At 58.3% G+C, this 55474-nt stretch carries 57 protein-coding genes and 1 riboswitch; of the genes, 37 read left to right on the top strand and 20 right to left on the bottom strand.

From position 1 onward, the window contains the following. Positions 1-116 precede the first annotated feature (116 nt). The 3 genes from tldD to RBB47_RS28190 all read left to right on the top strand — a co-directional run bounded on the left by tldD (position 117) and on the right by RBB47_RS28190 (position 4312). A complete protein-coding gene (gene tldD, locus RBB47_RS28200) occupies positions 117-1541 on the top strand; it encodes a metalloprotease TldD (RefSeq protein ID WP_305989258.1) in 1425 nt (474 codons plus the stop codon). 24 nt (positions 1542-1565) lie between these two features. After that, positions 1566-2180, top strand: coding sequence for an HAD family phosphatase (locus tag RBB47_RS28195; RefSeq protein WP_305989257.1), 615 nt, complete (start codon positions 1566-1568; stop codon positions 2178-2180). A 341-nt stretch (positions 2181-2521) separates the two neighbouring features. Further along, a complete protein-coding gene (locus tag RBB47_RS28190; RefSeq protein WP_305989256.1) occupies positions 2522-4312 on the top strand; it encodes a monovalent cation:proton antiporter-2 (CPA2) family protein in 1791 nt (596 codons plus the stop codon). 36 nt (positions 4313-4348) lie between these two features. On the opposite strand, the gene RBB47_RS28185 is transcribed toward RBB47_RS28190, so the two are convergent. Next, a complete protein-coding gene (locus tag RBB47_RS28185; RefSeq protein WP_305989266.1) occupies positions 4349-4882 on the bottom strand; it encodes an invasion associated locus B family protein in 534 nt (177 codons plus the stop codon). Positions 4883-5446: 564 nt separating this feature from the next. On the opposite strand from RBB47_RS28185, the gene coxB reads away from it, so the two are divergent. The 8 genes from coxB to RBB47_RS28145 all read left to right on the top strand — a co-directional run bounded on the left by coxB (position 5447) and on the right by RBB47_RS28145 (position 12090). Continuing rightward, positions 5447-6370 carry a cytochrome c oxidase subunit II gene (gene coxB, locus RBB47_RS28180; RefSeq protein WP_305989265.1) on the top strand — a complete coding sequence of 308 codons (924 nt, stop codon included), beginning with the start codon at positions 5447-5449 and terminating at the stop codon, positions 6368-6370. A gap of 76 nt (positions 6371-6446) precedes the next feature. Continuing rightward, a complete protein-coding gene (gene ctaD / locus RBB47_RS28175) occupies positions 6447-8042 on the top strand; it encodes a cytochrome c oxidase subunit I (RefSeq protein WP_305989255.1) in 1596 nt (531 codons plus the stop codon). Between the two features lie 147 nt (positions 8043-8189). Continuing rightward, positions 8190-9131, top strand: coding sequence for a heme o synthase (locus RBB47_RS28170; protein WP_305989254.1), 942 nt, complete (start codon positions 8190-8192; stop codon positions 9129-9131). Further along, positions 9128-9292 carry a hypothetical protein gene (locus RBB47_RS28165; RefSeq protein ID WP_305989267.1) on the top strand — a complete coding sequence of 55 codons (165 nt, stop codon included), beginning with the start codon at positions 9128-9130 and terminating at the stop codon, positions 9290-9292. Before RBB47_RS28170 ends, RBB47_RS28165 begins: the two co-directional genes overlap by 4 nt. Positions 9293-9302: 10 nt before the next feature. Further along, entirely contained in the window at positions 9303-9908 is a 606-nt protein-coding gene (locus RBB47_RS28160) for a cytochrome c oxidase assembly protein (protein WP_305989253.1), read from the top strand. A gap of 49 nt (positions 9909-9957) precedes the next feature. Further along, positions 9958-10836, top strand: coding sequence for a cytochrome c oxidase subunit 3 (locus RBB47_RS28155; protein ID WP_305989252.1), 879 nt, complete (start codon positions 9958-9960; stop codon positions 10834-10836). Between the two features lie 84 nt (positions 10837-10920). After that, positions 10921-11307: a DUF983 domain-containing protein gene (locus RBB47_RS28150; RefSeq protein WP_305989251.1), complete on the top strand. Its 387-nt coding sequence runs from the start codon at positions 10921-10923 to the stop codon at positions 11305-11307. A 24-nt stretch (positions 11308-11331) separates the two neighbouring features. Then, positions 11332-12090, top strand: a complete 759-nt coding sequence (locus RBB47_RS28145; RefSeq protein ID WP_305989250.1) for an SURF1 family protein — start codon at positions 11332-11334, stop codon at positions 12088-12090. Position 12091: 1 nt separating this feature from the next. Here the strand turns inward: RBB47_RS28145 and RBB47_RS28140 are convergent, their stop codons facing one another. Both RBB47_RS28140 and RBB47_RS28135 read right to left on the bottom strand, forming a co-directional pair. After that, the gene (locus RBB47_RS28140) at positions 12092-12580 is read right to left on the bottom strand and encodes a peroxiredoxin (RefSeq protein ID WP_305989249.1); all 489 of its coding nucleotides are present in this window, start codon (positions 12578-12580) and stop codon (positions 12092-12094) included. 136 nt (positions 12581-12716) lie between these two features. Next, positions 12717-13544, bottom strand: a complete 828-nt coding sequence (locus tag RBB47_RS28135) for a protein-disulfide reductase DsbD domain-containing protein (RefSeq protein WP_305989248.1) — start codon at positions 13542-13544, stop codon at positions 12717-12719. Between the two features lie 194 nt (positions 13545-13738). Here RBB47_RS28135 and RBB47_RS28130 point away from each other — a divergent pair, with 194 nt between their 5' ends. From RBB47_RS28130 to RBB47_RS28110, 5 genes are all read left to right on the top strand, one after another. Continuing rightward, complete coding sequence (locus RBB47_RS28130; protein WP_305989247.1) at positions 13739-14335, top strand: YqgE/AlgH family protein; 597 nt, start codon at positions 13739-13741, stop codon at positions 14333-14335. A 209-nt stretch (positions 14336-14544) separates the two neighbouring features. After that, positions 14545-15951 (top strand): threonine synthase, encoded by a 1407-nt coding sequence (gene thrC / locus RBB47_RS28125; RefSeq protein ID WP_305989264.1) that lies wholly within the window; start codon positions 14545-14547, stop codon positions 15949-15951. A gap of 8 nt (positions 15952-15959) precedes the next feature. Next, positions 15960-17249, top strand: a complete 1290-nt coding sequence (locus tag RBB47_RS28120) for a pitrilysin family protein (protein WP_305989246.1) — start codon at positions 15960-15962, stop codon at positions 17247-17249. Between the two features lie 17 nt (positions 17250-17266). Further along, positions 17267-17905 (top strand): GNAT family N-acetyltransferase, encoded by a 639-nt coding sequence (locus tag RBB47_RS28115; protein ID WP_305989245.1) that lies wholly within the window; start codon positions 17267-17269, stop codon positions 17903-17905. 31 nt (positions 17906-17936) lie between these two features. Further along, positions 17937-20846 carry an EAL domain-containing protein gene (locus RBB47_RS28110; RefSeq protein WP_305989244.1) on the top strand — a complete coding sequence of 970 codons (2910 nt, stop codon included), beginning with the start codon at positions 17937-17939 and terminating at the stop codon, positions 20844-20846. 49 nt (positions 20847-20895) lie between these two features. Here RBB47_RS28110 and RBB47_RS28105 read toward each other — a convergent pair whose 3' ends face one another. The 4 genes from RBB47_RS28105 to ispH form a co-directional block, all read right to left on the bottom strand. Beyond that, on the bottom strand, positions 20896-21819 hold the full coding sequence (locus RBB47_RS28105; protein ID WP_305989243.1) for a diacylglycerol kinase family protein: 924 nt from the start codon (positions 21817-21819) through the stop codon (positions 20896-20898). A gap of 87 nt (positions 21820-21906) precedes the next feature. Then, the gene (gene rnhA / locus RBB47_RS28100) at positions 21907-22359 is read right to left on the bottom strand and encodes a ribonuclease HI (protein ID WP_305989242.1); all 453 of its coding nucleotides are present in this window, start codon (positions 22357-22359) and stop codon (positions 21907-21909) included. Next, positions 22356-23321 carry a homoserine kinase gene (thrB, locus tag RBB47_RS28095; RefSeq protein ID WP_305989241.1) on the bottom strand — a complete coding sequence of 322 codons (966 nt, stop codon included), beginning with the start codon at positions 23319-23321 and terminating at the stop codon, positions 22356-22358. The genes rnhA and thrB overlap by 4 nt, the downstream gene beginning before the upstream one ends. Before the next feature lie 4 nt (positions 23322-23325). Next, complete coding sequence (gene ispH, locus RBB47_RS28090) at positions 23326-24324, bottom strand: 4-hydroxy-3-methylbut-2-enyl diphosphate reductase (RefSeq protein WP_305989240.1); 999 nt, start codon at positions 24322-24324, stop codon at positions 23326-23328. A gap of 180 nt (positions 24325-24504) precedes the next feature. Between ispH and RBB47_RS28085 the strand changes: the two genes are divergently transcribed. The 9 genes from RBB47_RS28085 to tyrS all read left to right on the top strand — a co-directional run bounded on the left by RBB47_RS28085 (position 24505) and on the right by tyrS (position 32988). Beyond that, positions 24505-25089, top strand: a complete 585-nt coding sequence (locus tag RBB47_RS28085) for a hypothetical protein (protein ID WP_305989239.1) — start codon at positions 24505-24507, stop codon at positions 25087-25089. Between the two features lie 200 nt (positions 25090-25289). Continuing rightward, positions 25290-25383, top strand: a riboswitch (glycine riboswitch). Positions 25384-25564: 181 nt separating this feature from the next. Continuing rightward, on the top strand, positions 25565-26155 hold the full coding sequence (locus tag RBB47_RS28080; protein WP_305989238.1) for a hypothetical protein: 591 nt from the start codon (positions 25565-25567) through the stop codon (positions 26153-26155). A gap of 24 nt (positions 26156-26179) precedes the next feature. Beyond that, entirely contained in the window at positions 26180-26551 is a 372-nt protein-coding gene (gcvH, locus tag RBB47_RS28075; protein WP_305989237.1) for a glycine cleavage system protein GcvH, read from the top strand. Positions 26552-26554: 3 nt separating this feature from the next. Then, positions 26555-27040, top strand: coding sequence for an OsmC family protein (locus RBB47_RS28070; RefSeq protein WP_305989236.1), 486 nt, complete (start codon positions 26555-26557; stop codon positions 27038-27040). 439 nt (positions 27041-27479) lie between these two features. Further along, positions 27480-27947, top strand: a complete 468-nt coding sequence (locus RBB47_RS28065; protein ID WP_305989235.1) for a MarR family winged helix-turn-helix transcriptional regulator — start codon at positions 27480-27482, stop codon at positions 27945-27947. A 20-nt stretch (positions 27948-27967) separates the two neighbouring features. After that, positions 27968-28621 (top strand): cysteine hydrolase family protein, encoded by a 654-nt coding sequence (locus RBB47_RS28060; protein WP_305989234.1) that lies wholly within the window; start codon positions 27968-27970, stop codon positions 28619-28621. Between the two features lie 101 nt (positions 28622-28722). Further along, complete coding sequence (locus RBB47_RS28055) at positions 28723-30774, top strand: VWA domain-containing protein (RefSeq protein WP_305989233.1); 2052 nt, start codon at positions 28723-28725, stop codon at positions 30772-30774. A gap of 104 nt (positions 30775-30878) precedes the next feature. Beyond that, positions 30879-31463: a hemerythrin domain-containing protein gene (locus tag RBB47_RS28050; RefSeq protein WP_305989232.1), complete on the top strand. Its 585-nt coding sequence runs from the start codon at positions 30879-30881 to the stop codon at positions 31461-31463. A gap of 247 nt (positions 31464-31710) precedes the next feature. Beyond that, a complete protein-coding gene (gene tyrS, locus RBB47_RS28045) occupies positions 31711-32988 on the top strand; it encodes a tyrosine--tRNA ligase (protein ID WP_305989231.1) in 1278 nt (425 codons plus the stop codon). Between the two features lie 298 nt (positions 32989-33286). Here the strand turns inward: tyrS and RBB47_RS28040 are convergent, their stop codons facing one another. The 4 genes from RBB47_RS28040 to RBB47_RS28025 all read right to left on the bottom strand — a co-directional run bounded on the left by RBB47_RS28040 (position 33287) and on the right by RBB47_RS28025 (position 35259). Continuing rightward, positions 33287-33889 carry a DUF4166 domain-containing protein gene (locus tag RBB47_RS28040; protein WP_305989230.1) on the bottom strand — a complete coding sequence of 201 codons (603 nt, stop codon included), beginning with the start codon at positions 33887-33889 and terminating at the stop codon, positions 33287-33289. 154 nt (positions 33890-34043) lie between these two features. Further along, positions 34044-34259, bottom strand: a complete 216-nt coding sequence (locus RBB47_RS28035; RefSeq protein ID WP_305989229.1) for a 4-oxalocrotonate tautomerase family protein — start codon at positions 34257-34259, stop codon at positions 34044-34046. A 2-nt stretch (positions 34260-34261) separates the two neighbouring features. Next, the gene (locus tag RBB47_RS28030; RefSeq protein WP_305989228.1) at positions 34262-34648 is read right to left on the bottom strand and encodes a nuclear transport factor 2 family protein; all 387 of its coding nucleotides are present in this window, start codon (positions 34646-34648) and stop codon (positions 34262-34264) included. After that, positions 34645-35259 carry a glutathione binding-like protein gene (locus tag RBB47_RS28025; protein WP_305989227.1) on the bottom strand — a complete coding sequence of 205 codons (615 nt, stop codon included), beginning with the start codon at positions 35257-35259 and terminating at the stop codon, positions 34645-34647. Before RBB47_RS28025 ends, RBB47_RS28030 begins: the two co-directional genes overlap by 4 nt. 134 nt (positions 35260-35393) lie before the next feature. Between RBB47_RS28025 and RBB47_RS28020 the strand changes: the two genes are divergently transcribed. Both RBB47_RS28020 and RBB47_RS28015 read left to right on the top strand, forming a co-directional pair. Further along, positions 35394-35768 carry a helix-turn-helix domain-containing protein gene (locus tag RBB47_RS28020; RefSeq protein ID WP_305989226.1) on the top strand — a complete coding sequence of 125 codons (375 nt, stop codon included), beginning with the start codon at positions 35394-35396 and terminating at the stop codon, positions 35766-35768. 26 nt (positions 35769-35794) lie between these two features. After that, positions 35795-36508, top strand: coding sequence for an alpha/beta fold hydrolase (locus RBB47_RS28015; protein ID WP_305989225.1), 714 nt, complete (start codon positions 35795-35797; stop codon positions 36506-36508). A gap of 95 nt (positions 36509-36603) precedes the next feature. On the opposite strand, the gene RBB47_RS28010 is transcribed toward RBB47_RS28015, so the two are convergent. The 4 genes from RBB47_RS28010 to RBB47_RS27995 all read right to left on the bottom strand — a co-directional run bounded on the left by RBB47_RS28010 (position 36604) and on the right by RBB47_RS27995 (position 40575). Continuing rightward, complete coding sequence (locus RBB47_RS28010) at positions 36604-37743, bottom strand: site-specific DNA-methyltransferase (protein ID WP_305989224.1); 1140 nt, start codon at positions 37741-37743, stop codon at positions 36604-36606. A gap of 131 nt (positions 37744-37874) precedes the next feature. Then, positions 37875-38561, bottom strand: a complete 687-nt coding sequence (locus RBB47_RS28005; protein WP_305989223.1) for a DNA-3-methyladenine glycosylase I — start codon at positions 38559-38561, stop codon at positions 37875-37877. 258 nt (positions 38562-38819) lie between these two features. Continuing rightward, positions 38820-39629: an amino acid ABC transporter permease gene (locus RBB47_RS28000; RefSeq protein ID WP_305989222.1), complete on the bottom strand. Its 810-nt coding sequence runs from the start codon at positions 39627-39629 to the stop codon at positions 38820-38822. A 145-nt stretch (positions 39630-39774) separates the two neighbouring features. Continuing rightward, complete coding sequence (locus tag RBB47_RS27995) at positions 39775-40575, bottom strand: transporter substrate-binding domain-containing protein (protein WP_305989221.1); 801 nt, start codon at positions 40573-40575, stop codon at positions 39775-39777. A 311-nt stretch (positions 40576-40886) separates the two neighbouring features. Between RBB47_RS27995 and RBB47_RS27990 the strand changes: the two genes are divergently transcribed. After that, entirely contained in the window at positions 40887-42368 is a 1482-nt protein-coding gene (locus tag RBB47_RS27990; RefSeq protein WP_305989263.1) for an AMP nucleosidase, read from the top strand. Positions 42369-42374: 6 nt separating this feature from the next. Here RBB47_RS27990 and RBB47_RS27985 read toward each other — a convergent pair whose 3' ends face one another. The 5 genes from RBB47_RS27985 to mutY form a co-directional block, all read right to left on the bottom strand. Beyond that, positions 42375-42515: a hypothetical protein gene (locus tag RBB47_RS27985; RefSeq protein ID WP_305989220.1), complete on the bottom strand. Its 141-nt coding sequence runs from the start codon at positions 42513-42515 to the stop codon at positions 42375-42377. Between the two features lie 111 nt (positions 42516-42626). Beyond that, positions 42627-43112, bottom strand: a complete 486-nt coding sequence (gene bfr / locus RBB47_RS27980; protein ID WP_305989219.1) for a bacterioferritin — start codon at positions 43110-43112, stop codon at positions 42627-42629. A 246-nt stretch (positions 43113-43358) separates the two neighbouring features. After that, positions 43359-43841, bottom strand: coding sequence for a fasciclin domain-containing protein (locus tag RBB47_RS27975; RefSeq protein ID WP_305989218.1), 483 nt, complete (start codon positions 43839-43841; stop codon positions 43359-43361). A gap of 309 nt (positions 43842-44150) precedes the next feature. Continuing rightward, the gene (locus tag RBB47_RS27970) at positions 44151-44699 is read right to left on the bottom strand and encodes a 2OG-Fe(II) oxygenase (RefSeq protein WP_305989217.1); all 549 of its coding nucleotides are present in this window, start codon (positions 44697-44699) and stop codon (positions 44151-44153) included. An 89-nt stretch (positions 44700-44788) separates the two neighbouring features. After that, a complete protein-coding gene (gene mutY / locus RBB47_RS27965; protein ID WP_305989216.1) occupies positions 44789-45856 on the bottom strand; it encodes an A/G-specific adenine glycosylase in 1068 nt (355 codons plus the stop codon). 248 nt (positions 45857-46104) lie between these two features. Between mutY and RBB47_RS27960 the strand changes: the two genes are divergently transcribed. The 9 genes from RBB47_RS27960 to RBB47_RS27920 all read left to right on the top strand — a co-directional run bounded on the left by RBB47_RS27960 (position 46105) and on the right by RBB47_RS27920 (position 55123). After that, entirely contained in the window at positions 46105-46590 is a 486-nt protein-coding gene (locus RBB47_RS27960; RefSeq protein WP_305989215.1) for a DUF721 domain-containing protein, read from the top strand. Positions 46591-46781: 191 nt separating this feature from the next. Beyond that, complete coding sequence (locus RBB47_RS27955) at positions 46782-47417, top strand: DsbA family protein (protein WP_305989262.1); 636 nt, start codon at positions 46782-46784, stop codon at positions 47415-47417. A gap of 87 nt (positions 47418-47504) precedes the next feature. Next, positions 47505-50963, top strand: coding sequence for a chromosome segregation protein SMC (gene smc, locus RBB47_RS27950; protein WP_305989214.1), 3459 nt, complete (start codon positions 47505-47507; stop codon positions 50961-50963). Positions 50964-51173: 210 nt separating this feature from the next. Beyond that, on the top strand, positions 51174-51560 hold the full coding sequence (locus RBB47_RS27945) for an AtpZ/AtpI family protein (protein ID WP_305989213.1): 387 nt from the start codon (positions 51174-51176) through the stop codon (positions 51558-51560). Between the two features lie 54 nt (positions 51561-51614). Beyond that, positions 51615-52364, top strand: coding sequence for a F0F1 ATP synthase subunit A (locus tag RBB47_RS27940; RefSeq protein WP_305989212.1), 750 nt, complete (start codon positions 51615-51617; stop codon positions 52362-52364). A 70-nt stretch (positions 52365-52434) separates the two neighbouring features. Then, positions 52435-52659 (top strand): F0F1 ATP synthase subunit C, encoded by a 225-nt coding sequence (locus RBB47_RS27935; protein WP_055111220.1) that lies wholly within the window; start codon positions 52435-52437, stop codon positions 52657-52659. An 80-nt stretch (positions 52660-52739) separates the two neighbouring features. After that, entirely contained in the window at positions 52740-53291 is a 552-nt protein-coding gene (locus RBB47_RS27930) for a F0F1 ATP synthase subunit B (RefSeq protein ID WP_305989211.1), read from the top strand. Between the two features lie 10 nt (positions 53292-53301). After that, positions 53302-53781: an ATP F0F1 synthase subunit B gene (locus RBB47_RS27925; RefSeq protein ID WP_305989210.1), complete on the top strand. Its 480-nt coding sequence runs from the start codon at positions 53302-53304 to the stop codon at positions 53779-53781. A gap of 154 nt (positions 53782-53935) precedes the next feature. After that, the gene (locus RBB47_RS27920) at positions 53936-55123 is read left to right on the top strand and encodes a phytanoyl-CoA dioxygenase family protein (RefSeq protein ID WP_305989209.1); all 1188 of its coding nucleotides are present in this window, start codon (positions 53936-53938) and stop codon (positions 55121-55123) included. Positions 55124-55474: the final 351 nt, after the last annotated feature.

Here is a 55474-nt window from a genome sequence, read left to right as displayed (position 1 = left end):
GGCTTTTCGTGTGAAAAAATGGCGCGATGCACCTATGTTGAGAGGAACAGCTTTAGCAACGCTGCGCCACGACAGGCGGACGCGCGCTCCGAGCGGGGCGAAAACAGGACAGGCACATGACACTTTCAACAACCGACCTCATTGAAACCTCGGGCCTTGGGCTGGACGCAGCCAAGCGGATTACGCAAGAGGCCCTTTCGGGTGCCGATGACGGGGAGCTGTTTGTCGAATACCGGCAGACAGAGGGACTGGTCTTCGACAATGGACGCCTTAAGGGCGCCAACTACGACACCGCTCAGGGGTTTGGTCTAAGGGCTGTGGCCGGTGAGGCGGCGGGCTACGCGCATGCGGGCGACATTTCTGAAGCCGCGCTGAAACGTGCTGCCGATGCGGTCAGTGCGGTCAGAAAGGGCTATTCCGGAAGCTATGCCGCGGCGCCATCACGCACCAATCAGTCGCTCTATACTGACGCCAATCCACTCGGTGGTCCGAGTTTTGAAGACAAGGTCAAGCTGCTTCAGGAAATTGACGCCTATGCCAGGGCAAAGGATCCGCGTGTGCGACAGGTCACCGCGTCGATCGCCGGCTCCTGGCAAGTCGTGGAGATCCTGCGCGCCGACGGCCATCTTGTACGCGATGTCCGACCGATGGTGCGCCTGTCGATCTCCGTTGTCGCGGGCAATGACGAGCGCCAGGAAAGCGGTTCTTTCGGCTGTGGCGGCCGCGAAGGTTTCGAACGCTTTATCACCATGGAAAACTGGCAGGGCGGGGTGGACGAGGCTCTGCGTCAGGCGCTCGTCAATCTGGAAGCGGTTCCGGCCCCTGCCGGATCCTTCGACGTGGTGCTTGGCCCGGGTTGGCCCGGAATTCTCTTGCACGAGGCGGTCGGTCACGGTCTTGAAGGCGACTTCAATCGCAAGAAGACGTCGGCCTTTGCCGGGCTGATGGGCGAGCGCGTGGCGTCGCCGGGTGTCACGATTGTCGATGACGGTACCATTCCGGACAGGCGCGGCTCGCTTACGGTCGACGATGAGGGAACACCTTCAGGACGCACGGTTCTGATCGAAGACGGCATCCTTACGGGCTACATGCAAGACCGTCAGAATGCGCGGTTGATGGGCATGGAACCGACCGGCAACGGCCGTCGGCAGTCTTTCGCCCATATTCCCATGCCGCGCATGACCAACACTGTTATGATGTCCGGTGACAAGGAACCGGAGGAAATCCTGGCTTCGGTGAAGGACGGGATCTATGCCGTTTCGTTCGGCGGCGGCCAGGTCGACATTACGTCCGGCAAGTTCGTGTTCTCCTGCACCGAGGCCTACAGGGTCGAAAACGGCAAGGTTGGCGCTCCGGTGAAAGGCGCAATGCTGATCGGCAATGGCCCCGACGCGCTGACGCGCGTGACGATGATCGGCAACGATATGAAGCTTGACCCGGGCATGGGTACCTGCGGCAAGCAGGGGCAGGGCGTTCCGGTCGGTGTCGGCCAGCCTTCGATGCGCATCAACGAAATGACGGTCGGCGGTACCGCCGTTTGATTTGAAGCCGGACAGGAACGCCAGATGCCGGATATCAGCTTCGTCGTCTTCGACATGGACCAGGTGCTCTACGACTACGATCACCAGATCCGCCTTGAATTGCTGGAGAAGCTGACCGGTCGGCCCGCGGCTGAGATCGATGCCGCCGTCTGGGGCGGTCCTCACGAGACGAAAGCAGAAGCCGGTTCACCTGACACGGCGGAGGGCTATCTGGCGCAATACGCCGAGTTGCTCGGCTACCCGATCGACTTCGATACCTGGGTGGACATCAGGCGGAAAATGATGCGGGCAAGGCCTGAGGTTCTGGACCTTGCCCGCCGGATCCGTGTGCGGGCGGACATGGCACTTCTGACCAACAACGGCATGATGCTTAAGGCGGCTCTTCCCTTTTGCGCACCCGACATGATCGAGATTTTCGGCGACAAGGCGCATGTGTCTGCAGAGTTCAAGGCCAGAAAGCCGGATCCGGAAATCTACGAGCGTGTCTGTGCCAGATACGGGCACGCTCCTCAGGCCAGCGCGTTCATTGACGACAACCCGGCGAATGTCGCAGGCGCGGTGGAGGCCGGGCTCGTTGGACATGTGTACACGTCAGCCAGTGAGCTCCGCGATTTCCTGAACGAGAATCAGCTGATTTGATTATTGTTGTTTTTGACAAGGTAATTTGCGCTGTTAAGCGACCAGGCTAACTGCTTCACAAGGCTCAAGATATTGTCTTCTTGAAGCAAGGGCAGTTTCCAAGCTCAAGATGTCTCTTGAACCTGTTTCTCAACGCCTTGATCTGCTTTCAATCGGATTGACGGAACGATCTAAAGAATTGGGCTATGTTGCCTGTTACAATCGCTTTTCGACCATCAAAGTTATGCATTTTTAGATTTGTCAAAGTTAACCCGGCCGGATTTTGCTAACATCGAATCATATTCCGGGTTTTGGACGCACCGGAACATATGGACGTTCCTCCGGATGGCAGAGGAGAAGGGATGGCCGCAGAGGGCGCACCTCCGTTTTTTGCTGAATCGATTGTGTTTCTGGCCGCAACCTGCGTTGCCGTGCCCATCGCCAAGCGCCTGGGGCTTGGATCTGTGGTTGGCTATCTTGCAGCGGGCGCGGCAATAGGTCCGCATGGGCTGCAGCTGCTTGGCTCCGGCGAAGATGTTCTTCATGTCGCAGAGCTTGGGGTTGTCCTGTTGCTGTTCGTCATCGGGCTTGAGCTCGACCCCAGCAAACTCTGGCGCATGAAGCGCGACATTTTCGGCCTTGGCACTGCCCAGGTGGTCCTGACCGGGATATGCCTGTTTGCAATTGGGCGTCTGGTTGGCTTGCCGTATCCCACGGCGTTTGTTGCCGGTTTTGGCCTGGCGCTCTCTTCGACTGCGTTTGCCCTTCAGATCCTGCAGGAGCGCGGCCAGTTATCGTCGCCCTACGGGCAACGGGCCTTTGGGATCTTGCTGCTGCAGGACATCGCCATTGTCCCCCTTTTGGCCATGGTGGCCATTCTGGCGCCCGGAGAAGGGCCGTCTACGGCAACGGAAATTGCAAGCGAAGTTCTGATCGTTCTGGGTGCTGTCGCCGCGGTTGTCCTGACGGGCCGCTATCTGATCTCGCCGATCTTTCTGTTTCTTGCAGCGAGCCGCGCACGGGAGGTGATGCTAACGGCGGCGCTTCTGGTGGCGCTTGGCAGCGCGGGGATCATGCATTCTGTCGGTCTCTCCATGGCTCTGGGCGCGTTCCTGGCCGGCGTTCTTCTGGCCGAATCGAGTTTCCGGCATACGCTCGAGGCTGATATCGAGCCTTTCCGGTCGTTGCTGATGGGGCTTTTCTTCGTTGCTGTCGGCATGTCGCTCGATGTGTCCCTGGTGATTGAAAACTGGATGGTTGTGGCCGCCGGCGTAGCGGTGGTCATGGGACTAAAGGGAGTTTTCCTTTGGGGCCTGTCGCGCGGGACAGGCTCGCCAAATTCAGATGCACTGCGTATTGCGGTGACCCTGCCGCAGGGCGGCGAGTTTGCGTTTGTGCTCTTTACGGCTGCCGTCAGCAACAGCCTGCTGACCTATCAAACCGCCAATCTGCTCAACGCGATTGTTATCCTGACGATGCTGCTCACCCCGCTCGCCTGTCTCGGACTGGACAAGCTCGCAACAAGGGTCAAGGCGCGTGGCGTTGAAAATCCTTCGATCGAGACATTCGAGGAGGCAGCGCCGACCGTTCTCGTCATTGGCTTTGGACGCTTCGGCATGGTCGTTGCCCAGATCCTCACCTCCGAGGGCCTGGAAATCACCGCGATCGACAACCGGCCCGACCGCATCGACTACGCCCGCAAGCAGGGCTACAAGGTCTATTACGGCGATGCGACCCGCGCGGACGTCTTGGCCGCGGCAGGGGCCGGAAAGGCTGCGCTTGTCGCCATGTGTGTTGAGAACGACAAGGTGATGGGCAAGGCCATCGACCTGATCCGGGAAGGGTTTCCCGACGCGCAGATTTTCTGCCGGGCGACCGATCGCGCGCACTATCTCGACCTCAGGAGACGCGGCGTGGACTTCCAGATCCGCGAAACCTTTGAGTCGAGCGTGGTCTTCGGCCGCGCCGCGCTGGAAGCGCTCGGAACACCGCTTGACCGGATCGACCAGATTGAAGAGGACGTGCGCGGACGCGACCAGGAACGCATCAACGTGCAGCTTGAGCAAGGACTGTTCGCCGGGTCTGACCGCCTGCACAAGGTAACGCCGCGCAAGAGGGCACCCAAGGATCAACAGGACGCACCCGCAGAGTAACGGGGCGCCTTCGTTAGTGCGGTAGTTTGGGGTGGCTTACGGGAGGGTGTCGAACCCGTCGGAAAAACCGTTCAGCGAAATCGGAATGCCGATGCCTTCTTCCGGCGTCTGGAAAATAATGAAGGTTGCTTGTCCGCCTGCTTTCAGTTTCGTCAGCAGCTCGTCTTCCAAGATGACTTCGGCAATGCAGCCATTCGGCAGGCAGCGGACGAAACCCGCACGGCCGATATCCGCGTTGTCGACGCGCAGGCCGAGACCGGACGGCAACAGCACACCAAGCGGCGCAAGAACCCTCAGGATGCGGGCCTGCTTGTCCGCCGTTTTCAAAATGATCACAGATAGACCGACGTTTTCGCGATCGGACGCCGTCACATTCTGAATGAGAGCGCATTGCTCGCTCGAAGCACCAGGAGGCGTATCGCAGCGCATTTGCCAATCACCATGCGAGGAACGAACTTCCCCCTGCGCTTGTGCCGGCAGATTTGCTTGTGAGAGAGACGCGATCAGGAGCGCTGCGACGGCTCCAAGCCGTGTCGCAGACCGCCGGGACCATCCGGCGCAGCGGGTCATGAAGGACTGCTGTGTGTGATTTGACAAGAAATCCTCCGGTCAATCGTTGTCCGATCCTGCGGGTGCATGGCTGAAGTGGGACAGCCGCCCTGCGAATCATTGTTTAATCCCGGCCAGACATTGCCGCATGACGGCGCGCGTTTCCAGCCTGACCAGGGTTCGGCCCGACGATTAGCCTCAATTTTTGTCGAAAATCAGCGTGTCGTTGACTTGCGTCAATCGGACAACCGCTTCCACTGGCTGTGAAAAGTTGGAAATTCCGTTGCAGCATGGCGTTTCTTGTGGTTTTTGTGCGGCATGAAGGTGTCGTTGGGATGATGCGGCAGATCGCCGCTCTGCCCGATTGTAACCATCGCCCTTAAAAGGGATTTATGGTTATAGTCCGGTCATCCAATTGTCTGACCCGATACGCGGTGCCGGCAGATAAAGGCTTGCGAAGTGGCGACAAGCCCGTTACTGCCCGACCCGATTGGGCCGGATGTTAGGGCCGGAATGTATGCATGTGCCGTTATGTAACGGCTGAGGGAAGGGAGCGCGGACGTGAAGGCAATCTTCAAGCGTCTCATGACAATGGCCGGTATGGCGGCCGCTTTTGCCGGAGTGTCCACTGCGGCCCTGGCAGCGGAATCGGGGATGTCGAACTGGCAGCTTGGCTTTCAGGCCTCGGTTTCCGAGGTGATGGACTACATCAGTTGGTTCAACAACTTCACTTTGATTATCATTACGGTGATCACACTGTTCGTTCTGGCTCTGCTGGTCATCTGCATGGTGAAATTCAGCGCCAAGGCGAACCCGGTGCCCTCGCGCACCTCGCACAACACGATGATCGAGGTCGTCTGGACCGTTGTTCCCATCCTGATCCTGGTGGTGATCGCGATCCCGTCCTTCCGGTTGCTCTACAAGCAGCTGGACATTCCCGAATACGAAATGACGATCAAGGCCATCGGATATCAGTGGTACTGGGGCTACGAGTACACTGACGAGAACATGGGCGAGCTTTATTTCGACTCCTACATGGTCGGAGATGCGCTCGATCCGGAAGCCGACCTCCAGGCCAGGCAGGAAGTTGCCGCTGAGCGGGGCGTTACGGTCAATGAAGTTCCGCGCCTTTTGGCCGTCGACTATGACCTCGTTGTCCCGGTCGACACGACGGTTCGTCTCCAGGTGACCGCCGAAGACGTGATCCATGCCTTCGCGATGCCGTCCATGGGGCTCAAGATCGACGCTATCCCGGGACGCTTGAACGAAACGTGGTTCAATGCACGCGAGGAAGGCGTCTACTACGGCCAGTGTTCTGAGCTTTGCGGCATCAACCATGCCTTTATGCCGATTGCCATTCGGGTCGTTTCCAAGGATCAGTTCCAGACTTGGGCGAGTGCTGCCCAGGAAGATCTGGATACGGCGAACCAGCAGCTGATGGCCTCCATCAATGCGGAAAAGAAGCTTGCTGAAGGCAGCAACGAAGACATTTCTGTCGCCGCGAAATAACGCGGCGACTTTCATTTGTCCGGCAACGCGCGATTGGACGCGGCGCTGCTGAAGGTAGGTAAAGAGGGAGCCTCAAATGGCTGCGAGCGAAGCACATGCGGCACATGACCATCCTTACGGATGGCGGCGGTGGGTCTATTCGACCAACCACAAGGATATCGGCTTGTTGTATCTCGGGTTCGCGATCTTTGCAGGGATCGTGGGCGGTGCACTCAGTGTCGGTATGCGGATGGAGCTGCAGGAACCCGGGATGCAGATCTTCAGCAACCCGCACATGTTCAACGTCTTCACCACCGCACACGGCCTGATCATGATCTTCTTCATGGTCATGCCGGCCATGATCGGCGGCTATGCGAACTATTTCGTTCCAATCCAGATCGGTGCGCCTGACATGGCGTTTCCGCGGATGAACAACATTTCGTTCTGGCTGCTTCCTCCGGCGTTTCTGCTTCTGATTTTGTCGCTGTTTGTTGAAGGACCTCCGGGAGGCAACGGCGTCGGTGGCGGCTGGACGATCTACCCGCCGCTGTCCACAACGGCGCAGCCGGGTCCTGCCATGGATCTTGCGATCCTGTCGCTTCACATCGCAGGTGCTTCGTCCATTCTTGGTGCGATCAACTTCATCACGACGATCTTCAACATGCGTGCGCCGGGCATGACCTTGCACAAGATGCCTTTGTTCGCATGGTCGGTTCTGATCACCGCATTCCTGCTCCTGCTGTCTCTGCCGGTTCTCGCAGGCGCTATCACCATGCTCCTGACGGACCGCAACTTCGGCACCACTTTCTTCACGCCTTCCGGCGGCGGTGACCCGATCCTGTTCCAGCACCTGTTCTGGTTCTTCGGTCACCCGGAAGTGTACATTCTGATTCTTCCGGGCTTCGGCATCGTCAGCCACATCATCTCGACCTTCGCCCGCAAGCCGATTTTCGGATACCTCGGCATGGCCTATGCCATGGTCGCCATCGGCGTGGTCGGTTTCATCGTGTGGGCGCACCACATGTACACCGTCGGCATGTCCACCGAGACCCAGGCTTACTTCGTCGCGGCAACGATGGTGATCGCGGTTCCAACCGGCGTTAAGATCTTCTCCTGGATCGCCACAATGTGGGGCGGCTCCATCGAGTTCAAGACACCGATGGTCTGGGCAATCGGCTTCATTTTCCTGTTCACCGTGGGTGGTGTGACAGGGGTGCAGCTGGCGAACGCCGGTCTCGACCGCGCCTTCCATGACACCTACTATGTTGTGGCCCACTTCCACTACGTTCTGTCTCTGGGTGCCGTGTTCGCGATTTTTGCGGGCTGGTACTACTGGTTCCCGAAGATGTTCGGGTACATGTACAACGAGACGATTGGTAAGGCCCATTTCTGGATTACCTTCATCGGTGTGAACCTGGTGTTCTTCCCGCAGCACTTCCTCGGACTGAACGGCATGCCACGTCGCTATGCCGACTATCCGGATGCGCTGGCAGGCTGGAACTTTGTGTCCTCTATCGGATCCTACATCTCCGCCTTCGCGGTTCTGGTGTTCCTCTACGGTATCTATGAGGCCTACGCCAAGAAGCGCGTTGCCGGAAACAATCCGTGGGGCGAAGGTGCAACGACTCTGGAGTGGACACTGTCTTCTCCGCCGCCGTTCCACCAGTTCGAAACCCTGCCGCGGATCAAGTAATCCGCGGACGGAGGCCGCGCCTCCGCTCGAGATCAGCACCGCGCCGGCGCCCGGCGCGGTGCTCCTTTAACGAGAAATGCCGGGCCCGGAACTGGGTCAGCCGCCAGTGGGTGGCACATCGGCAAACGGAATATGAAGGACGCGCCCATGTCGCTCGTCGAGCGCCAGGATACGATCAGTCAGGACAGCGCCGTCTGGGACGGCGGAATGGGGTCAGTGGGCGACTACGTCTCGCTTCTGAAGCCGCGCGTGATGTCCCTCGTCATCTTCACCGCATTTGTCGGAATGATGCTGGCCCCCGGGGCCCTTCATCCGGTTATTGGTGCGGTCGCGATCCTGTGTATCGCCATCGGTGCCGGCGCCTCCGGGGCGCTGAACATGTGGTACGACGCCGATATCGACGAAGTCATGTCGCGCACGCGAAAGCGTGCGATCCCTGCTGGCAAGATCACCCGTGAGGAAGCCTTTGCATTCGGTATGACGCTGTCGATTGGTTCCGTCGTCACGCTCGGACTGCTGGTGAACTGGTTTGCGGGCGCCTTTCTGGCCTTCACGATCTTCTTCTATGTCGTCGTCTACACAATGTGGCTGAAGCGGGCGACACCGCAGAATATCGTGATTGGTGGCGCCGCCGGCGCTTTTCCACCCATGATCGGATGGGCCTCCGTGACCGGCTCGGTCAGCCTTGAGAGCTTCGTGCTCTTTCTGATCATCTTCATGTGGACGCCACCCCATTTCTGGGCGCTGTCCCTCTTCAAGAGCGGGGACTATCGTGACGCGGGCGTTCCGATGCTGCCTGTTGTCGCCGGGGAAACAAACACCCGCCACCAAATTCTGGCCTATTCGCTTCTGCTGGCGCCGATCGGTGTAGCACCCTACCTGCTTGGCTATGCGAGCCCGGTCTACGGTGTCGCCGCCGCGTTGCTGGGAGCGGCTTTCGTGGCGCTTGCTGCCGATGTCTGGCGCAAGCGTGAAGGCGATGTCGCCCGCAAGGCCTGCGTCAATCTGTTCAAATTCTCGATCTTCTATCTGTTCATGCTCTTTGCCATTCTGCTTGCCGAAAGCCTGATTGCAGGAGTGCTTGCATGATGGCGGAAGATCAACAGGGCGTCAGGTTGACGCCTGAGCAACAGAAGAAGCGGCGTTCGCGCTCGATTGCAATTGCGGTCGTGTTGCTGGCACTGGTGGTGCTGTTTTACGTGGTCACAATCGTCAAATTGGGACCGGGTATCATGGACAGGGCTTTATAGGGAAACGCGCGTGAGCAACGAGCAGGACAGACCGGACATTTCGAAGAGCAACCGCAAGGTCGCGGTCGTTTGCGTGAGCGTCTTTGGCCTGATGATCGGAGCAGCCTACGCGGCTGTGCCGCTCTACGACCTGTTTTGCCGCGTAACGGGTTTCGGCGGCACCACGCAGGTTGCCGACAGTGAAAGTGATTATGTCATCGACCGGGTGGTGACCATCCGATTTGACGGCAACGTCAATCGCAGCTTGCCCTGGGATTTCAAGCCGGAGCAACGGTCGGTCACCTTGAAAATGGGCGAAAGCGGACAGCTTGCCTATGTCGCGACAAATATCGGGTCCGAAGCGAATGTCGGAACCTCGACCTACAACGTCTGGCCGCCGAGCGCCGGCGCCTACTTCAACAAGCTGGATTGTTTCTGCTTTACCGAGCAACCGCTTGAGGCTGGACAATCCGTCGAAATGCCGGTCGTCTTCTTTGTCGATCCGGAAATGGACAAGGATCCTGAGCTGAAACACGTGAAGGAAATCACTTTGTCGTATACGTTCTTCCCGGTGGAAGAACCGGAAAAACCTGTTGCAGCACGGGCCGAGGCGCCTGCTGCTGAAACGAATTTGTGAGCGATTGCGCTGAACGCGCATGAAATGACTGTGTTTGGGGAGCTTGCCGATGGCTGAGGCACATACCAAAAACCACGATTACCACCTTGTGGAGCCAAGTCCCTGGCCCTTCATCGGGTCGATCGGCGCGTTTATTCTGGCGATTGGTGCAATCGCGTGGATGAAGTACGCATCGGGCAACTCCTTCGATCTGTTCGGCATCAATTTTGCCAACGCAGGCTGGGGCCTGTTCGCCGTCGGTCTGCTGGTGGTTCTTTACGTGATGTACGGGTGGTGGAGCGACACCATCAAGGAGTCGCAGGAAGGCTACCATACACCGGTTGTTTCGCTTCATCTGCGCTACGGCATGCTGCTGTTCATCGCCTCTGAGGTGATGTTCTTCGTGGCCTGGTTCTGGGCTTACTTTGACGCAGCGCTGTTTGCCGGCGAAGCCATCCAGTTCAGCCGTGTGGAAGCAACCGGCGGACACTGGCCGCCGGATGGCATTCTGACCTTTGATCCCTGGCATCTGCCGCTTCTCAACACGCTGATCCTGCTTTGCTCGGGCACCACCGTGACCTGGGCGCACCACGCGTTGCTGCACAATGACAGGGAAGGCCTGAAATGGGGCCTCACCCTCACCGTGCTGCTCGGCCTCTTGTTCTCGATCATTCAGGGCTATGAATACGGTGTCGCTGCCTTCTCGTTCTCCGGCAACATTTACGGCGCAACGTTCTTCATGGCGACCGGTTTCCACGGCTTCCATGTGATCATCGGAACAATATTCCTGCTGGTCTGCCTGCTCAGAGCAATGGCTGGACAGTTCACACAGGAAAAGCATTTCGGTTTCGAAGCCGCCGCCTGGTACTGGCACTTCGTTGACGTCGTTTGGCTGTTCCTGTTTGTCGCCATTTATATCTGGGGCGCAGGCACACCCGCGGCGCACTAGGTCGATCGGATACTCCAAAGTCTCAAGCGCCCGGTCTGCCAGACGGACCGGGCGCTTTGGTTTTCAGGCCCGGAAGTAGGAAACATGGAAGACAAGGCGCACTTTCCTCCCGTCAATCCGGTTTCTGCGGGCTTGGCAGGCAAATGTCCCCGGTGCGGGCAGGGCAGGCTTTTCGACGGGTTCTTGAGCGTCAGGTCTTCCTGTTCGGCCTGTGGGCTGGACTATTCCTTTGCAGACAGCGGGGACGGACCTGCCGTCTTTGTCATCATGATCGTGGGGTTCATCGTTGTCGGACTGGTCCTGTTTGTCGAACTGTCCTTCCAACCGCCGATTTGGCTGCATCTCTTGCTGTGGCTGCCCCTGACCGTCGTTCTTGCCGCCTCGGTTCTGCGCCCGCTAAAGGGCCTTATGATTGCACTGCAGTTCAGGCATCAGGCCGAAGAGGGCCGCCTGGACGATTCGGACGGCTAGCAAGCAAAAGAGAATGACCAGCACATGGGCGGACTGAAGAAGCTTCTTATTCCTGCGATCGCAGCCGCTGTCGGTCTCATCATCCTGTTGAATCTCGGGTTCTGGCAACTCAACCGGCTCGAATGGAAAACGAACCTCATCGCGCAGGTTGAAGCCGGTGTTCTAAAGCCGCCGGTCGAAGCGCCCGGTCCCGACACGTGGCAGGAAATTGGCGAAACCGATGATTACCGGCACGTGAAAGTGACGGGCGAATTCCTGGATGGCAATACGTTCTACTATACCGCGCTGTCCGACCCTCAAGGGCGGGCCAGTGGTCCGGGCCTTATGGTCTACGCGCCGGTTCGAACAACGGACGGATGGATCCTGCTCGTCAACCGGGGGTTCTTGCCGCAAGGTCTGGCCGATCCCGCCCGCGACGCAGCGCTCGAGACGCCGGAGGGGACGATCGAATTGACCGGTTTGCTGAGGTTGAGCGAAAAGCCGAACTGGACGACACCATCTCCTGACGCGTCTGACAAAATATGGTTTGCGCGCGATACCGGTGCGATGGGGAACATGTTGGGATTGGATGCCGGAACGCTGGCGCCTTACAGCATCGATCTTGATGCAGATTTCACACCCACGTCAGGATTGCCACAGGCCGGGGAGACCATCGTGCGTTTCAAGAACGATCATCTCGGCTATGCACTGACCTGGTTCGGGCTTGCTGCCACGCTCGTTGGCGTGTTCCTGACCTACGCGGCCAGTATGCTCTGGCCGCGTAATCGCAAAGAGGCTGACTAAATCAGCCGAGCGCTTCCAGAACCGCTGCAGCACCGGTCTTGGTTGCGTCGCTGGGGGCATCTTCAACGGCCAGGAATGTTACTTCGCCATCCTTGGCGATCAGTGCAAACCGCTGGGACCGCAAGTGGCCGAAGATCGGTGCCGGACCAAGTCCAAGTCCGAGCGCGTCGACAAAGTCGGCGCCGGTATCGGCAAGAAACGTGATCTTGCCGCCCGTGTTGGATGCCTTTTCCCATGCATCCATGACGAACACGTCGTTGACCGAAACTACCGCAATGTCATCGACGCCTTTGCCCTTCAGCGTCTCGCTGTGCTCGACAAACCCCGGAAGATGGTTCATGTGGCAGGTCGGCGTGAACGCGCCGGGAACGCCAAACAGCACCAGTGTCTTGCCGCCGGTCAGGTCGCTCAACGACATCTCTCCGGGCCCGTCGCTGGTCATGGTCTTGAAAGTTGCGTCCGGAAGACGGTCCCCAACCTTGATTGTCATATCGAATGTCCTTTTGCTGGATGGCAGAATGAAGAACTCGCCGGAAGCAAAAATAGGGCAGAGCTGGTCCGCCGTCGAGTGGTCCGGACGCGAATACCTACGTTTTGGATGGCAGTGAATTGAACCGGATCGACCTTCAGGGCTTCTTGCTGATCCAGTCGGCCGGAATGGCTTCCAGATGTTCGATAGCCTCGCCACCCGATGTCAGGACCAGTCTCAACTGATCATCGTCATCCGTGCGTGCAAGCCCCTTTTTCGACAGGTGCCACACGGCCTTGTCGCCCGATTTATCTTTGAGCTGCGGCAGTCCGATAAAGGAGCCTTCCGGTGCGGCCGCAAAGAGATCGGCGTCGGAGCCGCCCGCAACAGAGGTTTCAATGACAATGTTGCCGGACCCGTCAGAGGAAACGGAACTGACCTTGAGCGTATCGTGCGCCCCGGAGTGAGGCACCGCATCAAGGTCGCGCCGGATCAATCTGGCAGACAGCGTGTCCTCACTGGCCCGGGGATCAAAGTCGAGCGCCAAAATGGCTTCACCCGGCACGCAGATATCCTTGCAGATACCGAAGAACACCTCGATTTCGAGCCTGGCTTCCTGATCCGGCGACTGCGGTTCGACCCGGAAGGGCAGAACGATGCCATCATGATAAACGATCGATTGCGAAAACCCGTCGTCGTAGCGCTCAGGTGCCGGATAAAGGATTTCAAGCGCCTTCAGGTTTTCAGATCCGGTGACGGAAATCTGCGGCGGTATGCCAGCTTCGCCAGGATAGCGCCAATAGGTGTGCCATCCGCGCTCCATGAGGAATTCGAGTCCTGCAAGGTAGTGACCGTCCTGCAGAACGTCCGACGATATCAGGCGTACCGCGCCTCCCTGGACCTCCACCCAGTCGGTCATTTCCGCACGGCCAGGGGAAAGGGCGCTCAAAAGCAAAACGAGTGAGATGACAAGGGTTCTGATCATGGGCCCAGTGCTACACGAGTTTGTTGCAGCCGTCATGAGGCTGTCTGCTCTGAGAGGGTCATTTCCTCGTGACGGACGCGTTACGGTAATGTGAGATGAGAGCCGGCTTTGAACGGAAACAGACATTAACAAAGCTTCTTAAAGGCGGTATGCTTTCCTTTGATCGAGCGCGTCAATCACCTATTGAGGTACGCATGGCAGGAGTCGAAGAAACAGACTCTCTTGAAGGACAGTTTCTGATTGCGATGCCGAGCATGGCAGACAGCCGGTTCGAACACTCCGTGATTTATTTGTGCTCACATTCCGACCAGGGGGCCATGGGTCTGGTGGTCAATCAGGTCGCAAGGCATCTTTCCCTAGAAGAACTGCTCATCCAGCTCGATATCGTGAACGACGAAGGCTCGATCCGTTTGCCGGAAAGCGTCCGCGACATGAATGTTCACAAGGGCGGGCCGGTCGAGGTCGAACGCGGTTTCGTGCTTCATAGCGACGATTTCATGCTGAACCAGTCTACATTGACGATCGACAACGGTATCTGCCTGACCGCGACGCTGGAAATTTTGCGCGCGCTCGCACAAGGTGATGGTCCGGCACAGGCGATCCTTGCTCTCGGGTATGCCGGATGGGCTCCCGGACAATTGGAAAACGAAATCCAGTCAAACGGCTGGCTGACGGCGCCCGCAGATCCGGAAATCCTGTTCGATCCCGACTTCGACGCCAAGTGGCATCGCGCGCTCGGATCCTTGGGCATAGATCCGGCCATGCTCTATTCCGATGCGGGTCACGCCTGATTTTTGCGAGCGCCGTTGTCCTGGCGCTGCTCCTGTTCACGCACGGTCATGATTTAACCCAAAAGCGACTTGCGCTTGAATGTTATGGCGCGTAAGTCGGCTGAATGGCATGGTTTGTTTCAAAGCCGGTGAGTTTCAAGTAGGCTGGGGGTCTGGACGGTGGGCATTGGCAGGTAATGTCCAGCGATCAAAAAGAGGAACGTGACAGGGTGAAATACAGCAGTACGCGTGGTGAAGCACCGGTTCTGGAGTTTTCCGATGTCCTTCTTCAGGGCCTGGCCCGCGACGGCGGTCTTTATCTTCCGGAAACCTGGCCGCAATTCAGCCCGGATCAGATTGCCTCTTTTGCCGGAAAACCATATGGCGATGTTGCGCTCGAAGTCATCCGCCCCTTTGTTGGAGATGCAATCCCCGAGACCGATCTGAAGAAAATGATCGGCGAGGCGTACGGAAGCTTCCGGCACCCGGCGGTGACCCCTCTGGTTCAGACCGGAGCTAACACCTTCATTCTTGAACTGTTTCACGGGCCGACGCTCGCTTTCAAGGACGTAGCCATGCAGCTGCTCGGCCGCATGATGGACTACGTGCTCACCAAAAGAGGCTTGCGCGCGACGATTGTCGGGGCAACGTCCGGCGATACCGGTGGCGCCGCCATCGATGCCTTCAAGGGACGTGAGCGCACGGATATTTTCATTCTGTTTCCTGACGGCCGTGTGTCCAACGTTCAGCGCAGGCAGATGACCACGCCTGCGGAACACAACGTCCATGCCCTTGCGCTGACTGGCAATTTTGACGACTGCCAGGCGATCGTCAAAGGCATGTTCAACCATTTCGCCTTCCGCGACCGGGTTGCATTATCGGGTGTCAACTCGATCAACTGGGCGCGTATTCTGGCGCAGATCGTCTACTACTTTGTTGCCGGAGCCGCGCTTGGCGCACCGCACCGCAAAATCTCCTTCACGGTTCCGACCGGAAATTTCGGCGACATTTTCGCCGGTTATGCGGCCATGAAAATGGGGCTTCCAGTCGAAAAACTGATCGTCGCGACCAACGTGAATGACATTCTGGCGCGGACGCTCGAAACCGGGCGCTACGAGAAAAAGGGCGTCACGCCGACAATATCACCGTCCATGGATATCCAGGTTTCGTCGAATTTCGAACGGCTTTTGGCCGAGGTCTGCGGACGCGACGGTGCTGCGGTCCAGCAGATGATGAACCAGTTGACCCAGTCGGGCAGCTTCACGATAGAAAACGGGCCTCTGGCGGCGATGCGCGCTCATTTTGGGGCGGGCCGTTGCAACGAGGAAGAGACCGCAGCGACAATCTCGGAAGTCTGGGATGCTGCCGGTTATCTTCTGGACCCGCATACGGCAATCGGCGTTCACGTGGCGAAAGACCATGACGACGGTTCGGTGCCAATGGTGGTCCTGGGAACAGCTCATCCGGCAAAATTCCCGGATGCGGTTGAAAAAGCGTCGGGAGTTCGGCCAGAATTGCCGGACAACTTGAAAGACATGATGACTGCGGAGGAGCGCCAGCAGGTTTTGGCGGCAGAGCAGGGCGTGGTGGAACGATTTATCGAAAGTCACGCCAGGGCCGTCACCGACAGGGTGTAGCTGACTATATGAAAGTACAAACAACGGTCCTGGAAAACGGGATGACGGTCGTAACTGACCAGATGCCGTATCTGAAAACGGCGGCCCTTGGGGTGTGGGTCCGCACTGGCTCGCGCGCGGAAACGCTGCAGCAAAACGGCATCACGCATCTCCTGGAGCACATGGCCTTCAAAGGCACCAGATCCCGGACCGCGCGTGGCATAGCGGAGGAAATTGAGGCGGTCGGCGGTGAACTGAATGCTTCCACCAGCATCGAGCACACCAACTATTATGCGCGCATCCTGGCCGAAGACATGCCACTTGCTGTCGATATTCTGTCGGACATTCTGCAGAATTCGACCTTCGATGCGCAAGAACTGGCTCGAGAACAGCATGTGATCCTTCAGGAGATCGGAGCTGCCAACGATTCACCGGAAGACCAGGCCTTCGATCTTTTCCAGGGAACCGCCTGGCCCGATCAGGCGATCGGAAGACCCATTCTCGGAACTCCCGAAACGGTTCAGGGGTTCAACAGGGACGCACTCAACGCCTATCTTGCCGATCGCTACCGCGGCCCAGACATGGTTCTGGCAGCTGCTGGTGCGGTTGATCACGATGAGTTTGTTGCCCTGGCGCGCGAGAAATTCGGCGGGTTCAGCAGCGAGGCCGCCTCGCAAGACACCAAGGCGACATATGGTGGCGGTGAAACGCTGCGACCCAAGGACCTGATGGAAGCTCAGGTGCTGATGGGTTTCGAAGGACTGGCTTACAAGTCCAAGGACTATTACGCCATCCAGATACTGGCCTCCGTTCTGGGCGGCGGAATGTCGTCACGCCTGTTTCAGGAAATTCGTGAAAAGCATGGGCTTTGTTATGCCATCTACAGTTTCCACTGGGCTTTTTCCGATACCGGCCTGTTCGGATTGCATGCGGCGACCAGCCATGAAGACCTGGCCGCGCTGATGCCGATGATTGCCAACGAACTCGTTTCTGCCTCGCAGACCATCACCGACGACGAAGTTGCCAGATCGCGGGCGCAAATCCGGGCTGGTCTGATGATGGCTCTTGAAAGCCCCGCTGCACGTGCGGGCCAGATTGCAAGGCAGATCCTGGTGCACGGGCGCGTTCTTGGCCCGGATGAGATCTCCAGCAAGATCGAGGCCGTGACGGCTGAAGATATCCGCAGGGTTGCCTATGAAACCTTCGTCGGCACCACACCGACCTTGACCGCCATTGGGCCCGTCGATGGTATCATGACGGCGGCAGAACTGGCCGGACGGCTGGAGCAAGGGCCGGTGCTGCGGGCGGCGTCGTTGTAACTTGCGGAGGTCTGGGCATGGCGTTGCTACGGCCGGGATCATCACATGACGCCGAGCTGCTGATCGAGGCGGGCGGGTATTACCTGCGCCCGCCACTCATGTCCGACTTCAAGGAATGGGCAGAACTTCGGGGTGAGAGCCGGGCGTTTTTGAAGCCTTGGGAACCGCTTTGGCCGTCTGACGACCTGACCAAGTCCGGCTTCCGCCGGCGGCTGCGCCGCTACGCCAGAGACCGCAAGGATGGCCGTAGCCTGACCTTCTTCCTATTCCGGTCAAGGCCAAACCAGATTCTCGGCGGTTTGACGCTGAGCAACATCCGCCGGGGTGTCAGCCAGACTGCGACACTGGGCTATTGGATGGGGGAGCGCCACGCCGGAAAAGGGCACATGTCCGCTGCCGTTGCCATGATCCTGCCTTTTTGTTTCGACGTCTTGAATCTCCATCGTATCGAAGCGGCCTGTATTCCGGTGAACGCGCCCTCCATAAGACTGCTTGAAAACGCGGGCTTCCACCGAGAAGGTTATGCGCGCAACTATCTGTTAATCAACGGATCTTGGCAGGACCATCTCCTTTTTGCCTGTCTGGCGGAAGATCATGCGGCGCTTTCGGGAAAAATTAAGCCCAGCGTTGAGGGTATCTTGAAAGAATTCTTGTGACATGAGCCACAACCCGGTAGTTCTTCGCTTCATGTCGATTTTGTTACCGGAGCCCGTCAGCAGAGTGATCGGGGCTTTCGTATTTATTTTTTGCCTGATTATCTCGGCAGTTGCGACTTTGCCGGCGCACGCCCTTGAGCCGATTCCGGTGCCGATCGATATCGAAGCGCTCGATGTCACGAATTCGATCGACATGCACCGGAACGCCGGAACGCGCCTGCAGGTCTCGACTGCGCCTGGCGCCGACGGCATCGTGCGCCGCATCGAGGTTCCCTCGCTTGATGGCAACAACACCAACTGGGCCGTCTTTGCACTCGCCAACACCAGCGACGAGCAGATTGACCGGCTGATTGTCGCGCCGAACTACAAGCTGGTCGGCTCGGACCTGTTTTGGCCGGACCTTGGTTCGTCACGCATCGCCGCGATCACACCCAGCCAGGGCATTGCACCTGAACGCCTGAAGAGCCTTGAAGCCGACGTCTTTCTGGTGACCCTCGACCCCGGCTCCATTGTCACGTTCGTTGCAGAACTGACGACGCCGAACCTTCCTGAAGTCAGGATCTGGGAGCCGGACGTCTACAAGGAAACGATCAACGCCTATACGCTATACCGCGGCATCATTCTCGGCATCTCCGGTCTGCTGGCGCTGTTCCTGACGATCCTTTTCGTGGTCAAGGGAACTGTCATGTTCCCGGCGACGGCGGCACTCGCCTGGTCGGTTCTTGCCTACCTTTGCATCGACTTCGGTTTCTGGGGCCTCGTCTTCAATCTCGACGGCGGCGGAAGTCAGCTCGCGCGGTCCTGCGCGGAAGTGATGCTCGCGGCCAGTTTGCTGATCTTTCTGTACGCCTATCTCAATCTCAATCGCTGGAACATTCACTATTCGCACCTGGCGCTGACAACACTGATCCTGATCCTCGGTCTGCTGGGCGTCGCAGTCTGGGATCCGTCGATCGCAGCCGGTATCGCGCGTCTGTCGCTCGCCGTAATCGGTGCTCTCGGCTTCATCACCATCGCAGTCCTTGCCTTCCAGCAGTACGATCGCGCGATCCTGCTGATCCCGACCTGGTGCCTTCTGATCGCCTGGCTGATCGGTTCGGCCATGACCGTGACCGGCTACCTTTCCAACGACATTGTACAGCCGGCTCTTGGCGGCGGTCTTGTGCTGATCGTTCTTCTCATCGGTTTCACCGTGATGCAGCACGCCTTTGCAGGCGGTGCGATCGCCCAGGGCCTTATTTCAGATGTCGAACGCAAAGCGCTTGCGCTTACCGGTGCCGGCGACATCATCTGGGACTGGGACATCGACCGCGACCGCATCTATACCGGGAACGAAGTCGAGGAACTGCTCAATCTCAAACGCGGCGCGCTCGAAGGCCCGGCACGTGACTGGCTGGAGGTGTTGCATCCCCAGGACCGGGATCGCTTCCGGGCAACCCTGGATGCGGTCATCGATCAACGGCGCGGCAAAGTCATGCAGACCTTCCGTTTAAGATCGGAAGACGGTCATTTCCGTTGGTTCAGGCTACGGGCCCGGCCGATCATCGGGTCGGACGGCGAAGTGATCCGTTGCGTCGGAACGCTGCTGGACGTGACCGAGGAGCGCACGGCGGAGGAACGGCTGCTCCACGACGCGGTCCACGACAACCTGACGGGTCTGCCGAACCGGGAACTTTTCGTCGACCGGCTGCGCACCAGTGTTGTGCGTGCAAAAGCCGAAGAAACCTCCAAACCGACCCTGCTCGTGCTCAATCTGGACCGCTTCAAGCAGGTCAACGACAGCATCGGCCTGTCTGCAGGTGACAGCATCCTCTTGACCGTTGCGCGCCGCCTTGGCCGGCTGATCGGCCAGCAGGACACACTTGGAAGGCTGTCAGGCGACCAGTACGGCCTGGTGCTTCTGTCGGAACAGGAACCGGACAGGATCGTCGCCCTGGCAGATTCCCTGCGCAAGGCGGTCCGGGCCCCGATCACTTTCGGAGATCGGGAGATCTTCCTGACCTGCTCGGTCGGGATCGCGTTTTTTGAGGGCGGCAAAGAGGCTGTTGAGGACATGCTCACCAACGCCGAAATTGCTCTCAACCACGCCAAGCGGCTTGGCGGTGACCGGCAGGAAGTGTTCCGGCCGATCTTGCGTCCGCTCGACAAGAACATCGTCGATCTGGAAGCGGACCTTCGGGAAGCCATCAAGAAGGAGACGCTCGGTGTTTTCTTCCAGCCGATCATCCGGCTCGAGGATCAGTCGATTGCAGGTTACGAGGTCCTGGCGCGCTGGAGCCATCCCAAGAAGGGAAAGATTGCACCGTCCGAGTTCATTCCGATCGCCGAGCAGTCCGGCCTGATCAACGAACTGGGCATGTATGTCCTGGACAAGGGCGCGCAGCAGCTTGCGTTCTGGCAGCGCGAATACCCGATGCAGCGGCCGCTCTTTGCATCAGTCAACCTGTCGTCGCGGCAGCTCCTCAAACAGGATCTCATCAACGACGTGAAGGCAGTGCTTTCCAGGACCTCTCTGGAGCCGGGAACGCTGAAGCTCGAGTTGACCGAGTCCCTCGTCATGTCCAATCCGGAATATTCGGCAAAGGTCATGGAACGGCTACGCAGCCTCGGTGCAGGTCTGTCGCTGGATGACTTCGGCACGGGTCATTCGTCCTTGTCCTATCTGCAGCGTTTCCCGTTCGACACGATCAAGATCGACCAGTCATTCGTGAAGCCGAACGGCTCGTCAGCGCGGCCGGTTCTGCTCAGGACGATCGTTGCGATGGGGCATGATCTCGGCATGTCGGTGGTTGCCGAAGGGGCAGAGAACGAAGCAGATGCGCTGGAGCTCTATCAGCTCGGCTGCGAATACGCTCAGGGCTTTTTCTTCGGTGAAGCCATGTCGGCCGCCGAAGCCACCAAGATCCTTCGCAAGATGCCTGCAGAAGCCGAATCTGCCTGATCCGCGAGACCTGCTGCAGCTTACACGGGTTGGGTCGAGTGTGTCCGGATCACGGCACCAGGACAGGCACGGTCTTGTGGGTTTGCCTGATATCCAGCGGTGTTGCGCCGAACGGGTCTCCGTCGACCTGAGCTGCAACATGTGTGGGTGAGGTGATCGTTGCCGTTGAGAACGGTTTTATGTGCGCACCCCGTGCCTTGTGAATTCGTCCGCGAAGAAGCGCAATTCCATAGCACAAGGACGACCAGGGATCGTCTTTTTCAAGCACCAGCATGTGCAGCCCGGGATCGGTCGCACCGTTCGGGCAGATGACAAACGGGCCGCCGTAGTGGCGTGCGTTGCTGGCGACGGCGAACTTGCCTTGAAATGTCTTGCCGTCCAGCGATATTTCCAGCGGTGTCGCCTCACGCTTGAATCCAAGGCGTAGTGCGGTGATGACATAAGCCAGCTTGCCCAGTTTGCGCTTGAGCGCGAGCGGCACCGCATGCACGACTTCCGCGTCGAATCCTGCTGATGCCATGAGCACGAAGGGATGACCATTTGCCATGCCGTAGTGAAGCGGTTTTGTCTTCTGACGCGCGATCATGTCGGCAATCGAACGCGGGGTCCTGGGCAAGCCGAGTTCAAGGGCAAGTACGTTTGCCGTTCCAAAGGGAACGACCGCCAGCTGGGGCGGGTCCGGGTGGTTCTGGAATCCGGTCAGTGCTTCGTTTATCGAACCGTCCCCTCCTGCCACTACGAGCGTTTTCACCCTGAGGGACGGGTTTGAGCAAACGTCACCGATCTCGCCGGCATGGCGTGTAAGCCGGATCATGGTTCTGTAGCCGTGATCCTCCAGCCGCGTTCTGACACTGTCCAGGAATTCGGCTTTGTATCCGCCGGATGTCGGATTGGCCATGATCAACACGGCGTCGGGGATATCCGGTACGACGTGGCGCGTCGAAGCTGGGGCGGACCACCAGAATACTCTCACGTGACATCCCTTGCGTTGCAGGCGGGGCCGGTGATTGGAAGACGTCTGCTGTATCTAATCTATCAGCCTATTTTATCACGGTCTGACCTATTCGCCGTTCTTATAAGGTGCCATGCCGGTTCGCGCCAGTTCGTCAGCACGTTCATTGTCCGGATGACCGGCATGTCCCTTGACCCAATGCCAGGTCACCTCATGCCGCTCCCGGGCCGCATCAAGGGCTTGCCAGAGATCGGCGTTCTTCACCGGCTTATTCGCAGATGTCCGCCAGTTCTTTCGTTTCCAGCCGTCCAGCCATTCGCGGATGCCGCTGCGGACATAAGTGCTGTCGGTGTAAAGGTCGACGGCACAAGGGCGCTTGAGTGCGTTCAGTGCCTCGATCGCCGCCGTCAACTCCATGCGGTTGTTGGTGGTCTCGGGTTCGCCGCCGTGCAACTCCTTCTCGTGCTCGCCGAATCGCAGCAGCACACCCCAGCCACCGGGCCCGGGGTTTCCCGAACAGGCCCCGTCGGTAAAGATCGTCACACGGTTCGCGGTACTCATCGTTCCAGCCCGTAAGCCTCCGTGCCACTGATCGTCTGGTGAAACTTGAGTTTCTTGACGTACTCCATCGGATCTTTGGGTGTGACGAGGGCGCCTTCCGGAACACTGAGCCAGTCATAAAGGCGGGTGAGAAGAAACCTTAAAGCGGCACCGCGGCTGAGTGTCGGCAGGGCGTCATATTCATCTGAATTGAGCGGCCGGACGGAGGTGTATCCTTTCAACAGCGCGCGCGCCTTTGTCACGTTGAAAGACAGGTCTGTCTCGAAGCACCAGGCATTGAGGCAGATCGCGATATCGTAGGCAAAGGCATCGTTGCAGGCGAAATAGAAATCGATCAGCCCGGAGAGCTCGTTGCCGAGGAAAAATACGTTGTCCGGAAAAAGATCGGCATGGATGACGCCGCTCGGCAGGTTCGACGGCCAATTGGCCTCCAAGTGATCGAGCTCGCGCGCGATTTCGGTTCCCAGTCCCGGGTGGACACTGTCACTTCGCGCACTGCATTGATCGTAGAGTGGCCGCCAACCACCGACATTCAATGCGTTTTCCCGGAAGCCGTCATAGTCCTGACCGTCCAGATGCAACTCCGCCATTGCCTTGCCGAGTTCGGCACAATGTTCCGCGCGCGGACGCTTGACCCACATGCCTTCCAGAAAGGTGACGAGCGCTGCAGGACGCCCTGCAAGCTTGCCCAACAGTCTGCCGTCCCTGGAGGGCACGGGTGTGGGGCAGGAAAGACCCTTCACAGCGAGATGTTGCATGAGGTTGAGAAAGTAGGGCAGGTCGTTTGGGTTCACCCGTTTTTCATAGAGCGTCAGGATGAAGGAGGCCTTGTCGGTATGAACCAGGAAGTTGCTGTTCTCGACGCCTTCTGCAATGCCTTTGAACGACAACAGACGCCCGACGTCATATGAACCGATGAAGTCGTTCAATTCCTCATCGGTCACTTCGGTGTAAACGGCCATGATCTTATCCGCTAGCCGCCTGGGCTGAGGAGACAAAGTCCCTGAGTTGCCGCGGCAGATTGAAGGAAATCGTTTCTTCAGCGGTTCGCACGGTTTCTACGGTGACCTCAAACCGTTCGGCGAAAGCGCTGATGATTTCCTCTACCAGAGTTTCCGGTGCGGATGCACCTGCTGTCAAACCGAGAGACCGGACTCCTTCGAATTCCTGCCAATTAATGTCGCTTGCGCGCTGAATCAGGACAGCCACCCTGCACCCTGCGCGTTCGGCAACTTCCCTCAAGCGCTGCGAGTTGGAGGAGTTGGGCGCACCGACGACAACCATGGCCTCGACGTCGGGGGCGACGTGCTTCACCGCTTCCTGCCGGTTTGTGGTGGCGTAGCAGATGTCTTCCTTGTGCGGCGCGACGATGTCCGGAAACCGTTCCTTCAGAACAGCGACGATCCCCGCCGTGTCGTCCACGGACAAGGTGGTCTGGGTGATATAGGCAAGCGCCTTGTCGGATTTCGGCTCATAGGCACGCGCATCGGCCTCGGTTTCAATCAGGGTTGCGCTGCCCGGTTCGAGCTGACCCATTGTACCGATGACTTCCGGATGTCCCTCATGTCCGATCAGGAGCACTTCGCGCTCACGGCGGAAGTGGATTTCCGCTTCCTTGTGCACCTTGGACACCAGCGGGCAGGTCGCGTCGAGATAGAACATGTTGCGCGCCTGCGCATCTTCCGGGACGGATTTGGGAACGCCGTGAGCCGAAAAGATCACCGGACGGTCCGTGTCTCCGGCCGGAATCTCGTCGAGCTCTTCAACAAAGACGGCTCCCTTGGCCTTCAGACCGTCGACCACGAATTTGTTATGGACAATTTCGTGGCGCACATAGACGGGGCGTCCGTACTTTTCCAGCGCGAGTTCAACGATTTGAATCGCCCTGTCGACGCCGGCGCAAAAGCCGCGCGGCGCGCAAAGCTTGATGGAAAGGGGCGACTTGTCTTCAGTTGGCTTTGTCATGATGCACTTTTAGCAATCCTGTCTGGCCGCAATAAGGGGTTCAAGGTCATTTCTGTCAAGTCGATGCACACTATTTCGGCCACATTGAGCTGGTTCAAGCATTCTCAAGATCAAGCCTCGCCAAGCAAATGTTCACCTGCTATGACACTCCGCCAAGTTGCTATTCGATCAGATGGGTAGATGATGATCAGTGCGTTTCAGGCCGTAACCTGTGAGAAGTTGAAGACATTCCTGGCCGCTGGCGTGTGCGCGGCGACTTTGGCTGGCTGCGGTGCGGGCAGCGATGTCGCCAGCACGATCATCAGCGGTGGTCAGGAGCCGATCGAAGTCTCGCCTGAAACCTTTGCGCCGCCAGTGCCGTGCCCGCCCATGCAGCTGAATTCCGGGACTTTCCTGATCAGAAACTATGTGCGCGGTAAGCAGGACCAGCAGGAAGGTCTGCTCTATCAGGCGACCATCGAAGATTGGGCAAACACCTGCACGAGTCAGGCGGATGGCCAGAGATTGATGAAAATCGGTTTTTCCGGTGATGCGACACCGGGTCCCGCCTGGAAGGGGGGAGAAATCAAGTTGCCGATTCGCGTTGCCATCGTTCCGGGCGGCGCCGACGCGAAGCCGCTCAGTTCCGAAATTCTGACGGTTCCGGTCACGCTTGCTGAAGCTGCACCCGCGGAAAAGTGGACGATCGTCGAGGAAAGTTTCACCATTCCTCAGGGGGCGAGCGTCAAGGTCGTTTTTGGTTTCGACGAAGGCCGTCGCCGTTAAGCAAGGTTGCCGCTACGTTCGGCTGACAACGCATTTGCTGGAGCGGTCGCGCACGCGTGTTTAAACTGTCCCGCATGCCTGCTTGCGAAGGAGCACGATAAAGTGTGCCCGCATTCTTGCCTATATTGACTTGGTTGTGCGCCGCTCGCACAATCCGCACCTTGGCCGGGGTCGTGACCTGGCCGGCACGGCAACGTGCGCACACTTATGCGGGAGAGGCCGGGTGCGACTAAGCCCGGCGCCGAAGGAGCAACCGCCCCGGAAACTCTCAGGCAAAAGGACCGCATGAGTGAAAACGCTCTGGAAAGCAGTGGCCTGCCGACGATGTCGGTGGACAGCTCACCGAAGGAGTAACCGCCGGGCATTTCTTGGTGCTCGTCGGGAAATCTCTCAGGTTCTCGGACAGAGGGGGTGCTGATCAACCGGTCTGACAGGACCGCGTCGGGCAGCGATACCCTGAACAAGAGGACCGGTGATGGCACAAGCCATTGAAGAGACCGAGCTGCGACAAACGCCTCTTTACGATCTCCATCTGGAGCTCGGTGCCAGCATGGTGTCGCTTGCGGGCTATGCGGTGCCATTGCACTACCGTGCGGGCCTTGCCGCGGAGCATGATCATGCGCGCAGCAAGGCTGGTTTGTTCGACCTCTCCCATATGGCGCAGGCCCACCAGGCTGGAGACAGCCGCGAGAATTTTGCGCGGGCGGTAATTGCTGTTCATGGCCCCGAAGCCTTGAGCGTCATTTCAGCGCACGCGCCTGAAGCTGCCGGTCTCGGGCTCAAGTCATCGGCCAGGATGGAATTTGACGGCATTGATTGCCATGTCGCCTGCGTCGGCGAGACGGATACGGACGAGTACGAGCTGACTGTTCCTGCCGGAGCTGCCGAGGCGATCGCGCGAGCGCTTCTTGCCGACGACCGGGTTGAGCCCATCGGTCTCGGTGCGCGCGACCGTCTTCGCCGTCTTATCGAGCAACAGTCGTGCGCTGAAGAACAACGGATGGCAATCACGGATAGCAGTCTGTCCATTGTTCCAAACCCTACTCACCACAAATCGAAACCCTGACCCTTCCAGAAAACGGATAGTGAAATGACGACCTATTACTCCAAGGACCACGAGTGGATTTCAGTCGAAGGAGGTGTCGCGACCATCGGCATCACATCCTACGCACAGGAACAACTCGGCGACGTTGTCTATGTCGAATTGCCGGAGGCCGGAACGGAGCTTTCCCAAGGCGATGAAGCCGGCGTTGTTGAATCGGTCAAGGCGGCAAGCGAGGTCTACGCGCCCATTGATGGAGAAGTCGTTGAAGCAAACGAGGCACTCGCCGAAGAACCGGCAAAGGTGAATGAAGATCCGGAGGGTGCTGCCTGGTTTTTGAAGATGAAGATCAGCAACGAAAGCCAGTTGTCCGAGTTGCTTGACGAAGCCGGGTACAAGGCCCTCGTGGAGTCTCTCTGATCCATGGCCGGGCACTACTATACGGCTGAAGTTGAATGGGCCTGTGATGGCGACTACGCGTCGAACGCCTATTCAAGAGGGCATATCTGGCGATTTGACGGTGGCCTTGAGATACCGGCCAGTCCGTCACCCACCGTGGTGCCATTGCCCCATTCCATAGAGGCAGCCGTCGATCCGGAGGAAGCCTTCGTTGCGGCAATTTCCTCCTGCCACATGCTGTGGTTCCTCGACCTTGCACGACGGGCGGATTTCAACGTCGCAAGTTACAGTGACCACGCCTATGGCGAAATGAGCCGCATCGCGCGGGGCAAGATGGCAATCACGAAAGTCGTCTTGAGACCGGAGGTCACGCTGGTTGCGAATGAGCTTCCAGATCCCACCTGGCTTACGGACATTCACGAAAAAGCACATGACGTCTGTTTCATTGCCAACTCCGTGAAGTGCGAGATCCTGGTGGAGCCGAAAGACGTGAAACTGGTCGCTCCCTGAAGCAACCGAGAGGCATTCGGTCGGTCTTCTCCCGTTTTGCCAGCACTTGCCACCCCGGCCTTGAGCCGGGGCCTTCGTGCCAAGACGCGAACAGTTCCCGGATCGGGTTCGGAACGTCGCAGATACCACCCCCTCATTCTAAGGAGCCGCAGCAGCGGCGTTTCGGCGGATAGGCGGCATGCTCCGGAGCGCGAGGCCCATTTTTCGAGACGGACTTGACGGTCCTCCTCAGAAGGAGGAGGGCGCTTGCAACAATCCTCTCGATCCCCACACAAGAGTCCACGCGGATAGTATTGGGCGATCCCAAACGTGATCCCGGATCTCTGCTGTATAGGGTCCGGGATGACAACCGCATCGGTTTCACCATCACATTCAGAGATCAAGCTTGATTGACAATTGAATTGTCAATATGACAATCTTATTGTCAATTGAGGTTGCGATGAAGAAATCCGTTGAACTTTACGAAGTCATCCAATTGATCCGCCCGTTGCACCGGCGCCTGGCGCGCGCCGTGGAAGCGAAGTTGAGCGGGAGCGGAATCACGGTTGGCATGCGCGCTGTCATGGAAGTGCTGGAAACGGCTGGGCCGCTTTCCGTTCCCGATATTGGCCGCGCGCTGTTTCTGGCGCGCCAGCAGATCCAGTTGATGGTGAACACCCTCGAAGCTGAGAAACTTGTCGAGCGGCAGCCAAATCCGGCGCACAGGCGCTCACCGCTGTTTTCCCTGACCGAGCTTGGCAGGACCCGGTTCGGCGGCATCCGGGCCAGCGAAAATGAAGAGATTGATGCGGTGTGTGAGCTGTTTTCCGAATATGATCTTCGCTCAACCCAGCGCGTGCTTTGCGCCATGCTCGATCATTTTGCCGAGTTCGAGGACGACCCGGACCGCCCCAAGGGCCTGGAATAGTCAAAGGTCAGGAGACAGACATGTCAGTTGTACTAAGCTTTGCCGGTATTTTGGTTTTTGCGCTGGTCGCTGTCGGGCTCTATTTCGGGTTTTACCTCCGTAAGCTCGGAACGCCGACAAAGGGTGCGTTGATCGATCTTTCAGAACGGCCGAACAAGGCTCTGATTGTGATCGATGTCCAGGAGGACTTCACCCGCAACGAAGGCAAGCACGGGTTTGATCCGACGGTCCGGGATGACGCGCTTTCTGTCATCAACCGGGAAATCGAAGCGGCAAGGTCCAGTGGTGTCGATGTCGCCTTTGTCAAAAACATCTTCCGCGACTGGCCGGTGATCAAGGTGATGAACCTTCTGGCGGGCGGCATCGGGACACCGGGCCGGGAGGGACTAAAGCTCGACCGCGCGCTTGAGACAGAGGATGCACCGGTCTTTGAAAAGGCAATCGGCGACACGTTCTCCAATCCTGGTTTTGAAACCTGGCTGGCGGATAGGAATATTGGCTCGCTGACACTGGTCGGCCTGGATGCCTGCCATTGCGTCCAACTAACGGCAAAGGGGGCGCTGTCGCGGGGGTTTCATGTGGAAATTCGCGAACCGGCAACATTGACGGCAACACCCCGGAAATGGTCCTCGATCAAGCATGACCTTGCGGATGCCGGGGCAGTCATCGCCTGAATCCGATCGTTGAACGTACAAACTGTGACCTTTGCGACGGAACCATCATGTGGCACGCTTACTCTTGGTAACGTGAAGTCGACAATTTCGTCGGAGGAAGCATGTTTCGGTCGTACATTTTTGCGTTTGCAGCACTATCCGTTTTTTCATCCCATTCCCTCGCGGCAGACAAAGCTGCCATCGTCTTTGACGGGTCCGGCTCCATGTGGGGGCAGATCGAAGGGCGGACCAAAATCGAAATTGCCCGCGAGGCGATGAGCAATGTTCTGGGAACGCTTCCAGAAGACATTGAACTCGGCCTCTTTGCCTACGGGCATAGGCAGAAAGGCAATTGCGCCGATATCGAGCTGGTTGTTCCGCCGGCTGCCGGAACCGGCGCAGCCATCAAGGCTGCAACGGACAAGATCACGCCAAAGGGCAAGACGCCCCTGTCGGCAGCCGTGCGCCAGGCCGCTGAAACCTTGCGCTTCACCGAGGACAAGGCCACCGTTGTCCTCGTCACCGATGGGATTGAAACCTGCAATGCCGACCCTTGCGCACTCGGGAGTGAACTTGCCCGGCTCGGGGTGAATTTCACCGCTCATGTCATCGGTTTCGGCCTGAGTGAGGAAGAGGGACGCCAGGTCGCGTGCCTGGCGGAAAACACCGGTGGCCTCTACATCCAGGCCGGCAGCACGGAGGAACTCACCGAAGCTCTGACAGCAACGGTTGAAGTGCCAGTCGTGCAGGAAGCTGCGGCACAGCCCGCGCAATTGCCGGAGGCCTCGCTTGATGCTCCGGATACGGCGGCAATCGGCGCGCGCATTGACGTTGCCTGGCAGGGACCGGCCGGGCGTTACGACCAGATCCAGTTCTTCGATCCGGCGGCGCGCAACGGTGAAGGCAAAGCCCTTCGCTCCAAGGCCATCCGGAACGGGGATTTCGACAACAACAAGGTCAACATGACGGTTGTGACCGAGCCGGGAACCTACGAGTTGCGTTACTGGGACGGTACGGGACGGCAGATCCTGGCAACACGTCAGATCGAAGTCACTCCGGCCGATGTTGCGTTGTTCGCGCCGGACCAGATCGCCATGGCAAGGCCCGTGACGGTTGAATGGGTCGGTCCTGGCGGGCGCTATGACGCTGTCGAACTCTTCGATGCCTCGGCCCGAAACGGCGAAGGCAAGGTTCTGCATTCAAAGCGCCTGCGCAATGACGACTTCGACAACAACAAGGCCACCATGCCGACGCCGGCAAAGCCCGGCACCTACCAGCTTCGCTACTATGCCGGCGAGGACAAGATGGTGCTTGCAACGCGTGCACTGGAAGTGATCGAGGCACCGGTGACCCTCGAAACGGAAGAAGCTGCTGAAGCCGGCAAACCGATCGTTGTCGATTGGGTGGGCCCGGGCGCCCGTTATGACAGCGTCCTGCTTGTCGATCCGGCCAGCGGCAAGAAGATCCACGACAAGCGTCTTCGCAACGATGATTTCGAAAATCAGCGGGTCACCTTGCCTGGACCTGTCAAGGCGGGCCCCTATGAGCTTCAGTATTACAACGGCGACAACAAGACCGTTCTGGCGTCCGTGCCGCTTGAAGTCACCGAAACGGTGGTTGCGCTCGAAGCTCCGGACCAGATCGGTCAGGGGCGCCATATCACCGTAACCTGGACCGGCCCCGGCGCCCGCTACGACAGCGTGCAGTTCTTTGATCCGCGTGCACGTGCCGGCGATGGCCGGGTTGTTCATCAAAAGCGCCTGCGCAATGACGATTTCGACAACAACAGGGCGACACTGCCGAGCGCGGCAAAGCCGGGCGAGTACCAGCTCCGCTACTATAACGGTGACAACAAGACGGTTCTCTTGACCCGACCGATCACCGTCGTACCGCTTGAAATCGGCCTTGAAGGGCCGGATGCTGTTGAAACGGAAACGAAATTCTCCGTCGACTGGAAAGGTCCAGGTGCCCGCTATGACAGTGTTCAGATCTGGGATCCGAATGCACGTGGTGGCAATGGCAGGTCTGTTCATGAGCGGCGCGTTTGGGCGGGAGATATTGATGCTCAAAACGTCAAGCTGACCGCGCCAAAAGAGCCGGGTGAGTATGAATTGCGTTACTTTAACGGTGACAACAAGGCGGTGCTCTTTACCCGTCCCCTGTCGGTTCAATAGCGCCGGGGGATGAGTAATTCGCCATGATCGCGCTTCGTGTAAGTCGGCGCAAACCGACTGAATTGACGCATCTGCTGAGGCAGCAAAGAAGGCCGAACGCATACATGACCAACCCGCTTGACCTGGACCACCGCCAGGATCTGCCATCGGAATGGCTGTTCCTTCTTGAGGCGTTCCCGAGGGATCAATGGTTGGCACATGGCAACCTTGGCCCGCTGACCGAATTCTGGCTGAACCGTCATGACGGCTTTCGCAATCACGGCAACACCCTGATCGCGATGCTGCGACAGTTCCGCGAGGGACAGATACCGCCGCAAAGGTTCGCCGGGATGTTCGGACCACAGCTCCAGCACTTCCTGTCCGAATTGCACAACCATCATATGATCGAGGATCATCACTATTTCCCCGTATTCATGGAGGCGGAAAAGCGCCTGCTACCAGGCTTCGAACTTCTGGAATCCGATCATGAACAGATCCATCAGCGGATTGAGGCTGTGGTTGAAAGCGCCAACACCCTGCTGACCCGGCTGCAGTCGGAAGACAAGGATGCGATCCTGAGAGCAACCGACGAATACGCCGCCGTCAGCAACGCGCTTCTCATGGGGCTGAAGCAGCACTTGTCGGACGAAGAGGACTTGATCGTTCCGATCATTCTGTCCCGAGGGGAAAGTGAACTGGGTCTGTCTTGAAAATTTGCAACACCTGAAGCGCTCAAATGTTCGGTTGAAATTCCCTGCTTGACTCTGATCACGCCTTCGCGCATTTAAAATGCCATGACCAAGATGACCGCATCCTTCGTGTATTTTTATTACGTCACCGACATACCGGCGGCTGCGTAGGATCTTGCTCTTTTTATAGAAACCTCAAAAAAGCCGCCGCGTCAGGCGGCTTTTTGGTTTCAAAGAGGCTCCTGGCGGGGAAACCAGGAAGCCGAACATGATCAAGCATATGATTGAAGCCGGGAAACCGGCGACCAAGCTCAAATCGGAAGCGCTCGCCGTGCTTCTGGAACGCGGCCTCGTGCACCAGTGCACCGATGTCGAGGCGCTCGACAAGACCCTTTCAGAGGGCCCGCTCACCGCCTATGCCGGGTTCGATGCCACGGCCGCGAGCCTCCACATAGGCCACCTTATGCCGCTGATGACCATGCGCTGGCTGCAGAAACTCGGTCACCGTCCGATCATCGTCCTTGGCGGCGGCACCAGCCAGATCGGTGATCCGAGTTTCCGCAATGACGCGCGTCCGTTGCTGGAGCAGCGCCAGATATCGGCAAACATCGCGACCATCCGCCGATCGGTCGAACGTCTCGTCGACATGGACGGTCCGGACGGTGCCCTGCTGGTCGACAACGCGGAGTGGCTCAACGAGTTTCGCTTCCTGGAATTTCTCCGCGATTATGGCTCCCAGTTCACCGTCAACCGCATGATGACGTTCGACAGCGTCAAATCCCGCCTTGACGCCCAAATGCCGCTGACCGTGCTGGAGTTCTGCTACATGATGCTGCAGGCCGTCGATTTTCTCGAACTTGCCAAGCGTCACGACTGCCGGCTGCAGGTCGGTGGCTCCGACCAGTGGGGCAACATCGTCAACGGAGTGGAACTTGGCCGGCGTGACGGCCGCAAGCTGCACGGCCTCACGGTGCCGCTCTTGACGACTGCAAGCGGTTCCAAGATGGGCAAGACGGCTGCGGGCGCTGTGTGGCTGCATCCGGAACACCTTTCGCCCTTCGGTTTCTGGCAGTTCTGGCGCAACACGGCTGATGCCGATGTGGGCAAGTTCCTGCGTCTCTTCACCGAACTTCCGATCAGCGAAGTCGAACGCCTGTCCGCGCTGCAGGGTGCGGAGCTGAACGAGGCCAAGAAGATCCTGGCAACCCAGGTCACGACAATCGTCCACGGGCCTGAGGAAGCCCGGTCCGCGCTGCAGCAGGGAGACGCCCTGTTTGCCGGGGAAGGCGAGATTCTGGAACCGACGCACAGGTTGCCGCTTAAAAAACTGGCCGACGGACTCGGCCTGCTCGAACTCGTCGTTGCCATCGGCTTTGCAGAGTCCAACGGCGAAGCCCGGCGCCTGGTGGAGGGTGGCGGTGTCCGGCTCAACAGCCGGATCATCGACGACCCCCGCCGCCGGATCGGTACCGGAGATCTGAAGGCCAATGACCGGCTGGCGGTTTCGGTCGGCAAAAGGCGGAAAGCTTTGGTTGGATTTGAGTGAGTGCAAACAGAGAGATCGGCGGGTCAGGAGCTGACGGCGTGACTTCTTGCCGACCGTCCAATTTCGAGGTCATGCCATGGCTTGACCGACTGTTGTCCGGTCTCGTGGACGTTGGGTCCCGTGGGGCAATCTGCGAACCTTGAAGTTGTCATCTCAGCTGGAGCGAAGCGCAAGGCCGGGATCCAGTAAACTCTTGTCAAACAGACTTTTTCAGTCGCCAGCCATACGGAGTACTGGGTCCCGGTCTTGCCGCTTGCGCGGCTAACCGGGATGACCGGCGCCGCGTTCAGTCGTTGTATTAAATGCCCGGCGTTGACCGGCTTTGGGTGGAGGAAGGCGACCCCTCGGTTTCGTGATCAGATACCAGTTCGCAAGGCTCGATCGTTCCCTCATAGCCGAATACCTTGCCGACAAGCGGAAAGCAGACTTCGACGGACAAGCGGTAGCGGTCGTCTTCAACACGCTCACGGCCGGTTGCCCTCGGCGCGAGTGTTTTCGGAATCTTCAGCGGCCCGAGGAATACGTGTTCCGGTGTAAGGTCGATACCGGCGGAACTCGGCGTAACACGCATCTTGAAAAGGAAAGGTCCAAGCCGTTCCAGCATGCAGGGAAACGGTTCGTCTTTGCCTGCGATCATGTCGGTCATGAACGGCTGACCGTCGAACTTGCGCACCCAGCGTTCTCCGCCGTCGATTTCTGTAAACGACGTTTCAATCCGCGCATTGGTTTGCGCTTGCGGAAGGGATGCCAGACGACAAATCAAGCGGGCTGCAGGCGATGCACCCCACCAGACAGTCGCCGTCCCGGTGGCGCGCCGGGCAAAGGTGTGCATTTCCTGGATTGGGGCTGGGACCTGCTTGAAGCTATTGCCCAGAATTGTCTGATAAAGGATGCGCGGCATTGGAAGGCAGACGACGGTTTGAGGCCTCTTTTGAAAGCGTACACTGAGCATCCACGAAAAGGCTTTGCAACCTTTGATTGGGTCGATGGTTCACAAATCCCTGCCGAGCGGGCCGGGAAAGCCGGGTAGGGACCCGGCTTTCGACGATCTGTAGCTAGCGGTTCTTCAGGGAAGCTTTGGCCCGAAACGCTTCCACCGGCACACCGCCGATCCCCCAGTTTTCCATCTCGACCTCATCGATCACCACAAAGGTGGTCGCAGGGGTTTTGCCCAACACGTTGACCAGGAGATCGGTCGCTCCTTTGATAAGCTGCGCTTTCTGGTCGGGACTGATGCCTTCACGGGTCACCTGTATGTTCACATAAGGCATGTTCAGACGCCTTTCTCTAGTGCAGGGGTCATTTGGAAAATCTTGGCCATGATCCGCCAGCTTCCTTCCTCGCGGACGAAAGTCAGGAAGTCGACATAGTCATTCCCTGCCATTGTGCAGCGGACGCGGGCGAAAGCGGTGTTGTCCCCTGCAAGCTGGATTTCATCGACGACGTCCTTGCGGGCTTCGCCGCGGGAGGCTGGCGAAACGCGGGCAGCAACCACGGGAACGTAGTCTTCCATCGTCCGGTGGAGGAGGGGTGTTTCATCCGCTGTCGCATAGACCGCTTTTGGATGAAACACCTTTTGCAGCAGGGCGGCGTCGCAGTGATAAAGCGCGTCGAAATAGTCCTTGATGACGGCGTTGACGTCTGCAATCGCGGTGCTCATGCGGCCAGTCCTTCTTCTGCCAGGGTCTTGCGGGTGGACGGACGCGCACCGATCCGTGCGACATAGGCCTTGGTCTGCGGCCAGCCGTCCAGAGACACGCCAATGAAGTTCGTCCAGTTCAGGATCACGAACGCATAGGCGTCAACGACGGAAAACGTGGTGCCGAGCAGAAAGGGGGAGGTGCTTTCCAACAGGTTTTCGAACTGACCGAGTTTCGTATCGAGCTTCTTCCGGTTGGCCGCCTGCTCGCTTTCAGAGAACGTCTTGCCGGAAAAATAGGGGCTGAAAGCCTTGTGTAGTTCGGAAGACAGGAAGCTCAGGAGTTCCAGCTGGCGATAGCGTTGCAGAGGCTGGTTGTCATTGCCCGGTGCCACGTCCGGGAACTGTTCCCCGATCCAGTGCAGGATCGCGACATTTTCGGTCAGAACCGCGCCGTCATCCAGTTTCAGCGCTGGCACATAGCCGCGCGGGTTTGTTTCCAGGTAGGACGCGCCGGTTTCGGTGGTTCCCGCGTCAGTGTCGACCTTTTCCAATTGATAGTCTGCACCGGTTTCGTTCAGCAGAATGTGCGCTGCCATGGAACAGGCGCCGGGTTTGTAGAACAGTTTCATCGTTTCGCTCCATCGGGTGTTTCGATGACAGGAAGGTGTTTGTTTCGGTCACTGTTGACAAGTAGGTAACCAACGGTAACTATGTTTTTCGAGTTACCTTGAAGAAACCTGATTTCGGCGGAGTTACAGGCAAAATGGCCCTGAAAATGCGCAAGAACCGCAGCCCGAAGCCACCGGAGCCGTGCCTTCTGACGGAGTGCATGCAAGTGATCGCAGGCGCTTGGGCGCCCAATGTCATCTGGAGTTTGAGAGCCGGTCCACGCCGTTTCAACGAGCTCAAGGCAGACATCCCGCCGGTGTCGTCAAAAGTGCTTTCCGCGCGCCTGTCAGAGCTTGAGGAACGCGGCGTCCTTTTGCGCCACGTGCGCCCGACGTCCCCGCCATCGGTCGAATATGAGCTGACCGGACTGGGAGAAGAGTTGATCCCGGCCCTCGAAGCGATTGTCGAGGTCGGGCACAAGTTGAAACAGTTGCGGGGCTATGAACCGGCGTCGGAAGCTGCTGAATAGTTATTGTAAGTACTGAAAGAATTTTGATGGATCCCAGGACTTTCGTTTTCGTTCACGGCGTCTGGCATGGCGGCTGGTGCTGGGAGCGTGTTGCCGCCATATTGCGCGCGCGCGGGCATCGCGTCACGGCGCCGACCCAAACGGGCCTTGGCGAGCGCTCGCACCTAATGTCACCGGACATCACGATCCAGACCTTTGTCGAGGACATCGTTGAGCATCTTCGGTTCGAGGATTTTCGCGACGTTGTGCTTGTCGGGCACAGTTTTGGCGGAATACCGATCACGGGCGCTGCCGATATCGTTCCGGAGCGGATCGCAAGGCTGATCTATCTCGACGCGATCATGCTCGGAACCGGTGAGACGTGGTTCAGCCTCTTGCCGAAGGATATGGCGGACGACCGTGCGGCTCTGGCTGAAAGAACCAGCGGCGGTCTCTCGCTGCCTCCGGCTCCTGCAGAGAGTTTCGGGGTGACCCGTCCGGAGGATGTCGCCTTTGTCGAACCGCGGCTGACCCCGCATCCATTCAAGACATTCACGTCCGCGCTCGATCTGAAGTACCCGGTCGGAAACAGTCTTCCCGCCGACTATATTCACTGCACCGATCCGCCGTACCGGCCAGCGGTCGTTGCCCTGGATCGCGCGCACAAACTCGGCTGGCCGGTCGAGGAGATCGCAACCGGGCACGACGCCATGGTGACCGAGCCCCAGGCGCTGGCCGATCTGCTTGAGAAACTGGCATAAGGCATTCCGAAAAGAAAAACCCCGCCTCCAAATAGGGGCGGGGCTGAAGTGGTGATCGCGGGGATCGCGAAGTTGGCTTCTGCTTGTCAGCCTGCTTATGCCTGCAGGCGGGATCTGATTTCCTTGCGCAATTCGTCGATTGGAGCCTTCGAGGCACCGTCCATCGTGTGCCAGAAGGTCCAGCCGTTGCAGGCCTCCTGTCCCTGCACCAGCGCGCCGACCTTGTGGATCGAGCCGGTGTGCTCTCCGGACTTCAGCGAGCCGTCAGCGCGAACGATGGCAATATGTTTGCCCCGGGAGCAAGAGAGCTCCGTTCCCGGTGACAAAAGGCCGTTTTCCAGAAGCGTGCCGAACGGGATGCGCTTTTGTGCGCGTTTGCCCTGCTGCATTTCAAGCGCTTCGCTGTCGCCCGGTTCGATTGCCTCAATCCGGGCCATCGCCGCATCGATATAGTCCTGCTCGCGTTCGACGCCGACAAAGTTGCGGCCGAGCTTTCTCGCGACCGCACCGGTTGTCCCGGTGCCGAAGAAAGGATCAAGCACCACGTCGTCGGGTTTCGAGGACGCGGTCAACACCCTGTAGAGCAGGGCCTCCGGCTTCTGCGTCGGATGAACCTTCTGGCCGTTTCCGTCCTTCAGTCTTTCCGCACCGGTGCACAGCGGCAGGTGCCAGTCGGACCGCATCTGCAGGTCTTCGTTGAAAGTCTTCAGGGCGTCATAGTTGAAAGTCGGCTTGGCATCTTTCGACTTCACCGCCCAGATCATGGTCTCATGGGCATTGGTGAACCGCTTGCCGCGAAAGTTCGGCATCGGGTTGGACTTCAGCCAGACAATGTCGTTCATGATCCAGAAGCCCAGATCCTGCAGCATCGCGCCGACCCGGAAGATGTTGTGATAGGAGCCGATCACATAAAGCGAGCCGTCCGGTTTCATCACCCGCCGGACCGCGAGCAGCCAGGCCCGGGTAAAGCTGTCATAGGCTTGAAAGCTCTCGAACTGGTCCCAGTGGTCGTCGCAGGCGTCAACCTTGGACTGGTCCGGCCGGTGCAGGTCACCGCCAAGCTGCAGATTATACGGGGGATCCGCAAAGACCAGGTCCACGGATTGGGACGGCAATGTCTCAAGGGCGGCCACGCAGTCGCCCTTCAGGATCGTATTCATCCAGGAAGCGGATGCCTCCCGGTTCTTAGTCGGATGGGGTGCCGCCAAGGACACCCCGGTACGCTGTACACTCATTGCGACGCAATACCTCACGCAATTTCGAGTGTCATGGTTACCGGGTTTGGTAAATCAGCGGTTAAGTCACGAAAAGAAAAAAATCCTTTGAATCAAGGCTTTGTTTACATTCGTAAAAGTTGAATGAGAGGTTAATGGCCTGTCCCAACCGAAAACGCCAGAATTCTGCTGATTTCGTTGAGAGTACGTCCGGAAGTCGCTTTCCAATCGTTAAAGGCGGCCTGGATCTCCTTCAGATTTTTTTTCGACATGCGATCATTCTCAATGACATTTTCGCGCATCAGGGCGTTAACGACGTCTCCTGTCAGAATAAAACTCTCCTTGCCCATGAACCGGAGCGCAAGTTGCCCGGTCGTGCCGCCGAGCCGGCTTCCGCGCTTTTTCATCAGCTCCATCAAGCCAATCTGGTCCTCTGCCGGATAGTCGGCAAAAAACTTGGCCGCGCTGCCATGTTCAGCGGCGAGATCCTTCAGGAACAGGGCATTGTCCTGAACGGCCTTTATCTTGGCGCCGTTCCGCACGATCCGGGTGTCCTTCGTCAGAGCTTCGAAATCTTCGTCGGGAAGGAATGTCAGGCGGGCGATGTCGAAACCTTCAAAAGCCTCTTCGAAACCCGGCCACTTCTGTTCGATCACCTTCCAACTGAACCCGGCCTGGAACACGCACTTCGTGAACATGGCAAGCCAGCGGTCGTCGCCGATTTTTTCAAGCTCGAACTTTGACTTGGGCAGATTGTGTTCCGCCAGCAGTTTCGCCAGGCGCTCCTCTCCGCCCTTCTTTTGCGCGGCAAGAGCCTCGATGTTGTCAAAGGATCGCATCCGCCTGTTCTCCGTTAGGTGTTGTCTCGCTCGTGTCCAAGACTCATTTAAGCACTGCTTTTCCAATAGTCAGGGAAAAACCGATTAGGGCTAGGAAAGGCTTTGCCAATTGTAAGTGTGTCATCCCGGCTGCAGCGCAGCGGAAGGCCGGGATCCAATAACCCCGGTGTTGGAGAAAAATCTCGAGCTTCAGTGTTCAGTGAACTCTTGCCGGAGTTTACACCCGCGGAAGCGGGTGCTGGAATGACAATCAAGCAGTTAATAGCGCCCCCCAACGTCCCTGGATCGCTCGAACCGGCGCAAGGCGAGGGACAGGGTGATGGTCATCATCAGATAGATCAGCGCAACCACGTTGTAAGTCTCAAAATAGCGGAAGGATCCGGCGGCGTAGACCTTGCCGAGCTGGGTGATGTCCGCGACACCAAGGACCGACACCAGCGAACTGTCCTTGATCATCGCAACAAAATCGTTGCCGAGCGGCGGCAGGATTGTTTTGAGCGCTTGCGGAAAGATGATCAGGCGGAAGCGCAGCCAGCGGTTCATACCGAGCGCCTCGGCCGCCTCGATCTGGCCCTTGTCAACGGCCTGAATGCCGGCGCGGAAGACTTCCGCGATGAAGGCGGAATAGCCGATCATCAGGGCGACGATTGCGCGCCATAGCAAGGGAAAGTCCCTGGTGCGCATCGTGCCGACACCAAGCGGCTCAAGAACGGCGTTGATCGCGGCGACAAGCAGGGGTGTGCCCACAAAGGCGATATAGAGCAGCAGCACGATGATCGGCAGGCCGCGCACGATCTCGATATAGAACCGCGCACTTTGCCGCAGGATGACGGATCCGGACAGCGAGGCCAGGGCCAGCAAAAGGCCAATGACGGACGCCAGGAAGAAGGCAACCAGCGTCACGAAGATTGTCAGGCCGATGCCGCGCGACACCGTGGTCATCACTTGCGTGTAGATCTCGTCGGTGCCGATCTGGAACAGCAGAAACGCCGCGATGCAGCAGGCGGCAACAAGCCAATAGGGAAAGTCTTGTTGCTTTGTCGAGGCTGAAGTCTTTGCACGGTTCATGATGCTGCCTGAAGCTGGATGATGCGCGGGTTCGCAATGTTGTTGAACGGAGCCGCCATGCGGAAACTGAAAATGGCCGGTATCGGATTTCCCGATACCGGCCACTTTATGGATAGTCCACCACCGGACGGTCAGACGGCGTGTGTTATTGGCCGGCCTTGTAGTCGAAGAACCACTTCTTGTTGAGGGCATCGATCGTGCCATCTTCGCGCATACTGGCAATGGCAGCATTGAACGGCTCGATCAGCTCGGACCTCTTTGGGAAAATGAAGCCGAAATCTTCCGTTCCCATCGGATCGCCGATCAGCTTGAACGTGTCCGGGTTGGCGTTGACGTAGCCCTGGCCACCTGTGCTGTCCGTCAGCACCAGATCGACATCGCCGACCTTCAGCGCCTGTACAGCAGCACCGAACGTTTCAAAGAGCTTGATGCGCGGATTGGCTTCATCGCCATCAAGAACCTCGTAGACGGTGACATAAAAGGGTGTCGTGCCGGGTTGCGCGCCGGCGAGGAAATCCTTGTTGTCCGCAAAACCCTTGGGATCCGTGAAACGGTCCTCATCGGCCCGCACAAGCATGAACATCTCGGAGCGCATGTATGGATCGGAGAAGGCGACTTTTTCGGCCCTGTCCTCGCGGATGGTGATGCCGTTCATGGCGACGTCATACTCGCCGGCGGAAATGGCCGGGATCATCGCGTCCCAACTGACATTCTCGTAGGTGACGTCCATGTTCAGCCGCTTCGCGATTTCCGCAACCGCCTCGTATTCCCAGCCGGCCGGTTCACCGGTCTTCGGATCGACAAACTGCAGCGGCGGGTAGGTGTTCTCCGAGGCAATGACGACTTCCTGCCCACCGAGATCAGGCAGGTCGGCGGCAAACGCGCCAAGTCCAGCCCCAAGCGTTGACGAAAGCGCGACCGCAAGGCTCAAAAGGATACGTTTCATGGGAAGCTCCTGATCAGAATTCTTCCGAATAGTATCGGCAATGTGTGCGTGCGGAAAGACCGTTGGTGCACGTGCGAATACGGCTTGCGCTTCACCCTGCCGGATCGGACGGCACCGGGCATGGCTTCCGAATGACCACGCTGCTTTCAGACTTTCGAGACCGACGGAGGTGCAGAAATTTTCTCTTTGCGAAAAAAAATTCAAAAACTGATGCTAGATCTATTGACCCACGGAACGCGAGGCGGGACTGTGCTCCCCATAACAACAATAAGGAGACCATCATGTCCAACTTGATCAACAGCGATTTTCCAATGGGCGCGCGGCGCATGCGGCTCGCGCCGTCTCATCCGCTCGAAGTGTTCACGGATGCGACCAATGCCGTCAATCGGCTGATTGAAATCTTCGAAGCGAACACGGCTTTTTTGCGTTCGCATTTCAACGACCTTCTTGAAGGGCAGGAGATCGACGAGCGCGTGCGGGCTTATTATCCGCAGGTCCGGGTCGTGACGGACAGCCATGTTCGCCTCGACAGCCGGTTGTCCTACGGGTTCGTGTCGGGCCCCGGCACCCACGCCACTACGATCACGCGTCCGGATCTGTTCCGTCACTATCTGGAAACGCAGCTCTCGCTGCTCATGAACAACCATGATGTGCCGATCCTTGTCGGTGACAGCGATATGCCGATCCCGCTTCATTTTGCGTTTTATGACGGCACGCATGTGGAAGGTGGGGCGGCCGCCGCCAACCTGACCCGGCCGCTGGCGGACATCTTCGATCTGCCGGATCTGACAGTGATGGACGATTCCATCGCCAACGGAACTTATGAGCCGGTCGACGGCGTCATGCCGCTCGCCTCGTTCACCGCGCCCCGTGTCGACTATTCGCTGCACAGGCTGCAACACTACACAGCAACGGCTGCGGAGCATTTCCAGAACTATGTGCTCTTCACCAACTATCAGTTCTACATTGATGAATTCTGCCGCATGTCGAAGGAACTCCTGACGGATCCGGACAGTGGCTACGAGGCCTTTGTGGCACCTGGAAACCTGATTACGGAAGCCGGCGAAAGCGAGCCCTCCTGCGGAAGCGAACCGGCAAAGCTGCCGCAAATGCCGGCTTACCACCTAAAGCGGGCGGATGGCGGTGGCATTACCATGGTCAATATCGGCGTCGGCCCATCCAACGCCAAAACGATTACCGACCACGTTGCCGTTCTCAGACCCCACGTCTGGCTGATGCTCGGCCACTGCGCAGGGCTCAGAAACAGCCAGACACTGGGCGACTATGTGCTGGCGCATGGGTATGTGCGGGATGACAACGTGCTTAATCAGGACCTGCCGACCTGGGTTCCGATCCCACCACTCGCCGAGGTCCAAGTCGCACTGGAAGACGCGGTCGCCGAAATTACAGGAATTGACGGCTACGAGCTGAAACGGGTGATGCGGACGGGTACGGTCGTGTCGCTCGACAACAGGAACTGGGAGCTTTGGGATCAGCCGGAGCTGGTCAAGCGCTTCTCGCAGTCGCGTGCGATCGCCCTCGACATGGAGTCGGCCACGATTGCTGCCAACGGCTTTCGCTTCCGCGTTCCCTACGGAACGCTGTTATGCATCTCCGACAAGCCGCTTCATGGCGAACTGAAACTGCCGGGCATGGCGACGGACTTTTACAAGCGCCAGGTTGCCCAGCACCTGCAGATCGGCATTCGCGCGCTTGAGAAGATGCGCAACATGACCGCCGAGCGGCTGCATTCGCGCAAACTCAGGAGCTTTGCCGAAACCGCGTTTCAGTAAATCCAGTCAGTCGGAGACTTCGGCGAGCAGCCTGAGGGAAACAACTTCCTGCCTGGCGACATCGGCTTCCCTGTGATGGCCCGAACTGACCAGGATCAGGATTTGCGCCTCAAGCATGTCCGCCAGCTGTTTCACTTTATCTTTCATGATGTTCGCCTCCTCTGCGCTTGTTAACTTTACGTTAGGGAGGTCGAAGTGGATTAAAAAAACGCGCGCCATTTCGGGCGCGCGTTCGAAATACGTGAAGAGAGTATTCGCTTACTCGGCTTCGTCTGCCGGGGCGGCATTCAAGAGGCCGTAACGCTCTTCGCCGATCTTCTCAAGAAGCTCAAGTTGCGTTTCGAGGAAGTCGATATGACCTTCCTCATCTGCCAGAAGCTCCTCAAAGAGCGCCATGGAAACGTAGTCGCCTTCCTCGCGGCAGATCTCGCGGGACTTCTTGTAGGATGTGCGCGCGTCGTATTCGCCGGCGAGATCCGATTCCAGAACTTCTTTCACGTTCTGGCCGATGCGCAGTGGGGCGACTTTCTGCATGTTCGGATGACCTTCCAGAAAGATGATCCGGTCGGTCAGCTTGTCCGCGTGATGCATTTCCTCGATCGATTCTTCACGCTCTTTTTTCGCAAGACGCGCAAAGCCCCAGTCGCTCAAAAGGCGGTAGTGCAGCCAATACTGGTTGATCGCACCCAGCTCCAGAAACAGCGCCTCGTTCAAGCGCTCGATAACTTTTTCGCTTCCCTTCATGGCAACCTCTCTTTATTTCGAAATCGTGACGCACTTTAGAATTATTCTAAGAAGTATGTCCAGCGCTGAATTGCTATTTTGTTCATTTGTCGCAGGAGCATCTGCCGCGGTGATCTGCAACGCAAGCCCCAGGACGATGGAAACACAAGAAATGGGGTCTCGCGGAACACAAAAAAGGCGCGGCCTTTCGCAAGGCCGCGCCGTCAGAGGGTACATGATGGGGCTGAGGATGTACCCGTCTGCGCCTTAGGAGTTCGGCAGGATCACTGCGTCGATGACGTGAATGACGCCATTGGTTGTTTCGATGTCGGCGGTCACGACATTTGCTCCGTCGACTTTGACACCATCGGTCGCGTCAACAGAGATCTCGCTGCCTTCGACGGAAGCAACTTCTGCTTTCTTGCCTGCGATGTCAGACGACATCACTTTGCCCGGCACCACGTGATAGGTCAGGATTGCGACGAGTTGATCCTTGTTTTCCGGCTTCAGGAGGTTCTCAACGGTGCCTTCCGGCAGAGCGGCAAATGCTTCATCGGTCGGTGCGAACACAGTGAACGGGCCTTCGCCTTTCAGCGTGTCGACAAGGCCGGCAGCCTGAACGGCAGCAACCAGCGTGTTGAACGATCCGGCGCCAACGGCGGTATCAACGATGTCCTTCCCACCAGCCTTGGCGGCAGACAGCGGCAGAACAAGCAGAAGGGCGAATACGAGTTTCTGGATGATTTTCATGACTCACTCCCGTAACAGGGCACAGGCAAGGGGTTAGCGCTCCGGGAATGCGGAATTTCCCGTGCGGATCCAAGACGTTGATCGATTACCTGTGTCGGTGCCTCTACGCCCAGTGCGTCACGGTGGATGAGGAAAAAGTGATGAAGGATTTACACGCTCCTTAAACTGATCTGAAAGCGTCGTTTCTGCGTTGCGTGCGCACGCAGGCGCGACGAAGATAAGCCACTGCGGCCTCGATCCGGGGCATGCCTGACTTGGCAATAGGTCCCGGATCGGGTCCGGGACGGCGCAGAACAGGCGGATCCGCTGTTAACGGAACCTCGGACCGTGGCTCCAGCAGGTCAGGGAATAGCGGGTGCCTTTTGTCACCGGGATCACCCGGTGCAGCATGAAACTGGCAAAAAGCGTGGCGCTGCCCTGGTCTCTGTCAGCCGTCAGTACACGGCTGCCGAGATTGACTTCCAGACCACCGCCTTCATAGGCGTCCGGCGGTGACAATTGCGTCACGATCGTTGCCTTGCGGAACTGTGCGATCTGTCCTTCGCCGATGTCGGAATGCCAGTCGTAGTGACCCGCCTCGCTCTCGTCATAGGCCGCAACCTGCAGCTTTTCGCGGAACTCGGTGATGTCGAAGTCGAACGTTTCCCGGTTGGCCTTGGCGACCGCACCCATGATCCGCTGCATGACCCAGGACGCAGACCCTTCATCATCCAGCCAGCTTATTTTTGCACGCCGGATCTCACCTTGCTGAACGCCACCGACCAGTCCGCCGGCATCCTGTGTTTCCGTTTGGCTGAGCCGGATGATTTCGGCGCATTCGGCAGGCGTGAAGAGGGAGGGTTGGGAAGACGTAAACATGCCTACTGTTCCACTGACATTGGAACAAACTTTCAAGCCGCAAAATCACGTCTCTGCAAGTGATTTCGTCCATCCGGTCGTTTGACTGTTCAGTCCAGAGCGACCGCCAGAACCTTCCGCATGACCGTCGGCAGGGCTTCCTCATCCAGCGATGTGGCCGAAGACCACCAGGCGCCGTCCACCTGACCCAGAACGTCTTGCGGCGTGTCGGCGCGGAAAACCGTCAGCCGCAGATGAAAATGTGTGAATGTGTGTTTCACTTCGCCTGTTCGCTTTGTCCATTCGGTGGCCAAGGGGGCATGTTCCAGAGCGTTTGAAATATCGAATGCTTCAGACCAGTCCGTTCCGGGAACTTCGCTCATGCCGCCAAGCAATCCCTTGGGTGGTCGACGCCGCAAAAGCACTGCGCCGGAGCTTTTATCCACCACGACGAAGGCGGCTCCGTAGCGGATCGGTTTTTCCTTTTTCGGTGCCTTTCTCGGCAAGGTTTCAGCCAGGCTGGAATTTTGTACCAGGCAGTTTTCCATCCACGGGCAAAGTCCGCAGGCAGGCCGCTTGGGCGTACAGATCGTTGCTCCCAGATCCATCACGGCCTGGGCGAAGTCACCTGGACGGCCCTGCGGTGTCAGGTTCGCCATGACAGCTCTGATCTCCGGCTTGGCGTCGGGAAGGGGTGTTTCGATCTGTTTGAGCCTCGTCAGCACCCGTTCGACATTGCCGTCAACCACTGCTGCGTGCCGGTCAAACGCAATTGTTGCAATGGCAGCTGCGGTGTATGGGCCGATACCGGGAAGCTTCAGCAGATCCTCTTCTGTTTCGGGAAACAGCCCGTCGTGTTCGTGTGCGACCACCTCGGCGCATTTTTTCAGGTTTCTGGCGCGGGAATAATAGCCCAGTCCCGCCCAGGCTTTCATCACGTCCTCTTCTTCGGCCGCTGCAAGGTCGTTTACGGTCGGCCAGATCCTTGTGAACTTCTCAAAGTAGTCTTTCACCGCGGCAACGGTCGTCTGCTGAAGCATGACTTCCGAAAGCCAGATCCTGTAGGGATCCGGGATTTCACCCAGTTTCCGGTCCTCCGGCCCCACCCGCCAGGGTAGGCGTCTGGCGTGTCTGTTGTACCAGTGCAGGAGCAATTGACTTAAGGAAGCAGAGGGCATGTGATCCGGTGTGTACTCATTGACGAATGCATTGGGTCGACCTTGGATAGCCTGGGGACAACTTGGGAAGATGTGATCATGTGAAGGATGACCGTTAAGTATTCGTCGTCTTTTTGTCGTATTCTATTGAGACACAACACCTCAATCTGCAGTCCGGGTTATAACGGCACCGACCGGTGAATCGGTTGAGGAAGTAGGTCGACAGCGTGACAAAGGCAAATGCGCAAAACAAGCCTAAAGAGGCCAAATTGCTTGCTGACCTTGTCGGCAAGGCGATGACGCCTGCTTGTCGTAAACGCGGCTTCGCCTCCGTCGACATCGTCGCCGCCTGGGTCGATATCGTCGGCGAGCGCTACGGAACACGTGTTCAGCCGGACAAGCTTGTCTGGCCGCGCCAACCGGATCGAAGCGATCCTGAAGCAGCGCCGCAGCCAGCAACGCTTGTTGTCCATACGGACGGTGCCACGGCCTTGATGCTGTCTCATGACAGTTCCCAGGTGATTGAGCGGATCAACACCTTTTACGGTTGGGCTGCCGTTGGGCGGATCAAAATTCTTCAGAAGCCGGTTCAGGTCAAGCAAGCGCACGAGCGCAAGCCTTTGAGACCACTAACGGATTCAGAAGAGCAAAAACTTGAAAAAAGCCTCGAAGGTGTTGAAAACGGACGTCTGCGTGACGCGTTGAAGAAACTGGGCGCTCAAGTCATTGCGAAAAACGCGGGCAAAGCCGCCTGAACTGCGCGGCGTTGTGCCGCCAGTGTGCAGTAACGCGACCATAACATCATCGTGAAACAAACAGTTGCGGCGTCCTCTCTCCTGCCACATTTGATAAGCGTTGTTGACGCCGAATGCCCGAAGGGGCAAATGAAGCGGCAGAAACGGTACCGGCAGGTGCCGCGCTCCAAACCAGTGACAGGACCATCCTCGTGACCCAGACCCGCAGACAGTTTCTCAAAACCACGGCCCTGGCGACCGCAGCTTTCAGCATCGCTGCCGGCGCTCCGGCCTTCGCGCAAACCGTTGACCAGGAAGAACTGCTGAAGCCGGGCCCGCTTGGCGACAAGATCCTGGGCCAGGAAGACGCACCGGTCACTGTCATCGAATACGCCTCCATGACCTGTGGACACTGTGCAAACTTCCACAAGGGCACCTACAAAGACCTCAAGGAGCAATATGTCGACACCGGCAAGGTGCGCTTCATCTTCCGCGAATTCCCGCTGGATCCGGTTGCGGCAGCTGCATTCATGCTGGCCCGTTGCGCGCCGGCGGACAAATATTTCAACATTGTGGATACAATGTTCGAAAACCAGCGGACCTGGGCATTTAGCGACAATCCCTACCAATCCCTGCTCGACTTTTCCAAACAGATCGGATTTACACAGGAGTCCTTTGAGGAATGCTTGACGAATCAGGGTTTGCTCGACGCAGTTAATGCAGTGAGAGATCGTGCTGCGAATGAGTTTGGCGTGAACTCGACGCCGACATTCTTCATCAACGGCGCAAAGCACTCAGGGGCTCTGTCGATTGACGAGATGGGCAAGATCATCGAGGAATATCTGTAAACCGGCGGTTTGTCCGCCGGACGGCCTCCCTTGTCCTGACCTGAACGATACTTGCGCGGCGCTCGCCTTGAGAAGGGGTGGGCGCCGATGAGGTTTTCCAAGCTCCGCATCGTCGGCTTCAAATCCTTTGTCGAGTCCATCGAATTCATCATCGGTGACGGGCTGACCGGAGTGGTCGGTCCGAACGGCTGCGGCAAGTCCAATCTCGTCGAGGCCCTGCGCTGGGTGATGGGCGAGAATTCCTACAAGAACATGCGCGCCTCCGGCATGGACGACGTGATCTTCTCCGGAAGCCTCAATCGCCCCGCCCGCAACACTGCCGAAGTTACGCTTTTCCTGGAGAACCAGGATCGCACCGCGCCGACCGCCTTCAACGACGCGGACATGCTTGAAGTCAGCCGGCGGATCGAGCGCGAGCAGGGTTCCAACTACAAGATCAATACCAAGGATGTGCGTGCACGCGACGTGCAATTGCTCTTTGCCGATGCCTCGACCGGTGCACGTTCGCCGGCCATGGTGCGCCAAGGCCAGATCGGTGAGCTGATTGCGGCCAAACCGACGGCGCGGCGTCAGATCCTTGAAGAAGCCGCCGGCATTTCCGGGCTCCATTCCCGCCGCCACGAGGCCGAGATCCGCCTGCGTGGCGCCGAACAGAACCTGGAACGGCTGGAAGACGTTCTGCTTCAGATCGACGGCCAGCTCGACAATCTCCGGCGCCAGTCACGCCAGGCGTCCCGTTATCGCAATCTGTCCTCCGAAATCCGGGCCGCAGAAGCATCCATTCTTTACATCCGCTGGATTGAAGCGCGGGATGCGCTTACCGCGGCAGAAACCCACTTTGCCGAAGCGCAAAAGCAGGTGAACGAGGCGACCGCCTTGCAGGCGGAAAGCGCCCGTGTGCAGGCAATCGCCGCTCACAAATTGCCCGAACTCAGGGACGAGGCGGTCAAGGCTGCGGCCGCTCTCCAGCGTCTTGTCATTGCGCGCAACGAGTTGGATGCCGAGGAACGCCGGGTGAAGGAACGGCTCCAGGACCTGGAGCGACGGCTGGCACAACTTTCAGAGGACATAGGCCGCGAACAGTCGATGGTGTCGGAGAACGACGAGGTCCTGGAACGGCTTTCCGAAGAGCGCGCCGAACTGCTGGAAGAAAACGAAATGGTGCAAGAGCGCACCGCTGCAGCGCGCGAAAAGGTTGCTGAAACCGAGGAAACACTGGGCGCGCTTGAAAACAGGCTTTCCGATCTCACTGCAGCCGAAGCCCGTGCGAGCGCGGAGCGCCGGCAGCTGGAACGCACCGTGGCCGAAACCCGCCAGCGCGCTGACAGGCTCGTTGCCCAGGCTGAAGAGGCGCGCCAGGCACTGGACGCGCTGAACCAGCAAATGGGCGAGCATGACAGCGTGACAGACAATCGCGAAGCGCTTGAAGTTGCCGACGAAGCTCTGGCGGAGGCCGAGGCTGCCGTTGAAGAGGCGGAAACCGCAACACGCGCGGCCAGAGACCGGGAACAATCTGCCCGTGGACCGCTCAGCGAAGCGCAGCAAGCATTGCAGGGTCTTGAGACGGAGGCGCGGACACTCGACCAGGTTTTGAACGCGCATTCGGATCAGGATTTTACGCCGGTGGTCGAGCAAATCCAGGTGGAACAGGGCTTTGAAACCGCGCTTGGTGCTGCGCTCGGCGAAGATCTCGATGCGTCGCTCGATGAAACGGCCGCTGTGAAATGGGGTTCCGCGTTGCCGATCGAGGGGGATCCGGACCTGCCGGCAGGTGCGCGTTCGCTGGCCGATTTCGTGGTTGCTCCGGGCGAGCTCGGGCGGCGCTTGAAACAGATTGGTGTGGTCGGTCAGGACGAGGGGCCATCGCTTCGGGCCAGGCTCAAGCCCGGCCAGCGGCTCGTCTCCAGGGAAGGGGATCTGTGGCGCTGGGACGGCTTCGTGATTGCAGCCAATGCGCCGACACCAGCCGCTCAGCGGCTTGCCCAGAAAAACCGATTGGCTGAACTTGCCGACGAAATTGAAGCCGCACGCCGCGAATTGGGCGCCAGGCAGCAGGATCTGGAAGCCGCCGCTACGCAAGTGCGCCAGAACGTCGAGCTGGAACAGATCGCCCGAGGCAAGGTGCGAGACGGCCAGCGCCGGACGGCGGCAGCGCGCGAAGCGCTTGTTGCTGCCGAACGCGCCATATCTCAGCTATCGGCAAAAAAGGCTGCTGCACAGGATCGCGCCGAACGTCTTGCCGAAGAAGCGGAGTTGGCGCGCGAGCAGGTACTTGAGGCGGAAGAGCGTCTGGAGACAGCACCTGAAAGCGCAAACTACCGTGAGCAGATCGAGGAGTTGCAGAGCGAGGTCGCCGATGCGCGAAGCGCGTTGGCCGAAGCACGTGCGGTCGCAGAGGGCCTCGCGCGCGAACAGCAAATGCGCGATAGGCGGCTTGAGACGATCGCGCGCGAATATGACGGCTGGAAAACCAGGGCAGCAAATGCAGTCCAGCAGATCACTGTCCTCAAGGAACGCCGCGAGGAGGCCGAAGAAGAACGTGTCCGTCTGATGGAAGCGCCGGAAGACATCGAGCTCAAGCGGCGGGATCTCTTCTCCGCGATTTCAAAGGCCGAGGAAGAAAAGAAGGCGCGGGACGATCAGCTGCAGCAGGCTGAGTTGGACCAGTCGGAAGTCGACCGTGCCGCAAAGGTTGCGATGGAAGCGATGGCAGGCGCGCGTGAGCAGAAGATTCGCGCAGAAGAGCGGCTCGAGGCCGCCCGGGAACGCCGGAGCAGCCTGGAGCGGCGGATCGACGAGGATCTTGAGGTCGCCGTCACTGCGCTGCCGGAAATCGCGGGTCTGAAAGAGGGCGCCCCGCTGCCGGACGCCGAAGCCGTTGAGCGCAAACACGAACGGCTGAAGGCTGAGCGCGAGCGGCTCGGCGGGGTCAACCTGCGCGCAGAAGAAGAACTCAAGGAAATCGACGAACAAAAGACGACGCTGACGTCCGAACGCGATGACCTGATCGAAGCGATCAAGCGGCTTCGCACCGGCATCTCCAATCTCAACCGGGAGGCCCGCGAGCGCCTGCTTGCTTCCTTCGAGGTCGTCAACGGTCACTTTCAGCGTCTGTTCACGCACCTCTTCGGCGGCGGAACAGCGGAACTCCAGCTCGTCGACTCAGACGATCCACTTGACGCCGGCCTTGAGATCATTGCGCGCCCGCCGGGCAAGAAACCGCAGACGATGACACTTTTGTCGGGCGGTGAGCAGGCACTGACGGCCATGTCGCTGATTTTTGCGGTGTTCCTGACCAACCCTGCGCCGATTTGTGTGCTCGACGAGGTCGATGCCCCCTTGGACGATGCCAATGTGGAGCGGTATTGCGACCTTCTTGATGAAATGGCCGCAAGTACCGAGACCCGGTTTGTGGTGATCACCCATAATCCGATTACGATGGCCCGTATGAACCGGCTTTTCGGCGTGACCATGGCCGAGAGAGGTGTTTCGCAGCTGGTTTCGGTCGACCTTGAGACCGCCGAACGATTCCGGGAAACCGGCTAACCGTACGGTTCATGTCTGCATCCCGTCCGGCCTGCATACAACTTAGGTCTTGTAAATTTCGGAAGAAACAAAAAAGACAAGTATTTTCAATAAGATAATTATTGTTTATGGCTCCTTGACACGATCAGAGGCGCCGACTATGGTGCGCGCGGCTTACGGGGCACTCCTGTTGTTTGATCTGACATGTCGGCGCACTGGGGACAAAGGTACATGTCTTCGGAAAACGGCAATAATCACGATCAGAACGGCGATGTTTCGCAAGCGGGTCTGTCGGAGCGGCGGGCTCAATTGAACCGGAAACTTGACGATCACAATGCTGCCGAGGAATTGGCGGCGCGAAAATCGGAAAGCAACTCAGCCGGATACGCGCAGGCGATGAAACTGTCCTCAGAGTTCATTGCCGGTGTTCTGGTGGGGGCCGGGATTGGTTGGGTTGCCGATCAGTGGCTGGGAACGTCGCCATTTGGCCTCATATTATTCCTGCTGCTGGGCTTTGCGGCCGGCGTCCTGAATGTGCTGCGTTCGGCCGGGGTGGTCGAACAGCCGCAAGTCGGGAAACGCCGCAAGGACAACGCTGAAGACGACGGATCTGACTAGAGTTTATGGCGCCTCTCGGCGCAGTGGTTGTGAACGAGCTAAGAAGGCTGGCCGGTGGCGAACGATCCGATCTCACAGTTCCAGATCCAGAAGATCTTTCCGATTGAAGTCGGAGGCATGGATTTCTCTTTCACCAATTCCTCGCTGTTCATGGTTTTGACCGTGGCTGCGACGTCTGCATTTCTGATCTTTTCCACCAGCGGGCGCGGACTGGTGCCGAGCCGGGTGCAATCGGTCTCGGAAATGGCATACGAGTTCATAGCGGGGACACTTCGAGACGCGACAGGGTCGGACGGGATGCGATTCTTCCCGCTTGTCTTCTCGCTGTTCATGTTCGTTCTTGTCGCCAACCTGTTCGGGATGTTCCCGTACTTCTTCACCGTTACCAGCCACATAATCGTGACCTTCGCACTGGCGATGCTGGTGATCTCGACCGTGATCATCTACGGCTTCATGCGCCACGGCATGAAATTCCTGAAACTCTTTGTTCCCAGCGGAATTCCGGGCCCTCTGGTCCCGCTCGTGACGTTGATTGAAGTGATTTCCTTCCTGTCGCGGCCGATCAGCCTGTCCGTCCGTCTGTTCGCGAACATGCTTGCGGGCCACATCACCCTGAAAGTCTTCGCCGGCTTCATCGTCAGTCTTGGCGCTTTTGGAGCTGTCGGTGTGGCAGGCGCAATTCTCCCGCTCTTGATGACGATTGCCATCACGGCGCTGGAATTCCTCGTTTCATTCCTGCAGGCCTACGTGTTCGCGGTTCTGACCTGCATGTATCTGAATGACGCCCTTCATCCTTCACACTAAGGGTCAATCCAATCACACGGCTTGAGCGCCGCAAGTGAGAAATCTGCAAACACATCTAGGAGCACGTGTCATGGAAGCAGAAGCAGCAAAATACATCGGTGCGGGTATCGCATGTCTCGGCATGGGCGGTGCAGGCATCGGCCTCGGCACCATCTTCGGTAACTACCTCGCAGGCGCTCTGCGCAACCCGTCCGCCGCTGACGGCCAGTTCGGCCGCCTGATCTTCGGCTTCGCCGTGACGGAAGCACTGGGCATCTTCTCCCTTCTGATCGCCTTCCTCATCCTGTTCGCTTAATCGCTCATTTTTAGCGAAATTTGATGCGACTCCGGTGGCGGCGCCCATAGCGCCGCCTAGCCGGATTTAGGAGACAGGAAATGGCAGGCGAAACGACCACTGAAAGCCACGCAGCGATTGCCGACACGGCCGCCGAACACGGCGTGGGTTTCCCGCCGTTCGACGTGACCACGTTTGCCTCGCAGCTGCTCTGGCTCGCCATCACCTTCGGTATCTTCTATTGGATCATGAAGAACGTGGCGATGCCGCGGATCGCGGGGATCCTGGAAGACCGTAAGGACCGTATTGCCGGTGATCTTTCTGAGGCCAACCGCCTGAAAGACGAAACGGATGCGGCGATCGCGGCGTATGAGCAGGCACTGGCTGAAGCCCGCAACAAGGCTCATGGCATTGCGTCCGACACGCGTGCCAAGCTGAAGGCAGACCAAGAGTCCCGGCGCGAAAAGGCGGAAGCGGAGCTGAACGAGAAGCTGCAGGCTGCCGAGACGAAGATTGCCGGGATCAAGGACGAGGCTTTGTCTCAGATCGGTGACATTGCCGGAGAAACCACGTCAGCGCTTGTTGAGCAGCTGATTGGCAAGGCTCCGACCAAGACCGACCTGACCAAGGCGCTGAAGACGGCGATGAACTGAGGAGACCATCATGGATGCATCATTTTGGGCCACGGTCGGTCTCATCCTGTTCTTTGCCTTGATCATCTATATCAAGGTCCCGGGCAAAATCGGTGGCGCGCTCGACAATCGGGCGGAAGCCATCCGCAAGGAGCTGGAAGAAGCGCGCAAGATGCGCGAAGAAGCCCAGTCGCTCTTGTCCGATTATCAGCGCAAGCGTCATGAAGCAGAAGGCGAAGCTGAGGCGATCATCGCAGAAGCTAATGCCGAAGCAGAGCGTCTGACGGTGGAAACCAATCAGGCTCTGGAAGAAATGATCGCGCGCCGTACCAAGGCTGCGGAAACCAAAATCGCTCAGGCCGAGACCCAGGCAATCGCCGAGGTCCGCGCAAAAGCAGCAGATATTGCGGTTGCAGCAGCAGAGGAAATCCTGGCTGCCAAGGTCAAGGACAAGGTTGCGGACGACATTCTGGCCACGAGCATTGATCAGGTCAAAGAGCGTTTGAACTGATCCTTCTTGCAAGACAGCGAGCTTTGAAAGCGGCCCTCCGGGGCCGTTTTTTTGTTGGCTGAGGAGTTGTCAGCCAACAGCCTTTCGGCAACCATACTCGTGCCTGAAAACAAATCGCTGTTTTAGGCGAAGCGCCGTGGCTGGAGGAAAGACCATGCTGGACAAGACCGGCAACCAAGCACCTGTGTGGATCGATGAAACCACCTGTTCCATCGACGACTTCAAGCGTCACCTGGAGCAGAAGACTGAAGCCGCCGACTATCCTGCCGCCGAGGAAATCGTCTTCAACATCCCAGTCTACAACGGCAAAACGCTGCTTCAGAGCACGGCGAGCGAAACCGGCTGGCGCGCTGTCATGGCGGAATGGAACCGCTCCTTCGCGACCGGTCCGGGCATCATCGTCATTCGCAAGGGTTACACTGACCTGGCACTCATCGACGAGGTCACCGGCGTTCTCAACCGGATCATGCAGGACGAACAGCAGCTGAAGGCGGGCAAGGGGGACCACTTCGCTGCGGCGGGAGCAAACACCCGCATCTGGAACGCGCATGAAAAACTCTGTGTCGAAGAGACCGAGTTGTTCATCCGCTACAACGCCAACGAGCTGCTGCGACGCGCGAGCGAAGCCTGGCTGGGTCCGAGGTACCAGATCACCTGTCAGGTCAATGTGGTGCATCCGGGCGGGAAGGCGCAGGTTGCCCATCGTGACTATCACATGGGTTTTCAGGATGCAGCGCTGCTTCAGGGCTATCCCGCCCCGCAACATGCGCTTTCCCCCTTGCTCACCTTGCAAGGTGCGATTGCGCACAGCGATATGCCGGTCATCTCGGGACCGACCAAACTGCTCCCCTTTTCGCAAAGCTACTTGCCCGGCTACCAGGCGGTCCTTTTGCCGGAATTCCGCGACTGTTTCGAAGAACGCAATGTGCAGGTCCCTCTGGAAAAGGGCGATCTTCTTTTCTTCAATCCAGCCACATTCCATGCCGCTGGAGACAACAAAACGCGTGACGTGGAGCGCTTTGCCAACCTTCTCCAGATTGGGTCCGCCTACGGGCGGTCGATCGAGATCGTGGATCGTTTGCGGATGTCGCTTGCCGTCTATCCGGTTCTCGCTGAATTGCAGGCCGCAGGACGTCTTGATGCCCGCTCCATCGACACGGTCGTGGCTGCGACGGCAGAGGGCTACCCGTTTCCAGCAAATCTCGACATTGATTCACCGCTTTCCGGAATGGCGCCGCCCAGCCAGCAGGATCTGATGCGAACAGCGTTGAAGGAAGGCTGGACGGCAGGCGATTTTGCAAGCGAGATTGAGGCACAGGCAGCGCGGAAACGGTCGCACTGACGGCACCTGGGCGGCTTCGCCGCAATCACACGGGGACCAGGCTATTTGCAGGTTTTTGCTGGTTTGAGTCACCCCGGGTTTGTCGACGGGAAACGTCTCCGCAAGGAAGGTCATTGCAGGACTTGATCCTGCAATCCATGCCCTGACAGATCAACGGGTTGCTTCCGTGCGCATTGCTCACAAACCGCACGGATGCCATGGTCAAGCCCACTGCTGTCCGGTTCAGGGGAAACTGGGTCCTGTGGTGCGAATTGCGAACCTTAGGGTACGGACTCATAAATGAAGCCGATTTGGCGGCATAAATGGCGAAATCACGCAAGGAAGCGTGTGAAGAGCGGGCTTTATGCCCGG

Origin of the sequence: Roseibium sp. MMSF_3544, from assembly GCF_030732845.1 — a bacterium.
GTDB lineage: Bacteria > Pseudomonadota > Alphaproteobacteria > Rhizobiales > Stappiaceae > Roseibium.
Note: the sequence above shows the minus strand (reverse complement) of the source record. Positions and strands in the feature narration are given on the sequence as shown.

What these genes read in the sequence shown, in the direction of transcription:
- tldD (WP_305989258.1), top strand. Translation starts at nt 117, where the DNA reads ATGACACTTTCAACAACCGACCTCATTGAAACCTCGGGCCTTGGGCTG.
- RBB47_RS28195 (WP_305989257.1), top strand. Translation starts at nt 1,566, where the DNA reads ATGCCGGATATCAGCTTCGTCGTCTTCGACATGGACCAGGTGCTCTAC.
- RBB47_RS28190 (WP_305989256.1), top strand. Translation starts at nt 2,522, where the DNA reads ATGGCCGCAGAGGGCGCACCTCCGTTTTTTGCTGAATCGATTGTGTTT.
- RBB47_RS28185 (WP_305989266.1), bottom strand. Translation starts at nt 4,882, where the DNA reads ATGACCCGCTGCGCCGGATGGTCCCGGCGGTCTGCGACACGGCTTGGA.
- coxB (WP_305989265.1), top strand. Translation starts at nt 5,447, where the DNA reads ATGACAATGGCCGGTATGGCGGCCGCTTTTGCCGGAGTGTCCACTGCG.
- ctaD (WP_305989255.1), top strand. Translation starts at nt 6,447, where the DNA reads ATGGCTGCGAGCGAAGCACATGCGGCACATGACCATCCTTACGGATGG.
- RBB47_RS28170 (WP_305989254.1), top strand. Translation starts at nt 8,190, where the DNA reads ATGTCGCTCGTCGAGCGCCAGGATACGATCAGTCAGGACAGCGCCGTC.
- RBB47_RS28165 (WP_305989267.1), top strand. Translation starts at nt 9,128, where the DNA reads ATGATGGCGGAAGATCAACAGGGCGTCAGGTTGACGCCTGAGCAACAG.
- RBB47_RS28155 (WP_305989252.1), top strand. Translation starts at nt 9,958, where the DNA reads ATGGCTGAGGCACATACCAAAAACCACGATTACCACCTTGTGGAGCCA.
- RBB47_RS28150 (WP_305989251.1), top strand. Translation starts at nt 10,921, where the DNA reads ATGGAAGACAAGGCGCACTTTCCTCCCGTCAATCCGGTTTCTGCGGGC.
- RBB47_RS28145 (WP_305989250.1), top strand. Translation starts at nt 11,332, where the DNA reads ATGGGCGGACTGAAGAAGCTTCTTATTCCTGCGATCGCAGCCGCTGTC.
- RBB47_RS28140 (WP_305989249.1), bottom strand. Translation starts at nt 12,580, where the DNA reads ATGACAATCAAGGTTGGGGACCGTCTTCCGGACGCAACTTTCAAGACC.
- RBB47_RS28135 (WP_305989248.1), bottom strand. Translation starts at nt 13,544, where the DNA reads ATGATCAGAACCCTTGTCATCTCACTCGTTTTGCTTTTGAGCGCCCTT.
- RBB47_RS28130 (WP_305989247.1), top strand. Translation starts at nt 13,739, where the DNA reads ATGGCAGGAGTCGAAGAAACAGACTCTCTTGAAGGACAGTTTCTGATT.
- RBB47_RS28120 (WP_305989246.1), top strand. Translation starts at nt 15,960, where the DNA reads ATGAAAGTACAAACAACGGTCCTGGAAAACGGGATGACGGTCGTAACT.
- RBB47_RS28115 (WP_305989245.1), top strand. Translation starts at nt 17,267, where the DNA reads ATGGCGTTGCTACGGCCGGGATCATCACATGACGCCGAGCTGCTGATC.
- RBB47_RS28110 (WP_305989244.1), top strand. Translation starts at nt 17,937, where the DNA reads ATGTCGATTTTGTTACCGGAGCCCGTCAGCAGAGTGATCGGGGCTTTC.
- rnhA (WP_305989242.1), bottom strand. Translation starts at nt 22,359, where the DNA reads ATGAGTACCGCGAACCGTGTGACGATCTTTACCGACGGGGCCTGTTCG.
- thrB (WP_305989241.1), bottom strand. Translation starts at nt 23,321, where the DNA reads ATGGCCGTTTACACCGAAGTGACCGATGAGGAATTGAACGACTTCATC.
- ispH (WP_305989240.1), bottom strand. Translation starts at nt 24,324, where the DNA reads ATGACAAAGCCAACTGAAGACAAGTCGCCCCTTTCCATCAAGCTTTGC.
- RBB47_RS28085 (WP_305989239.1), top strand. Translation starts at nt 24,505, where the DNA reads ATGATGATCAGTGCGTTTCAGGCCGTAACCTGTGAGAAGTTGAAGACA.
- RBB47_RS28080 (WP_305989238.1), top strand. Translation starts at nt 25,565, where the DNA reads ATGGCACAAGCCATTGAAGAGACCGAGCTGCGACAAACGCCTCTTTAC.
- gcvH (WP_305989237.1), top strand. Translation starts at nt 26,180, where the DNA reads ATGACGACCTATTACTCCAAGGACCACGAGTGGATTTCAGTCGAAGGA.
- RBB47_RS28070 (WP_305989236.1), top strand. Translation starts at nt 26,555, where the DNA reads ATGGCCGGGCACTACTATACGGCTGAAGTTGAATGGGCCTGTGATGGC.
- RBB47_RS28065 (WP_305989235.1), top strand. Translation starts at nt 27,480, where the DNA reads ATGAAGAAATCCGTTGAACTTTACGAAGTCATCCAATTGATCCGCCCG.
- RBB47_RS28060 (WP_305989234.1), top strand. Translation starts at nt 27,968, where the DNA reads ATGTCAGTTGTACTAAGCTTTGCCGGTATTTTGGTTTTTGCGCTGGTC.
- RBB47_RS28055 (WP_305989233.1), top strand. Translation starts at nt 28,723, where the DNA reads ATGTTTCGGTCGTACATTTTTGCGTTTGCAGCACTATCCGTTTTTTCA.
- RBB47_RS28050 (WP_305989232.1), top strand. Translation starts at nt 30,879, where the DNA reads ATGACCAACCCGCTTGACCTGGACCACCGCCAGGATCTGCCATCGGAA.
- tyrS (WP_305989231.1), top strand. Translation starts at nt 31,711, where the DNA reads ATGATCAAGCATATGATTGAAGCCGGGAAACCGGCGACCAAGCTCAAA.
- RBB47_RS28040 (WP_305989230.1), bottom strand. Translation starts at nt 33,889, where the DNA reads ATGCCGCGCATCCTTTATCAGACAATTCTGGGCAATAGCTTCAAGCAG.
- RBB47_RS28035 (WP_305989229.1), bottom strand. Translation starts at nt 34,259, where the DNA reads ATGCCTTATGTGAACATACAGGTGACCCGTGAAGGCATCAGTCCCGAC.
- RBB47_RS28030 (WP_305989228.1), bottom strand. Translation starts at nt 34,648, where the DNA reads ATGAGCACCGCGATTGCAGACGTCAACGCCGTCATCAAGGACTATTTC.
- RBB47_RS28025 (WP_305989227.1), bottom strand. Translation starts at nt 35,259, where the DNA reads ATGAAACTGTTCTACAAACCCGGCGCCTGTTCCATGGCAGCGCACATT.
- RBB47_RS28020 (WP_305989226.1), top strand. Translation starts at nt 35,394, where the DNA reads ATGGCCCTGAAAATGCGCAAGAACCGCAGCCCGAAGCCACCGGAGCCG.
- RBB47_RS28015 (WP_305989225.1), top strand. Translation starts at nt 35,795, where the DNA reads ATGGATCCCAGGACTTTCGTTTTCGTTCACGGCGTCTGGCATGGCGGC.
- RBB47_RS28010 (WP_305989224.1), bottom strand. Translation starts at nt 37,743, where the DNA reads ATGAGTGTACAGCGTACCGGGGTGTCCTTGGCGGCACCCCATCCGACT.
- RBB47_RS28005 (WP_305989223.1), bottom strand. Translation starts at nt 38,561, where the DNA reads ATGCGATCCTTTGACAACATCGAGGCTCTTGCCGCGCAAAAGAAGGGC.
- RBB47_RS28000 (WP_305989222.1), bottom strand. Translation starts at nt 39,629, where the DNA reads ATGAACCGTGCAAAGACTTCAGCCTCGACAAAGCAACAAGACTTTCCC.
- RBB47_RS27995 (WP_305989221.1), bottom strand. Translation starts at nt 40,575, where the DNA reads ATGAAACGTATCCTTTTGAGCCTTGCGGTCGCGCTTTCGTCAACGCTT.
- RBB47_RS27990 (WP_305989263.1), top strand. Translation starts at nt 40,887, where the DNA reads ATGGGCGCGCGGCGCATGCGGCTCGCGCCGTCTCATCCGCTCGAAGTG.
- RBB47_RS27985 (WP_305989220.1), bottom strand. Translation starts at nt 42,515, where the DNA reads ATGAAAGATAAAGTGAAACAGCTGGCGGACATGCTTGAGGCGCAAATC.
- bfr (WP_305989219.1), bottom strand. Translation starts at nt 43,112, where the DNA reads ATGAAGGGAAGCGAAAAAGTTATCGAGCGCTTGAACGAGGCGCTGTTT.
- RBB47_RS27975 (WP_305989218.1), bottom strand. Translation starts at nt 43,841, where the DNA reads ATGAAAATCATCCAGAAACTCGTATTCGCCCTTCTGCTTGTTCTGCCG.
- RBB47_RS27970 (WP_305989217.1), bottom strand. Translation starts at nt 44,699, where the DNA reads ATGTTTACGTCTTCCCAACCCTCCCTCTTCACGCCTGCCGAATGCGCC.
- mutY (WP_305989216.1), bottom strand. Translation starts at nt 45,856, where the DNA reads ATGCCCTCTGCTTCCTTAAGTCAATTGCTCCTGCACTGGTACAACAGA.
- smc (WP_305989214.1), top strand. Translation starts at nt 47,505, where the DNA reads ATGAGGTTTTCCAAGCTCCGCATCGTCGGCTTCAAATCCTTTGTCGAG.
- RBB47_RS27945 (WP_305989213.1), top strand. Translation starts at nt 51,174, where the DNA reads ATGTCTTCGGAAAACGGCAATAATCACGATCAGAACGGCGATGTTTCG.
- RBB47_RS27935 (WP_055111220.1), top strand. Translation starts at nt 52,435, where the DNA reads ATGGAAGCAGAAGCAGCAAAATACATCGGTGCGGGTATCGCATGTCTC.
- RBB47_RS27930 (WP_305989211.1), top strand. Translation starts at nt 52,740, where the DNA reads ATGGCAGGCGAAACGACCACTGAAAGCCACGCAGCGATTGCCGACACG.
- RBB47_RS27925 (WP_305989210.1), top strand. Translation starts at nt 53,302, where the DNA reads ATGGATGCATCATTTTGGGCCACGGTCGGTCTCATCCTGTTCTTTGCC.
- RBB47_RS27920 (WP_305989209.1), top strand. Translation starts at nt 53,936, where the DNA reads ATGCTGGACAAGACCGGCAACCAAGCACCTGTGTGGATCGATGAAACC.